Genomic DNA, 43,192 nt, shown 5'->3' on the forward strand with positions numbered 1-43,192 from the left:
TGTGTGGGTGGTTCGGTCGGGGGTGGTTGCGCTCACGATTTCGTCCTTTTGTGTCGGGTTGTGGATCTGCCATTGGGAGCCGCCTCGACGCTGGTTTAGCGCGGGCTCGCACGGGTGCAAGGGCGCGCCCGGAGGCCGCATGCGGAGCGCAGGCGTAGCCGAGCACCGAACGGGCGAGGGCGTGGGCGAAGCGAAGCGCAGCCTTTACCCTTGCGCCCGTGCGAGCCCGCGCTATGCGTCGAAAAGGGGCGGCTCCCAATGGCAGATCCACGCGCTTAACCCGGCGCAAAAGGATGGAGCGCAACCACACGGTTTCCCCGGCCGAGCCACCCACACGGCGCGGGGCGGTTCTGCCCCGCGCCCTCTCGGCCGGCATAGCCGGCCGCTGTACCGGCAGTTCGCCCGCGAGGAGCGGGCGCGTATCCCGCGAGCAAGCGAAGCGCGCAGCGCCGGGACGGCGCGAAGACGTCAGGGATTGAAGCCCGTCAGGGGCGAGACTCGCGCAGCGAGGCTCGACGCGCAGCGCGAAAGCCCGGCCCGGAGCGAAGCGGAGGGAGACGCCCAAGCCTCGGAAGGGGAGCGCCAAGGGAGGATAAAAACGACGGTGAGCCTATACGGGAAGAATGGTGAGCATTTGCGGGAGTCTCGTCGCAGCGTCGCGCCGAGACTCCCGCCTCAATCACGCCTCGACCTGCTCGACCTGCTCGGTTTGCTCGACGTGCGCGGCGTCGGCTTCATCGGACTGGTCGTCGTCAGCCGAGTCTTGTTCAGGGTCGTCGTCCTGCTCTCGCCGCAACTGCCAGAGGGTGTCGGTGCGGACCTCGGCCAACGCAAGGTGTTCGGGCAACCAACCGGTCCCGGCCGTTAGGCGCTCGGCTTCGGCGGCGGCATCGGCCTTCTTGAGCTTGGCGAGACGCATGCACTCTGCGGGAGAAACGGCGGCGGCCACCACGTCGACAATACGTGCCTTCGACACGTGATCGAAGTAGCTGGCGCGAGTCGGCTTCCACTCGTCGGCCATATTCAGGCCGAGCGCGGGAATCAGGCCGTTGATCGCATGTGGCCGCTCGTCAACGGTGACGCTGTCGAGGCTGGCCGCGACGTACTGCGCGAGGATGAGCATGAGCCGCTCGTCGGTCTGCGCGACGCACCAGTCGAACAGGGCGGCGCTGTCGTCGGGGATGAGACCGGCCCACGCTGACCGTTGCTCGCTATGGAGGCGGTAAGCGAGATCGTCAGCCAGCTCGGACGCGCCGCGCTCGACGGTACCGGTCTTGTCGTGCCACTGGATGGCGAGCGCACTGGCGGCGGACCCGGCAGCGTATTCGGAGACGAGAAAGCGATGGACGAGCGCAGCGAGTGCGACGTGCGGCTGGCGCGCAAGCGCCATGCCGATGGCGGCGGTGCGCCGGGCATTCAGTCGCTGCGTGAGCGTAGCGGAATGCGGGCCTTTTTCGATCGGTGCGGGTGCTGGCGTGGGACTACGCACCGTTAGGCCGTCGCCGTCCGAGTCATGCGAGTCGTCATCCGAGTCATCGTCGGAATAGTTGGCCACCGTGCTGATCGCCTCCGGTTTGTTGACCCAGCCGCGCAGCACGGAGAGGACACCGCCTTGCTCGATCGTGACGATTGCGCCAGCGCCAGCCATCTGGAACGGGGTGTAGACGGACAACGATTCCTCGATCTCGGCATAGCGCTGCGACAGGGCGGTTTCTTCGTTACACAGACGCTCGTAGGTTTCTTCGTCGATGTCGTCTGCTTCCTGTTGTTCGGTGATGGCGGCAACGCGTGCGTCGATCGCGTCCATCTCCTGCTGCTGCTCGACGGTCGCGGGGACATCGGTAGGTGCGATCTTCGCGAAGCGGGAGCGAATATTGTAGTCGATGGAGATCATCGGTTCGACCCACTCCCACCCTTCTTTAAGCACGTCCTCGGCAACGGTGCGAAGCTGCTCCAAGGCGACACGCTCCATCAACGCCTGATCGGAATACCATGCCGTGCCGGTGTCCGAGAACAGATCGCGACGGACGACACCTCCAGCGGCCTCGAATGCATCGATGCCGACATAGAGTGCGACGCGGCTGTTCTGGAAGTCCCGCTCCCCCGCGACAAGTTTGCGACGAATCGCCGAAGCGTGACGTTCGTGCGGCTGTGCGTCGAACCACGCGCGCTCTTGTTCGTCGTGACTGTCGGAGAGAGCGAGGGCCATCATTTGATCTGCACCGATCTCGTCGTCGCGGAACAACTCGACCAGCTTAGGGGAGACGCGGGCGAGCTTCAGGCGACGATGCACGGTCTGCTCGCTGACGCCATAGATTTCCGCGACATCGGCCACAGTGCGGCCCGCGTCGACCAGCACACGATAGGCGTCGCATGCGTCGGCCGGATGCATCGGCTCGCGCATTTCGTTTTCGACCGCCGACATCAGCACGGCGTCCTCCACCGACACGATGAGACAGCGCACCGGATGATCGGCCGGGATGTAATCGTGTTCCATCAGGTAGACGAGCGCGAGGCGACGGCGCTCGCCCGCCGCGACGCCGTACGTCTGAGCTTTCTTGGGGCTAACCTTCATAGCGTGGACGACGAGGTTTTGCAGCAGCCCGCCGGTGTGCCAAATGTTCAGGGCGAGTTCCTTGATGCCCGTGCGCGGCACGCGTCGCACGTTGTAGGGGGATGCGACGAGCCGTTTGAGGGGAATGTCTCGCACGTCGTCTGCCTGGCGGTGAGCCTCGGGGGGTGCGGGGGGAACGCCCGCGTCGTGGGCGAGGGCCGGGATTTCGGTGGTCACTGCGTTCATATAGCCTCCATTGCGTCGGGGTGAAAAATTGCTGCCATTGGGAGCCGCCTCGACGCATGGGAAGCGCTTGCGGGGAGGCGTTGCAGGGGCGCGGGCAAGGCCGCAGCGGTGCGAACCCGCAGGGGGCGCACCGACCGGGCGCAGCACGCGGCGTAGCGCACCCTTGCAACGCCGGGACGCAGCGCTATGCGTCGGGATGAGGCGGCCCCGATGGCAGGCGATTCCCCGACAGCTGGAGGTGGAACGCAGGGACGGTTACCGAAAGCCGGACGTCGCCGGCGCCGGGCCGCTCGCACGGCCCGAGCGCGAACTCCGCGCACGCGTGCGTGCGCGGCTGGCGGGGCGGCCAGCGCCGGGGCCGGACGCCGGCGGCGGCCGAGCCCCAGGAGCGGACAGCCCGTGTACCCGGCGCGTGAAAGCGGGCAGCTTGCATGCCGGGCGTAGCCAGGCGGGCAAGCTGCCGCGCGCCGGCTGGCGAAGGGGAACGGTGTGCACTCGCATCGAGGCGCCGGGGCCTGCAATCGCCGCCCGCCGTGGCCGCTCGATGCGGCCGCGGTGGGCTCGCCAGGGACTGGGTGGAACGTAGCGTGGTACATCGCCAGGCGCCCGTGTTCCATCGGCCGCCCGGGCCCGCAGGGCCGGGCGAGTCGTGGAACAGGCCGCGCGGCAATCGTCGCCGGCACCAGGCGCGCGCCGGCGGACGCGCGTCACCTCGCGGCGGAACCGCGGCCGTGAACAACACCGGCGTCGAACGCGGCCGCGAGCGCGTCGCGGATGCACCAGACCGCGCAATCGTGAAAGTCCAGCCGGTCGCTATGGCGTGTTTCGAGCGTGTCGATATGCAGATGCACGCGGGCGATTGCGAAAAGCAACATTTCGATTTCGTTTTTCGTCATGGGAGCCTCGTATACCGCCGGCTGCCGGCAACGCCGGCGCCGGCGGATGAATTTATCGCCGGGCGGACTGGCCGGCCTGGAACGCTTCCAGCATCGCGTAGCGCAGCGACGCCGGCAGGACTTCGATTTCCGTGTCGGAGTCCCATACGTGCGAGATCTCCTCGCCGAAGGCGTTTGCTGCGATCGCGGCCAGAATTGCGTCAATCAAATATCGGGGCATGTCGTTCTCCAGGTGCGCCGGCCGCGGCGAGCGGCCGGCGCTCGTGTGGTCAGGAAAGCTGCACTGCGCCGCAGTTTTCGGCCAGGCAGAATGCGAAATACCAGTTGCGGAAAAGCTCGGCGAGCATGGGCTCGGAGTCGGCGTCGATCGCACCAATGAACCGGCGGAAATCGTCGGCCAGCTTTGCGGAGATCCGCGACCCGATCGTTCCCGATGTGATCGAGAAATCGATCAGTTCCTTAAACGGGCCGTCCTTTGCCGCGATCGCGCCGTTCGTATGGCAGATTCGCGCGGCGCCGATCGAGATCGCCGGGTAATCGGCGAGCGCGGCCAGGCGCTCGCGGAAAATGTCGTGCATGACGTAGGTGCCGGCGCTGAATTCGAACGAATTCCGGTAGCGATAGATACGCGCCATGTCCAGGTCGCTGGCGCGGTGCGGGAACCGCACCGCGGCGTCAAGGCGGACGCAAAACACGTCGACAGGGTCGCCGTTTTCGTTCGTGCGGGGATGGTTGAGCTGTTCGAGACTGGAATAGGCTGAAACGATTAATCGCATGGTGAATGTCCTCTGTTCGGGTCTTAGGCGGCGGCCAGTGCCGGCGCCGACAGGCGCGCCTTGGCGGCCGCGTAGTAGGTGGCGTCCAGTTCGATGCCGATATAGCGGCGGCCCAGCTCGCGCGCGGCAACACACGTCGAGCCCGACCCGGCGAACGGATCCAGTACGACGTCGCCGGGCTGCGTAAAGGCGGAAATGAGTGTGCGCAGCGCGGAGACTGGTTTTTCGGTCGGGTGGTGGCGATTGCCGCTGTACGGAAACGGCATGACGTCGGCGATCGGCGCCGCCGGCGCCGCGGGCCGCCCCTTGGCAAGCAGATAGGCCGATTCGTGCTGGTACTTCACCAGGCCGGCCTTGGACGCGTAGGACTTCGTGAAGACGAAGTGGCCGGCCACGCGAAAGCCGGCCGCCTTCCAGGCATCGAAAAACAGGTCGACCTTGTTCCAGCCGTAAAACGAAATGCATACCGCGTCGCGCTTGAGCACGCGGAACATTTCGGCGAACGCCGGCGCCAGCCAGTCGCCGTTTACGTCGTTCGCGATCGAGCGCCCGCTGCGATCGCGGAAATTGACGAGATAGGGCGGGTCGGTGACGATGCAGTCGACGGATTCACGGGCGAGTTTGGGCATGGCGACCAGGCAGTCGCCGTTGTACAAATAGCTCACGGTCAGCTCCATAGAGTTGAGATAGGGGCAGCCGGAGCGATGCGGCTCGCAAACCGTGCTACCCGGAGCTGGCGAGCGCCCGCAGGAGAATGGGGGGCAAGGGGACCGTGGAATACCGGAGTGCGCGAAGCGCGCGAGGATATGCCGCGAAAGCCCCTTGCAGGAGCAGGGCGCCGTGCGACACTCGTCGCGCACGGCGCAATGGTCCGGCCGCCAGGCTACGGCGGGCGAACGTGGGCTCCGGGTTCAAAGGTCGACTGCGGAAGGAATGCGAGGCGCTTGGCTAGCGAGTAGGCGCCGGGCGCGGGAGTGGTGTTGCGTCACGGACATGAGCGCGACGGCGGACGCAGATCGCCGAGCGCGATCGCGATTTCCGTGTCGCGGCCGCGCAGCGGCCGCCGCGCGAATTTGGGAACCGTGGAGATGATTCGGCCGGCGGTGCCGGCATCCGAAGAGCGTCAGCTGCTGCGCCTCGAGGCGCCCGACGTCGATGGAGCGGCCTAGCTCTGGCCGCCTCGTAGGAACGCGCCGAGCTGCTGGCGCTGATAGCCGATACCGCCGGTCGTTTCCTGCACGAGCACTCGGCCCGATACATGCCCGAGTTCGACCTGACGCGTAAGCACTGCCTCCATCACGCGGCGATAGCTTCGACCGCCGGCGAACAAGACACGATGCGCCGTCGCCGGCCAGGTGCCTGGCATGAACCGATCGAGCTCGCCGAGCATCGTCTCGGCGCGGGCCAGGGTCATTAGCTGGTCGTACGGCTCGATGACCAGGCCCGGCTCGATAAATCCATGCAGCGCGGACAGGATCATCACGGCAGGCGGCGTCTGAGGTTGCACGTTCGCGCGATACGTTCCGTACATCACGCCGCGATACAGGTCGATCGCCGGCACGGGGCTCGCAAGCTTCGTCGCCGAACACGCCATGATGATCAACGTCGTGGCGTGCTGATTCACGGGAGTCGTCGGCGTCTGCATCATGCCGCGAACTCAAACATCGTCTGCGCACCATCCGTCGTGGCCTTGTGCCCCCAAGCCTGTCGAGCATCGTCGGGCAGTTGGCCGAAGCGCACGCTGCGCGCGGCGAGCTGCTCGACATCGTGCCCGAGATTCAGGCCGAGCCGGTCCTTGAAGTCGGTGCGACGGGCCACCTCGTCGTGCTTCAGCTGCTGCTTATGAGAGAGTGTGAGCGCACCGTAGTTCAGGTACCACCGATAGCCGGTCGTGATCCCGCCAGGATGGAAGCCGCGGTCATGCATCGCAGCCAGGCGATCCGCCTCGAACTGCAGGATCATCTCGGCCGACTCGACGTCGACGTCGAAGCGCGGGCCGGTGGGGACGCGCCACGTGCTCTTGCCGTCACCCAGATCCAGAATAGTGGGCGCGCACGGCGAGCGCTCGGTCAACGCCTCCATCAGGGGATCTCGAAACCCTGTCCACTGATCCGCCGTATCGTCCCACTCGTTGCCCACCTGCAGGAAGAGCGGCTCCGGCATCGGCGCCGGCGGCGCCGGTGCGATCTCCGGCACCCGATAGCTCACGCCACGCTCGCAGATGTCACGGTAGTCGGCCCAGATCGCGAACGGCGCGGCGAGCCCCTGCAGGGACTGCATCGCGTCGACCGCGATCATCATCGGCAGCGGCAAGGTCTGAAACTTCGGCCGCGTCCCGGCACGCCGAGCCCGGATGCGCTCGTCGCGATCGATCGTGAGCATGTACCGAACGAGTTCCCGCACAGTCGCCGCACCGAACGTGTCAGGCTCCACGCAGACATAGCCTGCGCGGATGGTTCGGCCGACCCAATTGCGGCGCGACCAGTCGTATCGGATCGCCCGGATAAACCGGTTCAGCTGCTGCAGGCCGAAAGCATAGGCGTATCTGTCCTGGTCGAAGCGGATCATCTCGGCAAGCGAACGATCATCGGCTTGCTGGCAGGTCCAGCAGCCGGTGCGCGCGTCGCAATTTCCGCGGCGCACACGCTTGCCGGCGGACGCCTCTTCGAACGTGAGATCAGACACGATCGCGCAGCTGCTGTTGCCGGCATGCGCGTAGATCCTCTTCGTCTCTTCGAAGTCCGTGTAGGTCAGGCGCAGCCCGGACGAGACTTCGCCGATAAACTCCCAGACATCTTCAGTCGACCAGTCGGCGATGGGGCAGAGCGTGAGTTCGCCGTCGCTGTTACGGACCGGCGTATCGGCGCGATCGCCACGGGCGCTCATCTTCGCCTTGCGGCGCTCACTTTCGTTGAAGCGGGTGCCGAGCAGGACCACGGGTTCTGCATAGCCGGCCTTCCGTGCCTCGCGATACAACTGGTTGCGACCGACACGGCTGGGCTCGATCTTCAACGAGACTGAGCAGTCCGAATTCGTACCGGCGTAGCTCGGCAGGGCGCGGCCCGTGAGGACCGACAGTTGCCAGGACGTCGCGAGTGACGGTGCGACAACCAGCACGCGTACCTCGAATCCGTGCGAGCGACCATAGGCCTCCATCTTCCCCAGCTCCCGATGCGCGTGCTCAACCATCTCGGGCGACTCGACCAGGGTGTCGGCCGTAATCACGCAGACAAGCGGCTGGCCACCGGCGGCAGCATGCTGGCGTGCTGCGTCCAGCGCGAGGCTCGTTACGACTCCACTATCCTTGCCCGCGCTGAACTGGCAAATCACCATCCGATTCGCGGAAAACAGCGCCCCGAGCGCCTCGAGCGCGCGTTCGACGCGCTGATCGACGGTGGGGCGCAGTTCCGCCTGCAGGAACATTTCGACCGTTTCCATAGCGCTCGGCTTCCGTGGTCAGTGGGTGTCGCGCCGCACAGACAGCCGTGCGCCCGTGACCGACCGGGGAAACCCGTGCGCGTCCGTGGTTTCCGCAAGCATCGCGTCGACGTCCATCTGTACGTTGGCTCCCGATCGACGGCTGCCGGCCCGGTGCACGCCGACGATCTCGAGCAGCTGCAGCCGGCCCGCGCGATAATCCTCAACCGTCATAGCCGCCCGGACGTCGGGTGCCAAAAAGTCTGCGTAGCGCACCGCGAGGCGCTCGATTGCGCGTGCAATTGCGTGATCGCTGAACTGTCTCGACAGGATGATGCGGTCCGCAGCGAGGTGAACCGTCAACCGGCCGGCCGACGTCAGCATGAAGTGCTCGACCCGCTTGACCTTCCCCCCGTCGACCACGCGCGTGGCTTGCAGCGGTAACACGAGCCGAGCCACCTGCAGGTCGCGCGGGCCGTCGGTCCAATCGACCGTCAGGTGTGAGCCGTTCGCTTTCTTCGCAACCGCGATCGCAAACGACGTCGTGGGGAATGCCTCCCCGAGAATCGTCTGTACCAGCTGAGCCGTTTCGATGAGGTTGAGCGTATCGGCGATGACCTTCGGCTGCGTCGCGTCGCCGTAGCTGGTGCGGGCACGCACAGATTCGGTAGAGCGGGAGAAGTTGTTTCCGGTGGCAAGCATCATGATCGACCTCGATAGAAATGGAACACGACAACGTTCGGAGAGGCGCCGACGGATATCGTCGGCGAGTAGTGGGCTTAGCTCTTACGGGTGCGCAGCGCGTCGGCGAGAACCCAAAGCGCACGGTTCAACTTGACGTCCTGGTCGATGCCCGTGACCGCCCGCGTGCGAGTGCGGCGGCCGGTCGCGGTTCGGCCGGGTTGCCCACCTCGAATCAAGGATTCCTGCACGCGGTTGAAGGTCGTCCACAAGTCGTTACCGGCATCCGCGGTACGGCGCGGACGGAGTACCTGTTCTTCCGTGATCGGCGCCGGCGCAATCGTGGTGTCGTAGCGGTAGGCGAGGGCGGCTCGGGCAAAAGCGTGCTGCTCGTGCTCATCGAGCTGCACTTCCGACATGCCTTCCTTGACCTCGCGGATCAAGTCGAAGCCGTCGAGTACGTCGTACGCGCCCGCGACGACGTCGTCGACTACGTTGCCCTTGTGCGGGACGCGCACGTCGTGCGTCGTGTCGCCGAGAACCAAGCCGTTCTCGCAGACAAAGCGGAAGTAACCCCCGATCATCTGGTAGCTACTCGAGCCGTCGTGAGAATTGAGGAGAATGATTTCCGGTGAGTCGGATTGCGTGACCTGCGTGGCATGGCGCAGGCGGAGCATGTGTTTTGCGTGCTCGCGCTTGCCGTCGTCGCGCACGCGCGTCTGGCAAACCATGAAGGGCTGGAACCCTTCTTCACGCAGCTTCGTCAGGATCTCGATCGTCGGGATATACGTGTAACACTCCGACCGGGAATCGTGCTTGTCGGCCGCGAAGATCGACGGTGCGACCTGCCGGATTTGGTCGTCATCGAGCGGCGTGCTCGAACGAAGAATCGGGGCGGTGCGGCTGAACGTGGTTGCGAGTTTCATGGCTTTCTCCGTTGAAAATTCAGTTGCGAGGCAGAGGGATTTCGACGGTGTCCGTCAACACCAAACGACGTGGCGGTAGTCGACCGTGCGTCGGTAGTAGTTGCGTCCATCCCATGGCGTGTACGTGTATTCCATGTACGCACACTGAAGGACTACTATCCAATGGTGCAGGCGGTTCGTTTCCAACGAGACCTCCATTCGAAGGTGGTTTGTATTGCAGGCCGCCCGGGCCCCAAGATTCGGAGCTCCCCTCGTAGGGGTACGTGCCGGTGATGCCTTGACTTCTGCAGAACTGCTGCCGCCAGTCCCCTGAGTTCGTCGTCCCGCGACTGAAGGAGCCTGCCGGCGGGCGTGTTCAAGGGCGGTCGCAAAGCCGCATGCGGAGCGCAGCCCGAAGGGCGAGCACCGAACGGGTGCCGCGGCCGGCGAAGCGCACCCTTGAATGCGAACGACGGTGGGCTACGGTCGCGTTTGGGACGGCGAGCGCAGGGGACTGACGGTATGCGGAAAGTTGAGACAGCACCGGCTCGCCGCGCGGCGAGCGCCCAATCGGGGCGGAGCCCCGGCTGTATAGGGGGTAGCGGGTTTGCGTCAGGGATTGAAGCCCGAAGGGGGCGAGACTCGCGCAGCGAGGCTCGACGCGCAGCGCGAAAGCCCGGCCCGTAGCGAAGCGAAGGGAGGCGCCCAGGGTCGGCCGCAAATCCCACACGAACGCGTGGAACGGGGAGCACAGCGGCCGAAGGCATGTGGATACGCGAAGCAGGGCGGGCTCACCAGCGGCAAGCGCCCCTCTCGCGGTCTCAAGGCCGCGTGACTGGAATAGCACATCCTTCGCCCGGCTAACGCCCGTCACGACCCAACATGATCGAACCCGTCTGCCATCGTGTGTCGCACCAGCGGCGTGGGCTCGGCTGCCACTTCGTGACAGCCGAGCTCGCGCGGGCCGGCAAGGCGTGCGCGATACCGCGCACCAGGCACCCGGATGTGCAGGTTTTGCTTCACACACTCGATCGCCCGGTCGGCCGTGCGGGCGCGAGCGTAATAGGTATGTCGATACGCCGGGCGCCGTTCGCGCCCGGCCGCGATGTCGACCGCCCAGACCTTGACTTCCTTGTCCGACCACCATGCGACCGCTTCGGCTTCGTCTCGGAACAGAATGCAGTGCTGCTTCATCTCGAATCCTCGGAGAATGCGGCCCGCCGCGGCGGGCCGCTCGTAGGTCACGGGCCGGGCTACAGACTGCCGGGCAGAGTCAGCGCGATCGCAACTGGACGCACCCAGACCGGCGTCGACGACAGCTGGAACGTCTCGCCGGATTCGGCGAGCAGCAGTGTGGTGCCCATCACCTCGGCGATCGCTTCTGCGGCGTCAGGCGGCACCGCGTTGCCGATACGTTCGCGCCATGCCTGATCGCTGTCGCCATCCAGCTTGAAGTGGCCAGCGAACACGTTGCCGGTCGCCGCAATCTGCTTGCGGTGCCATTCGCGTTCCTCGGCATCGATCCAGGTCTGCTCGGGATCAACTAGGGACTGCAGTACCGCCAGCTCGAGCGTGGTGAACGGGCGGTGCCACGTGCCATCAAGTGCCCGGATCACTGCGACGGTCTTCTCGTTCGCCGCTGGCATGCGAGGATCAGCGACGGACCATCGGCCGTTGTCGTGGCCGGCGGCGGCCGACACGGCACCGCTGTGCTGATCCCAACCGACCACGCCGTAGTGGCCGCCGGTGAGGTAGGCGTCGCCCCGCTCGCGGCGCATGCCCGGTCGTGGGTCAGCTACGGCGAACGCCCCTTGTCCGCTGTCGCTGCGCGCGATGACCGTGCCGGCCGGCTCGTCGAAGGCTGTCACCTTGTCCTTGCCGGCGCCTTCGAAGCCGGTGCTCGAGCGCGGGTCGGCAACCGCATACGCGCCCTGATCGTCACCACCGATAACCGTGCCGGCGTGGCCGGTCCATTCGGTCACCTTGTACTTGCTGAACAGCGGGCCGGCCGGTGGCCGAGGATCTTGAACGCACTGGCCGGTGCCGTGCGCGCTGGTGACCGCGCCGGCGGCTTCTCTCCAGGGCACGATTCGGAATTCGTTGTTGTGCTTCGCCGGGCCCTGGTGGCGCGGGTCCGCGACGCTGAAAGTGCCTTGCCCGGGCGACTTCTGACCGGTGATCGTGCCGGCGTGGTCGTTCCAGTCGAGCACGCCGTACTGCTGGTATTGCGCGGCGTCGGCCGGCCCGCGCGGGTCGGCGACCGAAAAGCTCCCGTTGCCCGGACGGCTCGCGCCGGCCACGACGCCGCACGGTTCTTCCCAGCGGTTCACGCCGAGCACGCCGTTGTGCATGTCCGGCACGATCAAGTAGTCGCGCAGCTGACCGTTCTCGACCGCGAGCTTGTTCAGGCTGCGCCAGTCGCTGCCGGCTTCGACGAAGGCGAGGCGCACCCATGTTTTCCACTGCAGCGAGGGCACGCGATGCATCGGGCCGGCGGCCTCGACGTCGCCCGGCAGCGGCATGCGGCCGAGCAGCGTCCCGACGCCCTGAAGGCGATTCTGGGGCGGCTCGTACAGGAACGCCGGTACCTTTTCGGTATGCCGCGCGACGAGCAGGAAGCGTTTCCGGCTCTGCGCCATCCCGCGCTTCGCGATGCGGCCGCAGTCGTGACTCGTCTCGTTCTTCGCATAGCCGAAGTGCTGCAGAATCTGCCCGATCTGATCCAGCAAGTGGCGGCCGCGCGTTGCGAGCCGGGGGACGTTTTCGAACACGATGAGTTCGACCGGGTCGTCCTTCCACGCTTCACACATCAGCCAAACGCAGCGCAGCGTGAGTTCGTTGAGCGCCTGGTATTTCGGCGTGCGGCTGAGCGTTTCCGACAACAGGCCGGACGCGCCCTTGCACGGCGACGAAATGAACACGCAGTGCGGATGCTGGTAGCCGGCCGCGCGGCGCACGTCTTCGGGCGTGGCCTCGCGCCAGCCGGCAGGCGGCTCGACGCCGTGGAACGCGGTGTACTGCTCGCGCGTGAAGAGGTCCATGAGCGTGCACGGGACGCCGGCAATCGTACGAAAGTCGCGACATGCAGCGGGATCGTTGTCGATGCCGCCGATACAGCGCCAATTCGCGATCAGCTCCCCCACTCGAGACTGGGCTTTTTGGAAGCCCTTGGCTCCACCGCCCAAGCCACTGCACATCGTGAATACGTTGTAGGTTCGGGTCATATCCATGGTTTTTCTCCGGATAGCGTGGCCCGCTCGCGCGGGCCGAGCGTGGGTTAGCAAGCAGCGAGAAGTTGATCGATCTGCGGGCGCAGCCAAGCCGCCGTGCTGATCGCAGCCGGGGTCAGCTTGCGAACGTATGCCGACGTACCATTGGGAGATCTGGTGGGGCTGAACAGGAACGCGTTGCGGCGCAGGAGCTCGCGGACGTTCTTCGCCGGCTTCGCGTCGAAGATGAATGCGGCGCGGTTGTCTTCGATATCCTCGCGGTACACATAGCCTTCGCCCTGCTGCTCGACCGAGGTGCGCGCCGCGATTTTCTCGAGCTGGGCGATCCGATCACGAATGCGGCGGATGTTCGCGCTGCTATTCGTGATCTCGTACGGCGCGAAGCCGACACGACCGGCGAAATCCGGCGTAAAGAGCTTGTCGATGGCGTCGGGCTGGTATCCCATGCGTGCAAGACCGGCGCGGTCATCGCGACGCACCAGTTGGTTCGTGCGCTTCATGCGATCGTGCCGATCCTCCAGTGCGACCAGCTGCGCACGCAGCTTTGCCACCGCGTCCGGGTCATCGCTGGAGACCCCGCCTTTACCCACTGCAGCCGCCCGACGTTCCAGCTCATCAGCGCGGTCGTCGAGCGCGAACGACTTCCCGAACGTCTTGTGGATGCGGTCGCGGTAGTTCCTGTCTCGCGATTCGGAGTAGTGGCCGGCCAGAACGGGCTGGCCTGCCGGAATGACCGAGGCCATCTCTTTGGCAGCGGTATAGGCGATCCGGGACGCGGAGCGTGCCTTGTTGGCGCGCGCCTCGAGACGCGTGCGACGGTCGTGCTGGCGTTGCTGGAACTTGTTCACGAGCTTTCTCCTATAAGTGTTGACGCGGCTGGAACGGGTTGACTGTCAGGCTGACCGGGCCCCAAGATTCCCTGTCCCCGCGTAGGGGTTCGGGCTTTGGTGCCTGGACGTCGGCAGAACTGCTGCCGCCAGTCCCCTGAGTTCGCCGTCCCGCGACAAAAGGAGCCCGAAGCCGGGCACGTTCAAGGACGGACGCAAAGCCGCACGCGGAGCGCAGCCCGAAGGGCGAGCACCGAACGGGTGCCGCGGCCGGCGAAGCGGATCCTTGAAAGGGAACGGGGAAGGGCTACGGTCGCGTTTGGGACGACGAGCTCAGGGGGCTGGAGGTATGCGGATACGCGAGGCAGCACGAGCTCGCCGCGCGGCGAGCGCCCCTTCTCGCGGCCCCAAGGCCGCGAGACTGGATAGGCAGGTCCGCGTGTCGCGGCATCAACGCGACACGCGGTTGCGCTATGCTTTGGCGTGATCGTGTGAAATCAGAGACGAGTCGATGCTCATTCGAGAACAGGGACGCCTCATCAAGGTACTGCGCGTCGCGCCTCCCACACAGCCCCCGACCAGGGGGCGTCGGCGCGAACACGTGCTCGGCACGTTTCGCGCCGACGGGCCGATACCGGCCCAGCTGCTCGATGCGCTGAGCCGCGACGAGCGCAAAGCGCTCGCGCGCTGGCTCGAGGTCTACCGAGAGGGCCAGCGGCGCACGGATGCGCGCACGACACTGGCCGCCGCGCCTGCGCACCTCGAGTCACTCGTCGGCGCACTCGAGCTGGCGGCCGATACTTTGTCGGCTGCCGAGGCAGACCATCTGTGGGCGCAGCTGCAGGCGATCGCGCGAACGTTGAGGCGCGCCGGCCACCCACGGCCGCGCGCAGCACGGCGGCCGCCGGCGCCGATACCCGGGCAGCAAGACTTCTTCGGCGACCTAGACGAGCTCGAGCAGCTGGCTGAACAGTGAGCTCGCTCCCCTCCAGGAAAACCACCATGCATCCACACCGTATCGTCGAAGACAAAGGCCGCACGCAGATCCCGACTCGGCATCTGAACGATCAGGGGGGCCAGCGCTCGGCGTGGCTCCGCTGGTGTCTACGCGCGCTCCGTGTCTTCGGAGCAGCCCCCAAGGCCCATTGAGAGGCTTGACGGCCTCCCCTTGATTTTGATGCATTTTACCGGGTAGCCTCATCCAGGCGCGACAAGGGCTTGCGGTCCGTCACTCAAAAAATATCCAGCAAAATCAAATGCTTCCTGACTGGATGTTTTTCATGCTCCATCGAAGAACGCCATCGGGAAGTCGCAACGCCGAAAACTAGTCGATTAGCTATGGAGTACGGACATCCTGACGGTGCAAGTCAGTGTCCTGATGCTCTGGACCATAATCAGTGTTGTAGTAGCTTCCACGCGCCACCACGCTTATTCGGGTTCCATCACACGCAGCATCGGCCGCCCCTCAACATCCTTGCGTGGAATTTAGGACCGATGTGTGGCCGAATTGACGGCGACGACATGGGCGTTCGGACCGATGCGCCCCTCGCCGAACTTGTCTCCCATACCAGCTTTGACGCGAAACAGTGACGCGACGTCGTCCTCGCCTACCACGTAGAGCGTCGATAGTGTCGGGTCGAATGCCAGCAAATTCGGGGCCACACCGACCGCGACCGCCTGGTTGGCTTTCTTTGAACGCATATTGACGATGATCAGCTTATTGTGCCTTCGGGCGTTTCAGACCTGAATCATCCCCTTCGATTTTTCCGTATTCCATGTGCATGAGCTTGTAGGTGACGCACGTGGACGACATGGATTCGACGTTCCACGGTTCAAGTCTGAAACATAATCCATGCCGCCCTATTTTTATTTCCCCATGGAGACATAGGCCATGCTTGAGCCACAAGGGAGGGCGGCCGATGGTGCGCGTTTTGCTTCTGGGCTGACCACGTACGGGGGCGTGCACGTGGGAGCAAGTAAGTGGTGTCGCACAACGGGAGGAGGCACTTCCCGTTGCGCATCCGAAGTTGGTGGAGGCATGCACCGACATCGAAGCGTACACGGCCGTGCCAGCCGGCAAAGACAAATCGCATCAAATGCAGCGCGGATTGAGATGATCAGATGTGTACGCAGACGCGAATAGTGGGCGCCAAGAGCTGCGCCAACTTTTCTACACGGGGAAGAACAATCATGAATCGACAACACCGGAAGAGGCAGCGGGGCGTTGCAGCGGTCGAATTTGCATTGGTTCTCCCGGTGCTGCTACTGATTCTGTTCGGCATCATCGAGTTCGGGCTTGTAATGTTCGACCAGGCTGTTATCACAAACGCAAGCCGCGAAGGTGCGCGAGCTGGGATCGTTCTTAAAACACCGAAGGCGACCACGACCGATATTCAAAACGTCGTCCTCAATTATTGCCAAAGCCATCTGATCAGCCTCGGAACCACGTCGTCACCTAGTGTCACCGTTCCGTCGGGGCAAGGCGGCAGTTTTGGCACACCGCTTACTGTCACGGTCACGTACAAATTCACTGGACTGGCTTTGGGTTCGTGGATTGGTCCGTTCAGCAAGCTGTTGACTTTGACGGCTACCACAGTCATGAACAACGAATGAGGGGCCGGTCATGGATCGCACTCACTCACGTCGTGTGCAGGTTTCGTATTTGCCCCACAAGACGGCGTACGCCATCCGCGCGTTGAGAAGTCGTCGGGACCAGAAAGGTGCGGTAGCGATAACTGTCGCTCTCATGATGACGATACTGCTCGGATTTGCCGCCCTCGCAATCGACGTCGGCTATCTTTTTGTTGTTCGAAATGAGTTGCAGAACGCAGCCGACGCTGCTGCGCTGGCCGGTGCACCATGTATCTATCCGCGGGCGCAGTGCAGCAACACAAAAACCGCGGCTCCTGATTGGGCGACTGCCCAAGCACAGACCGTGCTGGGTGTCTCGCTAAACAAGTCGTCGAACAAAACGCTGACGGGATATACGTCCGACGTCTCATACGGATACTGGGACGTTACTGGTAGCGTCAAGGGCCTTCAAACCTCGATGCCGCCTTCGCCAGCCGTCGGCAAGCCTGCAGTGCAGGTGGTTGTCAGTCGCTCTGGAACGAAGAATGGCGGCGGCGTTCCTTCTTTTTTGGCGAGGCTTTGGGGTTTCCAGTCTGTACCTGAGAACGCCGTGGCTGTCGCGGTCATTTCGGACCCCGGAAACGTTGGCTCCGGCGCACTATTCCCGGTTGCGCTGACGAAGTGCATGTATGACCAGTATTGGGATTCGACGAACGGAAAACCCAAAGTTGCAACATCCACGACGCCGCCTGGTTCGGGTCAGCCAAACCAAACGGTCGGACAGCCGTACACCTTTTATGTGACCTCGTCCTACCATGCCGGCCCCTGCGAGGCGGGTCAATGGACGACTTTCGATACGACCGCCAATGATGTGCCGACCGTCCGCAACTTGATATCCAACGGTAATCCGGATCCGGAATCAATTGGTACGCCAAGTGGTGTTTGCTCGACACCTGACGCAACATGCACCTATATCCAACCCGGCACGAAGACGACGCTGTACACGTCGGTCAACGACTGTAGTGCAGCCGGCAACAAGGCTTGCGAATATGTCCTGGTCCCGGTTGTTCAGGATCTCACGACAACGTCCTATGAGCGGATCGTTGCATTCGCGTGTGTGCACATTGATCTAGCTGTTGGCGGGAGCGGGAAATACATCCAAATGGAGATGAGCAACAATCCCGACAAATGCCAAGCATCAGGAGCAGGCGGTGTCGGGCCGTACTATGGCGCACTCACACCTGCGCGATTGGTCGAATGACTGGAAGGAGACCTAGCATATGCCGATCGATCCGAGAGACTATGAGCGCCTGCTTTATGGCACCCGTTCGAAGAAAACTCGAAGGATGAGAAATATCCGATGGGTGATGGCATTGATCGCCGTGGCGATTATCGATTTGGGACTGTTAGCGGCAGATTCAGCATCACGTAACACGAGCGTCGAAAACGCTAGCAGAAGTGGAGTCCGGTCCAATGCCGTGCTTCGTGTGCCGACATTGCGAACCGGTGACACTTCATCCGGAACCCGACGTTTGGCGCGCGCGGAATTGTGAACTGCGCGTGTCGTAAGGTTGTGTAGTTGGCCCGCGGGAGCAATTGATTCCCGTGTTGAGCCGTGCCCCGTAGGGGTACGGGGCACGGCTCTCTTTTTGTATCAAACGGAACCTGACAGCGCAGGGGAGCAGGTACTGCAGCAACATCGGTGGAATACTTACGGGGGTAAGTATGGACGATCGTTACGTTAGGATTGAACTAGACCTAGTGCATGTCAAAAATGCGCTCCAAACGCTGTCGGAGAAACGCGACGAGTTTCCGCTTGGGACGGCCATCCGTGATCCCGAATATTGGCGGTCGCGGCTTCAGTCGATTCGTGATGTGGCCGATCGCTACAACTACCGGAATCTCCGAGATCGTTCCGATGAACTGCTCATCGAGACTTCGAAGCTGCAGTATTGGTCGCTTTGATTCTGCGGCACTAATGACGGTTAGGCATCGGCGTCGCGAGGATGCGCTCGCCGTCAGGGGAAGCGACCGATGTTAAAGCTGTCCGACAGCGGGATCAAAAAAAGCCCGCTTAACGCAGGCTTAAGAACTTAGGGAAGCGCAACGCATGCAGCGTAGTTGCTTTGATTGCACGCTGGTACGCATGTAAACCCGCTCCCGACGAAAGCCGCGACTTCGTTACATCCGTGCAATCCGGCGCTAGTGGTTCATGCCAGTCTCGGGAAGTCTCCGCTGCACGTGCCTACTTGACGCAGCGGCAGGCGATGCCAGATTCCGGCGTGATTCGTAGTCGAGTCAGAGTATCCGGGTGCGTGCCAAGAAACGAATGGCGACTGAGTGCTCGGGCCGTGCATGTGGCAGCAAATCAGTGTGGGCGACCGCCCACCGCAAGTTATCGCGGCGGGCCAACCGCATTCTGAAAACCCGATGTGCATGAGGAAACCTGCGGAAAAGGCATCGCGGGTTCGCTAGCATTGTGGACCACTTTGATGGTGTTCGGCATCGTGAGTTGGCTATGGAGCATCGACATCGCGACGGTTCAAGTCGGCTGCTGTGCCCTGACGCTGAGCCTATCCGAATGTTTGTGTGTGAGGCATAAACTGATGGCCAAGGAGCCACGTTATGCCACGCAAACGCAAGGAAGAAGTGACGATAGAACCGGGCAAGGGCTTGAACCTGGACCCCGAGCTGATCAAGCAACTGGTGCCCGGGACGCTGAACCGGGCGACGATCAACGAGCAGCTTGCGGCGCTCAAGAAGGCAATCTTCGAACGCGCGCTGGGCGGCGAACTGACCCACCACCTCGGCTACGAGAAGGGCGATGCCAAGCCGGCAGGCCGCACGAACCACCGCAACGGCACCAGCCGCAAGCGCATCACGACCGACGACGACCTGCTCGACGTCGAGATTCCGCGCGACCGCGAAGGCACCTTCGATCCGGTGCTGATCGCCAAGGGCGAGCGACGCTTCACCGGCTTTGACGACAAGATCATCGCGATGTACGCACGCGGCATGAGCGTGCGGGAGATTCAGGGTTTCCTGCTGGAGATGTACGGCATCGAGGTGTCGCCGGACTTCATCAGTACGGTGACCGATTCCGTGATCGACGAAGTGCGCGAATGGCAGCAGCGGCCGCTCGAGCCGATGTACCCGGTCGTGTTCTTCGACGCCTTGCGAGTCAAGATCCGCGACGAAGGCGTCGTGCGCAACAAAGCGATCTACCTGGCGCTGGGCGTGCGCCGCGACGGCACACGCGACGTGTTGGGCCTTTGGATCGAGCAGACCGAGGGGGCCAAGTTCTGGCTGAGGGTAGTGAACGACCTTAAGCTGCGCGGCGTGCAGGATATCCTGATCGCCGTGGTCGACGGCCTGAAGGGCTTCCCGGAAGCGATCAACACGGTGTTCCCGGAAACGACGGTCCAGACCTGCATCGTGCATCTGATCCGGAACTCGCTGGACTTCGCCAGTTGGAAAGACCGGAAATCGGTCGCGGCCGCGCTCAAGGAGGTCTATCGGGCACCGACCGCCGAAGCGGCCGCCGTGGCGCTGGACGCGTTCGATACGAGCCCGTGGGGTACGAAATACCCTCCGATTGCCGCGCTCTGGCGCCGAGCCTGGGATCAGGTGATTCCGTTCTACGCCTTCGCGCCTGACATCCGGAAAATTGTATACACGACCAACGCGATCGAGTCGTTGCACATGCAGCTTCGGAAGATCATCAAGGCGCGCGGCCACTTCCCGTCGGACGAGGCCGCGCTCAAACTGATCTGGCTGGCGCTGCGCAACGTCGTGGCCAAGTGGACTGGCTCCCGGCACGATTGGAAGAGCGCGATGACGCAGTTCGCACTGCTTTACCCGGAACGATTCAACATTGGAGTCTGAATCTCAACCCGCCTCACACACGGAATTCCGGATACCTCCCTGACGCTCGGAACCAAAACCAATGACCGGGCAATTCCCATAATCCACCACAATTATCCGGGCTCCATCACACGCAACATCGGCCGCCCACCAACACCCTTCAGTGGAAAGTACGACCGGTGTGTGGCCGAATCGATGGCGACGACATGGGCGTTCGGTCCGAGGCGCCCCTCGCCGATCTTGTCTCCCACACCCGCCTTGAATCGAAACAGTGAAACGACGCCGTCCTCGCCTGCCACGTAGAGCGTCGATAGCGTCGGGTCGAATGCCAGCACATCCGGGTCACCGCCGACCGCGAACGCCTGGGTGACCTGCTTTGAACGCATATTGAAGATGATCAGCTTATCGTTACCTTCGCACGCGATGAAGGCGAGACGCTCGCGCGGATCGATCAACAACCCGTGATTGCCTTTGGCGCCTGGCAGATCGAAGCGACCAACGATCCGGTCGGTCGTCGGATCGATCTCGACGAGCTGACGGCGCGTCTGGACGTTCACGAAGACGTGATGGGAGATCGGATCGTACTGCGTATTTCCGGCCTCGCCGTCGAGCGGAATCGTCGCGACGCGACGATTGGTTCGTACATCGATGACGGTTTCCGTTTCCCCGTATTCATCGGACACGTAGAGCTTGCTCACGTCCGGCGCGTAGGCCATGCCGTCGGGGTAGCGGCCGCCCGGCATGCGCGCGACGATCTTCAGCGTCGTGGCGTCGATTGCCACGATCTCGTTGGTGCCCGTTGCCGATGCATACACACGCGAAAGCTCGGGAATCGCGAGAACACCATGCGCCGAGGATACGTCGCCGATCCGGGCAATCACTCGCAACGCTTGCGTATCGAATACCACGACCTCCCCATCACCGAGATGCGCGATATAGAGCAGGTTGCGCTTCGTGTCGAGGTTGGCGTAATCGAATCGCGTCGGCCGCCCGGGTAACGGAATGTCTGCAACGTGCTTCAACGGCAGGCTGTCGAGCGAGAGATCATCGGCCGCCGCATGCGCGCGGTAGACGGCGAATTCCATCACGGAGAGCATCGCTAAGAGACCGACCATCAGAAGGTAGTTCAGTCGTGAATTTCGGTGGTGTTTCATAACTCGATCCTGCAAAAACCATCACCGCCGCGTTCGGCTCAAACCGGGCGCGGCGGCACCGCTAAATTCAGAAGATCATTGCGCGACCGCTGTCTGTGCATCGAGCGCAACCTTCACGCCCTTAGCCAGATCGACCGCCTTGCCCTTGCCCCAGTAGTGCAGGAACAGCGTGCGCGGCGACTCGCCCGTCATGTGCTCGTGAATCGCAACGATGTTGATCCCCGATGCACGCATGCTCTTCAGTACGGTCTGAAGCTCGTTTTCGTGCATTGCAAAGTCGCCGTCCACCACCGCCTCGTCGTCCGAACCGGCGAATGCCGCCCACGTGTTGGCGCCCATTTCGCTGCCGACCTTGACGCCATGCATGTTCGACGGCTTGCCGATCACGACCTTGAACATCCCGTTGTTCGTCTGGCCTTTCGAACCGAAGATCGCCTCGAGCGGCGCGGCCGTAATCGAGCTCTGATCGGCGATGCGGCCAGGGAATACACTCTCCGGAGCCGGATGCGCCGCCCGGATCTCCGCGATCTTGTCGTAGACCTGCTTCACGCCCTCGGCGAGCTTGCCTGGATCACCCGAGCCGCCGATATGCATGAAATACACGCGAGGCCGGTCGAAGAAGAAGTGATTGTGTAGCGCCGTCACTTCGAGTCCCGCATTCAGCGCTGCGCTCATCGCGGGATTGACCTCGTCCTCGAACAGCACGGTGTCTCCCATCATCATCGTCTGGCCATGATGACCGGGCGTGAACGCGGCCCACGATGTCAGCCCCATGAATGGCGGCACGGCCCAGTCGTCAACTTGCACCTTCACGTCGTTGCGCGGTTTCGAGACCTTGAAGACGTTTTCCTTCGCCGAATAGGTGCCCTTCAAGCCGGTGATTTGCTCGATCTGCGCGGCATTGACGCCGGCGGGTTGCTGCGCGCCGGCGTGATTCGCGGCGAGACAGGCAATCGACAACACGGCGACCTGCGTGATTTTTCCAAGGCGTGACATCGGACATGCTCCAGTGACTGGGGATAGATGAAAAGCGCGCATGCTCTTCGGGCGGCGATGCGTCGCTGCGTATTGGTCTCGTTCGGCGAACCCGTTGAATTTCTCGCGGTTACGATCTGGGCTCTTCCTCAGGTTTGATGTGACGGAAGGCAGCCAGCAATGCGAGGTCGTACGCGATCTTCAGCGCGCCGCACGCGATCAACGGGGCGCCGAGCCAGCCCAGGCCGAACAGCCCGCCAGCCAGCGACGGCGCAACGGCGGCCGCGAGACTGCGCGGCACCGACGTGAAGCTCGCCGCGGCGGGCCGTTCCGCCGGTGTGACGACCGCCATCACATAGGCGGTGCGCGTCGGCACATCCATTTGCGACAGCGCACTGCGCATCAGCAGCAGCGCCAGCGTCGCCGGCAGCGACGGCACGAGCGCCGCACCGATCAGGCACAGGCTCGACGGGATGTGCGTGAACACCATCGTGTTCAGCAAGCCGATCCTGCGCGACAGCGGCGGCGCCACGAGCTGGGAGCCGGCGGAGAGTAGTCCGGACCAGAAGAAGAACTGGCCCGCCGCGCCGATCGACAGACCGAAGCGCTGCATCAGCCAGAGCGACAACAACGAATTGACGACCAGGCCGCCGGCGAACGCGTCGACGCTGAACAGCAGCGCCAGGCGTGTGACGATCCAACGGGAAGGGCCGAGCGGTGCAGCGGCAGTCGTCTGGCGCGACTCGGCAACCGGCAGGCGGCGGTACAAAGCGGCGACCGCAAGTCCCGACACCGCATACACGAGGAACATCGCGCGCATCGCCTCGAGCAGCGATATACCTGCGTGCGACGCGAGCCAGAGCGGCAGCCCCGCCGCGAGCGAACCCAGCGCGGCCGATACCGCGCCGATCAGGCTGTAGCGTGCGAACAATGCAGTCCGCGCATCGCCGTTCGCCGCTTCGGCGAGTCTCGCCTGTTCGAGCGGCAGGAACAGGCTGACATCGCCCGAGCTCGGATTGAGCGTCCCGACGAAGGCCACAACGAGCAGCGGCCAGAGCGTCGACAATCCGGCAAAGCCGATGCCGGTGGCTGCCATCAGCACGGCGGCAAGCGACAGCATCCGACGCGGCGAAAAGCGGCTGGCGACCACACCAGCGGCGATCGTCGCCACGGCCGAGCCTGCCAGCGTCGCGGTGCTGATCAGCCCGACGTCGATTTGCGCGAAGCCGAGCAAGAGCAGGTAGGCAGGCAGCAGGACCGCGATGAAGCCGTCGCAGAAACCGCGCATACCTCGGCTGACGAGAAGAATCCATGCCGTATGCTCTACGCCGGCCGGCATCAGCCAACGCGAAAGGCGAAGCGCGTACGAAACGGCTGGACGCCCACTAGGCACGTGTGTCACGTCGGCACCACGTATAAAGCGCGTCGTACATCACCATCCCGTGCCGCAGCTGTTCGTGATCGTCGGCGAAGTTTCCCGACAGGCCGATCGAAATCGCATACAGACCAGTCGCTTCCCGCGCGAGGTCAAGCCGGTTCGTATCCGCACCGCGTACGATCTCGGCGAGCTTGAGCAGCGCGGGATCGCGGAGCTGGTACTTGTCGATGAATGCATCGAAGCTGCAGCGTTCGCCGTGGTGGCCGAATTCGACGCCGGGCACGTCGTAGGGGATTGCCCCCGTTTCCGCGGCGACGCGCATCACGTCCGCCCCGGGCGCGTAGAGAAACTCCGGCGTTTCGTCGATGAACCGGGCGATGAGCCACGGACAGGCAATGCGATCGATTTTCGGACGTTCCCGCGTAATCCACTTCATGGCGCCTCTCCTGTCTGGCTGTCGAACCGAATGGTCAGTCGTCGTCCTCTTCGTCGTCACCGGCCGGGCGACTACTGATGAGTTTGCCGTCCTCGGCCACGATCAGCCGTTGCTCCTGTCCGTCCTGCACGATCGTCGCGACGTAGCGCGATTTGCCGTCCTTCGCGCGTCGTTGAATCACGCCGACGCTGCCGCCTTGCCGTTGACGCTCGATCGTCGTTCTCACCGGCGCCGGCACGTGCTCGAGCGTGACGATCTCGCCGGCTCCCTGATCGGACGTGCCTCTGTCGCAACCGGATAGCGCAACAGACAGGGCAAATACCATCGCGACTGGCGCGATCCTGCAAAACCTTCGCATCACTCGTTCCTCGTCCAGTCGCGCGCGTTACCCGATCACGTGAATGACGATCCCGGCCAGACAGCATCCAGCGAGCGTCGTCATCATTCCGAGCTTGAAGCGGAACAGCGAGATCATCGCGGCGAGCGACAACACCAGCGACCACACGTCGAGACTGGACAACACCGGGATCTGCAGCGTCATGCCCAGCACGTGTTTGACGTCGACCTGCGCAAACAGCGTATGAATCGCGAACCACACCGCGAGGTTCAGGATTACGCCGACAACTGCGGCCATGATCGTCGACAGCACGGCGTTGAGCGCGCGGTTGTTGCGCAGCGCTTCGATATACGGTGCGCCGATGAAAATGAACAGGAACGACGGCGTGAAGGTCACCCATTTGGCGAGAATGCCGCCGAGCGTACCGGCCAGTGCCGGGTCGAGCGTGCCGGGCTGACGGAACGCGGCCATGAAGCCGACGAACTGCACGACGCTGATGAGCGGGCCCGGCGTCGTTTCGGCCATGCCGAGGCCGGCCAGCATTTCGCCGGGCGCGAGCCAGTGATAGTGATCGACGGCCTGCTGCGCGACGTAGGTGAGAATTGCGTAGGCGCCGCCGAAGGTCAGCACCGCCATCTTGCTGAAGAAGGTGGCGATGTGCGTGAACACGCTGTCCGGGCCGATCGTTGCCAGAAAGACGAACAACGGTCCGAGCCAGAGCAGCACACCGATCGCCGTCACCTTGAGCGCGCGGGCATGCGACGGGCGCACGTGCTCGGGAATCTCCACGGCGAACGCGGCGTCGATGGCGGGCAGCGGCCCTTCGTCGTACTCCGTTTTCTTCTGCCCGGCCGCACCGCGCGACGACAGCGTGCCGGTCGCGCGGCCGACCAGGCCGATCGCGGCTGCCGCTATGATGATGAAGGGGAACGGCACCGCGAAGAAGAAGATTGCGATAAACGAGAGCGCGGCAACGGCAACCATCGTGCGGGTCTTCAGTGCACGGCGCCCGACGCGTACCACGGCCTCGAGCACGACCGCGAGCACGGCAGCCTTCAGGCCGAAGAACAACGCCTGAACATACCCAACGCTTCCATACGTCGCGAAGACCCAGCTCAGGATGCCGAGCGCAACGAGACCGGGCAGGATGAAGAGGAGGCCGGCCACGAGGCCGCCGCGCGTTCGATGCAGCAGCCAGCCGATGTAGACGGCCAGCTTGTGCGCCTCCGGCCCGGGCACGAGCGTGCAGTAGTTCAGCGCGTGCAGGAAACGCGTTTCGCTGATCCAGCGCTTTTCCTCGACCAGAATCCGGTGCATCACGGCGATCTGCCCGGCGGGGCCGCCGAAGCTGAGCGCGGCCACCCGCACCCAGACCCAGAATGCGTCGCGAAACGAGACGCCGTGGCGCTCGTGCGCGGGGATATCCGATGTCGTGGCGACCGAACGCCGTGCGTCGGTAGTGCTGGCTTCCATCAAGTCGATTCTTCCGGTTGTGTCATGGGCTGCGCGCATCGCTTCGATCGCGGCGCACGCACGGATGGATCAGCGTGTCGCATCGGCGAATCGCGCCGCGACGTTGGTCCAGTTGATGTTCTGCATGAACGCGTCGACGTAGGCGCCAGCTTTCGCACCGAAATCGATGTGATACGCGTGCTCGTACATGTCGAGTGCCAGCAACGGTGCGCCGTCGGCCAGCGTGTGAGCGTGGTCCGATGCCCACTGGTTGGTCAGCCGTCCGAGTCGTGGCGACCAGCTCAACAACACCCATCCTGAGCCGCCTCCGAGCGCCTTGCCCATCGCGATGAATTCGGTACGCCACCGATCGATGCTGCCGAAATCTCGCTCAATCGCGCCGCTCAGTGCGCCGCCGAGCGGATCACCGGTTCCGAGGGAGTCGAAGTAGATCTCGTGCAGGATCATCGAATTTGCGGCGATGAGTTCCTCGCGCTTCAGGCCGTTCAGCACGAACACGGAAGTGCTCGCCGGATCGATCCCGGCCAACTGCTCGGTGATCGCGTTCAACCGTTTGACGGCCCCGCCGTAGTTGTTCTCGTAGTGGCTGACGATCAGTCGTTCGGACAGGCCCTGCAACTGGGCCGGATCGCATGCCAGCGTTTTCATCTGGTACGTCATGTTCGTCTCCCGGTAACGCAGGTCAGTGATGGAGGAACGGATAGGCGGCCAGCCCGATCAGCGCCGCCGCGGTCACGATCACCGGTTCCTGCAGCTTCTTGAAGCGCCACAGCAACAGCACGGTCGCGACGGCGAGCAGCGCGGTCGGCAGGTCGACGATCGACCGCTTCGCGATGACAAGCACGGAGCCCGTGATCGCGCCGACGGCGGCGGCCGTGATGCCGTCGACAAACGCCTTCACGCCGGGCCGGTGGCCGTACTTCTTCACGTACGGCGCGGGAATGACGGTGAACAGATAACAAGGCAGGAACGTGCCGAGCGCGGCGACGCACGCGCCGGGAAGGCCCGCGACGAGATACCCGATGAAGCCGACGGTGATCACGACCGGGCCGGGCGTGATCATCGCGACCGCGACGGCGTCGACGAACTGCTTGTCGTTGAGCCAGTGGTGCTCGGTGACGACGCCGCCATACAGGAACGGCACGATCGCAAGGCCCGAGCCGAACACGAACGCACCGGCCTTCGTGAAGAACACGCCGATCTGCACGAGCTGCGGCACGTCGATACCGCTCAGCAGACCGCTGGCCGCCGGCAGGTTGGCGGCCGCGACCGCGTTTAATCCCCCCTTGTGCAGCCATTTCGGCGGGGCACGCCACAGCCATCCGATCAGACCGGCGACGATGAACAGCCACGCGATTTCCGATTCCGTGATGAAGGTCACGGCGGCCAGCGTCAGGAAAATGGCCCAGAGCAGCTTGTCGTGGCCAACGGTCTTCGTCGTGAGTTTGTACGCGCTCATCGCGATAATGCCGACCACCGCGGCGCCAACGCCGTAGAACACGGCCTGCATCCACGACAGTCCGCCGAAGTGCGAATAGGCAAAACCAAGCGCGAGCACCATCAGGAACGACGGCAGCACGAACGCGAAGCCGACGAGCGTCGCGCCGAGAATCCGGTAGTGGACGAAACCGAGATAGATTGCGAGTTGTGCGGCCATCGGCCCCGGCGCGAGCTGGGCCAGCGTGAGCCCTTCCTTGTAGTCCGCCTCGGTGATCCAGCCACGCCGCTCGACGAGGTCGCGGCGCATGTAGCCTGCCAGCGCGACCGGCCCGCCGAACCCGAACGTACCGAGACGCAGCATGTAGCCGACCAATTGGCCCAGCGAATAGGTCGGTTCGGTCGTGGCGATGGCGGTGGTCATGACTTGGCCCCAGACACGGTCTTGTCGTTCGACGCGAAATGCGCATACAGCGAGTCGAGTACCGCACCCATCTGCTCGAGCAGTTGATTGTCGTTGTCCGTGCGCTGCCGCGTGCCGGCCATCACGGCCTCGAAGCCGACCGCTTCCGGCGCCGCGGTGCCGCCGACGTCGAGCGCATGCACGATCTCGCCGAGCCGCATCAGCGCCGGGTCCCGGTCGAGCCCGAAACTCGCGAGCAGCACCTCGAACGTCACGCGTTCGCCGACGTGCGTGAACGTCGCACCGTCGAAATCGAAGCCCAGCGCATCGTCCGGACAATCGGCGGGCGACGCGAGCCAGATGAAACGGGCGCGCGCATCGATGAAACGGCGGATCAACCATGCGCTCGCAACGCGGTCGACCCACATGCGCTGCCGTGTCGCCCACGTGCGGCCTTGATAGGCGTCGATCGCCAGCCGCCGGATCTCGCGTTCCGCGGCATGCGGCTCGCCGGGCGACAGCACGGTATCGACCAGTGCGACGAAGTCCTGCATCGCGACTTCGGCGTGGGTGGCCGAGTCGCCCGGAAAATAGTCGATCGCGCGGAGCGTGTCGAAGTCCTTGCGCAGGCGCCGCAGCAGGCGGGTCAGCTCCGTGGCGGATTGCCCGGCCAGCGTTTTTCGCGCGTCGGCGAGGGAGCGGGTGAAAGCCGCATAGTCGTCGTCGCGACTGAACAGCGCACGGAATTCCTCCTCCTGCGACGCGTCGAGGCTCGGCGCGCGCAGCAGGTGGGCCGTGCCGCCGCTTTCGGCGATCCCGTCCGCCAATTCGCGCAGCGTGCTTTCGTGCTCGGCGGTGTAAGGCAGCAGGTAGATGCCGTCGCGCAGCACCGCGCAGCCCTTCGCCTTGAGCGCGCGCCAGTACCGCATGCGGGCCGTCGCGTTTTCTGTGGGAAGGGTCAGAACGAGAAGTGACCAGGTCGTGAATGCTTCCATGTAGCGAATACTACTCACATGTTATTCACTCTACAAGTTAACTTTCGAGGGCTTGGTTCGGGCGCCAGCGTCGAATGCCAGCAGCGAGCGCGGAAAATCGTAACGATGGCCGGATAGACTGGCGGAACTGAGCATCAGCCGCACAACGGAAACCCACTCCATTCGATGAATTCCAGAATCAACGCGATCCTCGTGGCGCTGACCGCGGCCGCCCTGTTCGGCGGCGCTACCCCTTTGGCGAAGGCTTTGCTTGGCTCGATGTCGCCGTTCCTCGTGGCCGGCTTGTTCTATCTCGGAAGCGGTATCGGTCTCGGCATCGGCATCCTCGTTCGCCGCCTGCGGAAATCGGCGGCGCCGGCCGAAACCGGCCATACGTTGAAACGAGAGGAAATTCCGTGGCTGGCCGGTGCGATTGCGGCGGGCGGTGTGGCGGGGCCGGCGCTGCTGATGCTCGGGCTGTCGAGCACACCGGCCGCCGCCAGCGCGCTGCTGCTCAATCTGGAAGGCGTGCTGACCGCGGTGATTGCATGGGTCGTGTTTCGCGAGAACGTCGATCTTGAGGTGTTTCTCCGCATGGTCGCGATCGTCGCGGGCGGGGTCCTGCTGTCGTGGAAATCGGGTGCCGCAGGCATTCCGGTCGGCTCGATGCTCATCGTCGGCGCGTGCCTGTGCTGGGCGATCGACAACAATTTCACGCGCAAGGTGTCCGCGAACGACGCGATGACCATCGCTTGCCTGAAGGGCCCGATCGCCGGGCCGGTCAATATCGCGATCGCCGCGATGACAGGCGCGACGCCGCCGGCGCTGTCGACCGTGGCAGCCGCGATGCTGACGGGGCTCGGCGGTTACGGCATCAGCCTCGTGCTGTTCGTCATCTCGTTGCGCCATCTGGGCACCGCGCGAACAGGCGCCTACTTCTCGGTTGCGCCGCTGTTCGGCGTCGTACTGTCGCTGCTGATCTGGCCGGAAATGCCGTCAGTCACGTTCTGGCTCGCTGCGGTGCTCATGGCGCTGGGCATCTGGCTCCATGTGCGCGAACGGCATGAGCACGCGCATACGCACGAGCCGCTGGAGCACACCCATCAGCATCGGCACGACGAACATCACCAGCATGCGCACGACTTTCCGTATGAAGGGGACGAGCCGCATACGCATCCGCACGCGCATCTGCCCATCACGCACCCGCACGCGCACTTTCCGGACATTCACCACCGGCATCGTCACTAGACGCCTTCGCCATCGCGAAGATCGCGTTGTACTTGCCAGCCGCCGACATGTACAGGTCGGCTGGCTTTGTGCGGACTTCGCCGCACGATTGTTCGTGGCCTGGCGGGGGCCACAGTGAGTTCAATCTTACATTTTCATAAAATATACCCCTCTACCCTATATGGGAAACGATCCTGAGATATACTCCCCCACCTTATATCCGAGGTCGTCATGAGCCATACCGTCAGGGAAAAGCAGAAGCTGTTGAATCGGGTGCGCCGCATCAAGGGGCAGGTCGAGGCCATCGAGCGGGCGCTCGAGGAGGAGCGTGGCTGCAATGACGTCCTCCAGCAGATCACGAGTTGCCGAGGCGCGATGAACGGCCTGCTGGCGGTCGTGCTCGAGGACCACATTCGAACCCATCTTGTCGATGCCGGCGTGCCCGACGCGCACGAGGGGAGCGCCACGGAACAGCTGATCGATGTCGTTCACAGCTACTTCAAGTAATCAGGGTAACGAAATGAGCGATTTCAGGGATGCCGCCTTCGGCGCCGGACACGACCACATCTTTCTCGGCACCGCGCACGAGCAGAACGAACGCAGGACCTGGATGGTCATCGGGCTGTGCGCGGCGATGATGGTGGCCGAGATCGTCGGCGGGACGCTCTTCGGCTCGCTGGCGCTCGTCGCGGACGGGCTGCACATGTCGACGCACGCCGGCGCGATGCTGATTGCCGCGCTCGCGTACACCTATGCGCGCAAGCACGCGAGCGACCCGCGCTTCGTGTTCGGCACGGGAAAGCTCGGGGATCTCGCAGGCTTCACGAGCGCGATCGTACTCGCGATGATCGCGCTGCTGATCGGGTACGAGGCGGTCTCCCGCTTTCTGTCGCCGGTGCCGATCCATTTCGGCGAGGCCATTCCGATCGCCGTGGCGGGCCTGCTCGTCAACATCGCGAGCGTCTGGCTGCTGAGTGGCGATCACCACGGCCATAGCCACGGTCAACATCACGGCCATGCCCACGGCGACCACGAAGACGAACCGCAAAAGGTCTTCGATCGGGACGGCGTGTTCCTCGTATCCGTATTCGAGGACGGAGTGCCGCCGGTGTTCCGGATTACGCCCGCGACGAGCGGCGCGCAACTCGCGGACGCGGCCAGTACGTCGATCACGACGATTCGTCCAGACGGCACGCAACAGACGTTCTCGATGAAGGCGCGCGGCGGTTACCTCGAATCGATCGAGGAGATTCCCGAACCTCACCAGTTCAAGGCAATCGTCCGGCTGAACGGGGGCGCGCACGAACTGGCGTTCGAGGAGCACGACCACGGCACGGATGCGTCCGTCGCGCGCGATCACAATATCCGCTCCGCCTACATCCACGTGATTGCCGATGCGGCGGTTTCGGTCCTGACGATCGTCGGCCTGTTGCTCGCGCGTGCTTTCGGCTGGATCTGGATGGACCCGTTGGCCGGTATTGTCGGCGCGCTCGTCATCGCAAACTGGTCATACGGCCTGATGCGCGATACCGGTGGCATCCTGCTCGACATGAGTTCGGATCGACGGCTCGCGGACAACGTGCGCAGCGCGATCGAAAGCGGCGGCGACACGATCAACGACCTGCATGTGTGGCGTCTCGGGCCGGGGCATATGAGCGCGGTTGTGTCCGTCACGACCGGCGATGCAGTGCGAGATTCGCGCTTTTATCACGGTCTGCTGCAGCGCTTCAAGGATCTTTCGCACGTAACGGTCGAAGTCGTGCCGGCCGCAAAGGGGTACTGAGCATGGCGGTCAAATCACCTTGCGTCGACGTGTGCTCGTTCGACGGCAGAACAGGCTACTGCGTGGCCTGTCTCCGCACGCTGGACGAAGCACGGACGTGGAAAAAAATGACGGATCACCGGCGCCATCAGATCGTGAATGACAAGGCACGGCGCCAGGCGAAGCTGACACGCGAAACGACCGGCTGATCGTCCTCACGCAGGTTGCGGCATCGGATGAAGATTCGTGGCCGCAGTTCTTCTTCTATCCTATCCAGGAGGATAGGATAGATCGCTCAAACCGATCCATCGCCGGTTGTCGTCGTCTTTGACATGAATTTCGCAGAATCGGAGGAACCGTGACGATCCATGAATCGCATCTGGACATCATCAAGCGGTTGAAACGCGCGGAGGGGCACCTCAAGAGCGTCATCGCGATGCTCGAGGAGGCACGCCCGTGCGTCGACGTCGCGCAACAGCTTCAGGCGGTCGAGAGCGCGGTGGGCAACGCGAAGCAGGCGCTCATCCGCGACCACATCGATCACTGCATCGACCATGCAGTCCGCGAAGGCGGGCTGACGGCAGATGCTGCGCTGGCCGAATTGAAAACCATTACCAAATATCTGTAAGGCTCGACCATGACGGAATTTTCCACCCTTCTGCAGCAAGGCGCGTCCAACGCCTGGCTGTTCATTCCCAGCGCGATCCTGCTGGGCGCCTTGCACGGCCTCGAGCCGGGCCATTCGAAAACGATGATGGCCGCCTTCATCGTCGCGATCCGCGGCACGATCGGGCAGGCCGTGCTGCTCGGGTTGTCCGCGACGGTTTCACATACGGCCGTCGTATGGGCGATCGCGCTGGCCGGGATGTACTTCGGACGCAACTGGAATGCGGAGACCAGCGAACCGTATTTCCAGGTGGCGTCCGCGGTGCTGATCGTCGGTGTTGCGGCGTGGATGATCTGGCGGACCTGGCGCGAGCAGCGGGTCGCGCACGCGCATGATCATCACGACCACGATCATGGCCACGACCACCACGATCACGGCGACGAGGCCAAGCTGATCGATACCGGGCATGGTGTCGTGCGCCTCGAAGTGTTCGAGGACGGCGTGCCGCCGCGCTTTCGTCTGTATCGCCAAGGCCGGCACGCTCACGTGTGGAGCGCCGACGAAGTCCGGATCGAAACCGAACGCCCGGACGGCAACCGGCAGACCTTCACGTTCAGGCTGGGAGACGGTTTCGTGGAATCGGTGCAGGAGATTCCCGAGCCGCACGAGTTTGTCGCTCGGCTGAGTCTCGGTCATGGCAACCACAGCCACGACTACGACGTCGAATTCGTCGAACACGATCACCATCATCACGCAGGCGCCGGTCGGAACGGACTCGACGTATCGGATGACGGCTATCAGGATGCGCACGAACGCGCTCACGCCAACGACATTCGTCGGCGGTTTGCCAACCGCGAGGTCACTACGGGGCAAATCGTGATGTTCGGGCTGACTGGCGGGCTGATCCCGTGTCCGGCATCCATCACGGTGTTGCTGCTCTGCCTGCAACTCAAGCAGATCGCGCTGGGTGCCACACTGGTGCTGTGCTTCAGTATCGGGTTGGCACTGACGATGGTCGTCTCGGGCACGCTGGCCGCGATCAGCGTGAAGCACGTGTCGAAGCGCTGGAGCGGGTTCGGTGATTTCGCTCGGAAGGCGCCGTATTTCTCGGGCGCGCTGATCATGCTCGTAGGCCTGTTCGTCGGTTATCAGGGTGTTGTTGCGCTGAGCTGATCGCGGCGTGGCCTGCCGGACTCGATTGCGCATCGAACGCGACGGGCATATCGGGGGACGAACGGTTCCAGACGAGCCTGGAACCGTCACCGACCTCCGCCAGGATATGTTCGGGCCGATGCACATCGCGTTTCAGCTTGCGGCGCAATTGTCCGACTCAGATCCGCAGAGAATGCGGGTTTCTCGCATGTGCCGTGCCCCAAACTTCCCGCAACTGCTCTGTCTTTCATCAGAGATGCGCTCGAATGTGCGATTAGATCGACTGTACCTGGACGTGGTCAGGTAATCGTCCGCGCTGGCATCGAGCGCCGTCACCTTGCCCGCCTCGCGGTCCGCGCACGGAAAAGGGGCCGGCGTCAATCCCGCTCGACGACTCGGACGACATGTATTTCGCGCCAGGATGCGCATCGTCGCTCAGGCGCAGCGGGTGAATATCCGCGACACGCACACGACGGAATTGCAGTCAGCGATCAAAACGCGAGACTGCGCGATTTGCGATTGGGGAATAAAACGGACGCCTCCGCGGTATTGCACTTGGAACTACCTCTGGAGGCCCACCGGGCGAACCGGCGGTTTACCTCCTTAACCCAGACGAGGAGGCACCATGTCGTCAGATCTTCCTTCCCGGCCGTCGCGCCGCAGCGCCTTGAAATGTCTCGCCTTCGGTGGCGCGGGCACCCTGTTTGTCCTGTCCGGAGGCGTCCTGACGCCCGTGGAATTAGCGCTCGCCGCCAGTAGCGAGGACAAGGCGGCCTCGGGCGTGCCGCTGTTCCTGCAGATCAGCGACTCGCATATCGGTTTCAACAAGGAAGCCAATCCGGATGTGGCCGGTACGCTCAAACAGACGATAGATTTCGTCAACACCATGCCGGTCAAGCCAGCCCTGGCGATTCATACGGGCGATATCACGCACCTTTCCAAACCGGAAGAGTTCGACCTCGCGGCCCAATTGTTGTCGGGGCTTAATATCACCGAGTTGCACACGGTGCCCGGCGAACATGACGTGACAGACGGGCCTCAGGGCGAATACTTCAAACGCTTCGGCAAAGCATCGGACAACCGGGGCTATTACAGCTTCGATCACGATGGCGTGCATTTCATCGGGCTCGTCAACGTGCTGCATTTCACGCCGAACGCGCTGGGCAGCTTGGGCGAGGACCAGCTTTCCTGGCTTGAAAACGATTTGAAAGGGCGCTCGTCCAGCACGCCGATCGTCGTCTTTGTCCACATGCCGATGTGGACGATTTACGCCCCCTGGGGTTGGGGGGTGTCAGAATTTCCGTGTTCAAGGCGAGTGGAACAATTACACGGAAGGTCGAACGAACCGATCTGCATAAAGGATAGCGAATTGGTTCATGGCCGTCTTCCAGTCATGCGCGGCACTTCCCCAATTTGCGGTGATGTTGCGCAAGGCCAGCCAGATGAGCTTGGTGGCGGCCTCGTCGCTCGGGAAGTGACCACGGGTCTTGATGATCTTGCGCAACTGCGAGTTGATATTTTCAATCGCGTTCGTCGTGTAGATGATCTTGCGCACACCCGGCGGAAACGCAAAAAACGGGATCACGCGATCCCAGGCGTTGCGCCACGCGCTACTGACGGTCGGGAATTTCTGGCCCCACGGACCATCCGCAAACGCATCGAGTTCGGCCTGGGCCGCTTCCGCACTGGGGGCGGCGTAGATCGGTTTGATCGCGGCGGCCAGTCCTCTGCGGTCCTTCCAACTGGCGTAATCGAGGCTGTTGCGGATCAAATGGACGATGCAGGCTTGCAGCGTCGTGGCCGGAAACGCTGCTGCCAGCGCTTCGGGCATGCCCTTCAGTCCGTCAGTGACGGCGATCAGGATGTCGTGAACGCCGCGCGTCTTCAAGTCATTGAACACCTTCATCCAGAACTTGGCGCCCTCGGTATTCTCGATCCACAGGCCCAGGATCTCCCGCGTGCCGTCGGGCAGCACACCCAGCGCCAGGTACACCGCCTTGTTGCGCACGACGGCGTCTTCGCGAATCTTGACCCGCAGTGCGTCGAAAAACACGACCGGATACATTGGCTCGAGCGGCCGGGCCTGCCAGGCGGTTACTTCGGCCATGACCTCGTCGGTGACCGAGCTGATGAAGTCGGGCGAGACCTCAGTGCCGTACTGTTCCAGCAGGAAGCCTTGGATCTCGCGTACGGTCATGCCTCGGGCATACATGGCGACGATCTTGTCGTCGAAGCCCGTGAAGCGCCGTTCGTGCTTGGGAATCAGGATGGGTTCGAAGCTGCCGTCGCGGTCACGCGGCACCTCGATACGGATCGGACCGTCTTCGGTCAGAACCGTCTTGGCCCCTTTGCCGTTGCGCTGATTCGTGGCGTTGGCCGGCTTGGCAGCACCGGGAGGGTAGCCGAGATGATGGTTCATCTCGCCGCCCAGTGCCCGTTCGATCAGCGCCTTCTTGAGCGCCAGCGTCGCGGCATTGATGGCTTCAGCCGTCATCGGACCGTTGCCGAACTGCTCAAGCAGCTCGGCCGGAATCGCCGGCAGAGCCGCCGGCTGGGCTTTCGGTTTGCGAGGCATAAATTCTCCTTGGGAGCATGTTATGCCTTAAACACAAAATTCCTGACAGGCCCTGGGGTTGGGGCACCGGCGATGCCGGCCAGGCGATGAACCATCTGAAACGGTTCGGCTCGGTTACCGTTCTGAACGGACATATCCATCAGATCGTTACCAAGGTGGAGGGGAATATCACTTTCCATACCGCGCGTTCGACCGCCTATCCGATTCCGACCGCCGGCAATGGCCCTGGCCCCATGCCGCAGACAGTGGCGAGCGATCAGCTTCCCAGGATGCTCGGCGTGACCAGCGTCAGGATCTCGCGCCACCCGCTCGCAGCGACGGTTTCCGACTCGACCCTCGCCTGACATCGAACATCGCTCACTCTGACCAGAGACGTTTATTGTTGCCTGAATGCTGGCTGCGGCAGCGGCCGGCACTCACGACCGCCGGCCCGACCATTTCGAATGCTTGTCGTCGATCGTGAACGGATGCTGATGCGTATCCAGCCCGGTCTGCTCGCCTTCGGCGAAATGCGCATTGTCCTCCGCCGCGCGTGTTTATGCGGGATGATGTCGGGATCGACGCGAGGCCATACCCACCAGGCAATCGCGACTCCAAGCACCGTCATCAACCCGAGGACGCCGAACAGCGGTCAGACACACCGCGTGCGCATGTAGATGCATCGTAGGATTGACCCCGAGGACGGTTACTCAGTCCGCAAGAGCTTTACCGGAGACGTCCTTGATTTTTTCCTTCCATTGCTTGCGGATCTCGGACACGACCGGATCAGGAAGCGAGATGTAGTCGAGCTCCGTGGCGGCCTGGTTGCCGTTGCGAAATGCCCAGTCGAAGAACTTCAACGTTTCCTTGCCCTGATCTGGTTTGTCCTGCTTCGCGTACAGCAGCACGAACGTCGCGCCGACGACCGGCCATGCTTCCTTGCGCGGCTGGTTCGTCAGGATCTGGTAGAACGACTTCGACCAGTTCGCGCCGGCAGCAGCGGCCTTGAACGTTTCCGTCTTCGGTTCGACCACCGTGCCGGTCGAGTTCTTCAAGGCCGTGTAGACCATGTTGTTCTTCTTCGCGTACGCCCACTCGACGTAGCCGATTGCGCCCGGCAGACGCTGCACGAAGGCTGCGACGCCGTCGTTGCCCTTGCCGCCCGTGCCCGTCGGCCAGTTGACCGTCGTACCTTCGCCGATCTTCGACTTCCACTCGTCGTTGACCTTCGACAGGTAGTTCGTCCAGATGAAACTCGTGCCCGAGCCGTCAGCACGGCGAACCACGGCGATGTCCGCGTCCGGCAACTTGACCTTCGGGTTCAGCGCGGCGATCGCCGGGTCGTTCCACTTCTTGATCTTGCCGAGGTAGATGTCGCCGAGCACCGGGCCCGACAGCGTCAGCTCACCGGCCTTCACGCCCGGCACGTTGATGACCGGCACCACGCCACCAACCACGGTCGGGAACTGGAACAGGCCTTCCTTTGCGAGCTCGTCATCCTTCAGCGGCGCGTCCGATCCGGCAAAATCGATCGTCTTGGCGTTGATCTGCTTCAAGCCACCCGACGAGCCGATACCTTGGTAGTTGACCTTGCCGCCACCCGCCTTCTTATAGGCATCGGCCCATTTCGTGTAAATCGGCGCGGCAAAAGTGCTGCCAGCGCCGGTGATATCGGCGGCTTGAGCCGTGATGCCAACAGCAGCCAGGACGCAGGGAGCCAAGATCCGGATGTTCATAAAACGCCTCCTGACTACGGTTAGCATGTTGGTTCACGCGTTATCTTCGGCATCCGTGCACTTCATGACTCGTGACGACGTAGTTGTATCGTCTGCCGCTGCTCGCCGAGCAGTAGCTAACAGACAAAGATCCGAGCGCTGCCCAAGTGCTCGTTCCGATCTAGAAGTCTGATTTGTCGAGCTGGATGTGCTGGCCATCGCTCGGCAATGTATGTCGATTCACCGCGACCGTGATCTTGTCGCGATTGCTTTCGAATGCGTTGAGCAAATGCTCAGACGCGGTCGCGCTTGCATCAAGCTTCTCTCGAACAACTTCCGCCGGAAGCCTGATTGCAACGTACCCCCAGCCGGGGCCATAGGCAGAGAACGACAGGCTCAGATCGTCGCCGACGATCGGGGAAGTCAGACAAATGAGAGAGTCCGTCATGGCACGCAGTAACTGATCTCGTATCGATGGGTGTTAGGAGTATTGCATCTAAGTGTGAAAACTCAAGCGGAACGTCCGCGCTCGATACGCCAATTCAGTTTCCATCACTTGCGACGATGGCGGCCAATGCTCGATCGCCATCGCGTTGGGCAGTGTCTACGGCGGAAAAGGTGTGCTCGCTAAATGCGATCAATTTGAACCCGATTCCCAATGAACGCGGAACCGTGATTCCCCAGTGCCAACCCCCATCCTGTTCGAACACATGGAGAACAGGATGCGTCTGGCTCAGTGCTGGTGAAGAGGTCGTCATGGCGCGATCTCCGGTCATGGAGCGACTAAATACCAACTACTCCGAGTGAGCGAATTCAGTTTATGAGCATTTATGTTGCAGCGCAATATCAGGGAAGTTGCGAATATGGCAATACGTGAATCGCCACAATTTTGAAATATTAATGTGAAGCTCGAGAATGAATGGCACATTAGTATGACGATTGCCATTCTTCGGAGGTTTCATGGGGGGCAGTGCGCTTGTGTGGGCGGGAGTACCGCATAACAGCGACGGCGTGGTCTTTCAAATGCGTGTGGGACGCGGGCTTCAGCGTTTTCATGTTCCACGTACGGTGCTTGAGAAGTCGTTCGATCTTGGGCAGTTAGCTTCCGACACGCAGCAGCTCGAGTGTTTTTATGAACACTTGGAGTCGATCTTGGACACCGCACGGAAGACGCGCGCGAACGCCAAGGCGGATACCGTACCCCTTGGCATTTCCGATTTCGCTCGAACGGTCAAAACAGGGATCAGACAGAATGCTCGGGCGGCGACGCGACGAGTGCCATAGAGAATGCAACGTGTCTTGCAGGCGGGAGTGGTCGACCCAGAAAACGTTGAGCGACGGAGTTTGCGTACCTCTCTGATCAGGGATGTTGGCTACGGTCAGCGTTATGCACGTGTCGAAGCGCTGGAGCGGGTTCGGTGATTTCGAGCGAAAGGCGCCGTATTTCTCGGGCGCGCTGATCATGCTCGTGGGCCTGTTCGTCGGTTATCAGGGTGTCGTTGCGCCGAGCTGAACGCGACGCGGCGGGTGGACGTCGATCGTGTCGACCGCACCAAGCCGATTGCCGCATACCGGACACGCCGGAGCAGTGTGCGCGGCCGTAATATATCGATCTCTATAACGCGATGGGGATGGATATGATGCGCAAGCTACTTGCCTGCGGTGCGATATTGGCGACCGTGCTGGTCGCGAGACCCGGTATCGCAGCCGAGGGCACGGTCGACGTGCTTTATGCCGGTTCACTGGTCAACCTGATGGAGCGCAGCGTCGGCCCCGCGTTCGAACAGGAGACCGGGCTGAAATTCCATGGGTATGCGGCCGGCTCGAACAAGATCGCCAACGAGATCAAGGGCAAGCTGCGGCGCGGCGACGTATTCATCAGCGCAAGCCCGAAGGTCAACGACGGCCTGATGGGCGCGGCGAACGGCGACCATGTCACGTGGTACGTGAACTTCGCGGAGTCGCCGCTGATGATCGGCTATAACCCGCGAAGCCGCTTTGCAGCGGAATTCAAGTCGAAGCGGTGGGATCAAGTGTTGCAGGAGCCGGGCATTCGCATTGGCCGGACGGACCCGAAGCTTGATCCCAAGGGCGCATTTACCGTGGACATGATGAAGAAGGCTGCGGAGTTCTACCATCAGCCGGATCTCGTCGAGAAGACGCTCGGTACGCCGGAGAACCCTGAGCAGGTGCTGCCGGAGGAGACGCTGGTAGGGCGGCTGCAGTCGGGCCAGCTCGATGCGGGTTTCTTTTACTCGACCGAAACGTCCGACCTGAAGATTCCCGCCGTGGCACCGGCGCCGGAACTGCAGGCGAAGGCGCGTTACACGCTGACCATCCTCGGCGATGCGCCCAATCCGGCCGGCGCAGCTCGATTCGTCAATTTCCTGTTGAGCGCGAAGGGGCGTGCGCTGCTCAAGGAGCACGGCGTCGACGTCGTCAAGCCGTCGGTCGCCGGCAACGCGCAGGCGCTGCCTCCGTCGCTGCAAGCCGTGATCGACTCGGCGCAGTGAAGCGGTCGACGGCGCGGCCGCTCCTCGCACTGGCGATCCTGCTCGCGGTCTATCTGTGTGCGCCTTTCGTCGCGAGCATTCCGCAGATTGGGCAAGCCGACTGGGCCGGCGTCGATTGGCGCACGACCTGGTCGGCTGTCGCCGTGTCGGCCGGCAGCGCCAGCGTCGCCGCGTTGCTGATCCTGATCGGAGGCGTACCGCTCGGGTACTGGCTGGCGAGATCGTCGTCACGCGCGATGACGCTGCTCGGCTTCGTCATGCAGTTGCCGCTTGCGCTGCCGCCTCTGACGAGCGGGGTGCTGTTGCTGTTTCTGGTCGGGCCGTACAGTTGGGTCGGTCGCGTGACAGGTGGTGCACTCACCGACTCGTTCGCCGGCATCGTGCTCGCCGAAACTTTCGTGGCGGCACCTTTTCTGATCGTCGCGGCACGCTCGGCATTCGCGTCGCTCGATCCGGTGCTCGAAGACGTCGCCGCCACGCTTGGGCATCACGCGGGCAGTCGTTTTTTTCGGGTCGCCTTGCCGGGCGCTTGGCCGGCGATTCGCGCCGGCCTTGCACTGGCGTGGCTGCGTGCGTTCGGCGAATTCGGTGCGACCGTGATGGTCGCCTACCACCCGTACTCGTTGCCCGTCTATACCTACGTCGTGTTTGGAGGGCAGGGACTACCGGCGATGATGCCGCTGTTGCTACCTACGTTGGCAATCGCCGTCGTGTGCGCCGTACTGTCGGTCTATACGCGTGGTGCGCGGCCCGATGCGGCGCTTTCGCAACTCGAAAACGGGGAAGATCCGCCCCTTGCGCCATTGCGCCCTGTGACGAGCGCCGCCACGCTGAATCCGCGGCTCACCGTCCGGTTGGTGAAGCGTCTTGGTACTTTCAGTCTCGACGTCCGGTGGGCACCATCCACACGTCGGCTCGCGATCATCGGGCCGTCAGGATCGGGCAAGTCGCTCGCGCTCCGATTGATTGCCGGACTCGAGCAGAACGAAGGCGGCACGGTCATGCTCGACCGATTGGATGTTGGCGCGCTGCCTCCCGAGCGGCGTCAGATCGGATATACCCCACAGGACTACGGGCTATTTCCTCACATGACGGTCGCTCGACAACTCGCGTTTCCAGTCGACGCCGATACGGACAGTGCCCGCTACTGGGTCGACCATCTCGGCCTCGCAGGGTTGCTGAATCGCTTGCCGCACCAGTTGTCGTTCGGCCAGCGCCAACGTGTCGCGGTCGCCCGGGCGCTGACCCGCCACAGCCATCTGATGCTGTTCGACGAACCGTTTTCGGCACTCGATGCGCCGCGCCGTCGTCGCTTGCAGCGATCGCTCAGGGAGCTTCAGCGCGAGATATCGGCGGTGACGATCGTCGTCACGCACGACCCGGACGAAGCCGCGTTGCTCGCGGACGAGGTACTCGTTATCGATCAGGGCGGGGCGCTTCAGACCGGTATGATCGAGCGGGTATTCGCACAACCGGCAAGTTTGCGCGTCGCGGAATTGCTCGGCCTGAGAAACGTCGGCACCGGCGTGATTCATGCCCCTGGGTTGATCCGGGTGAATGAGCATTTGCTCATCGAAACCGCCGATCGATCGATCGGTGTGGGGCAGCGCGTCATGTGGCGCGTATCTACCCGTGCAATTCGCTTGATCGGCGGACCAGGATCGTTCGAAGCGGTCGTCGACTCGATCGAACTACGCAATGGCGACCGCTTCGCACGTGTCGAGATCGCCGGCGTGCACTTCGACCTTTCAACAGAAAATACCAGCCTGGTCGAGCGCCATACTTGCCATTTTGCGATTGATCGTGACGGTGTCTCGGTTTGGACGGCCGGGTCCGACGAGACATGAACGCGCCGCGCGTCGTACATTCGCACGCGTTTTTCCCCGGTATCCATCATCGGCTCCGACATTAGCCTCCTGTGGCACACGGCGTTGTGCCGTTCGCGTTTACCGGTACCGGATTCAAGGCAGGTCACCGACGACGCGATCTTCGCGTCTCTGCATTGGCCGCCCCTCAAAACGCACGTAAGTCAACGCCAGCCCGAGCCTTATTCGTCTCCCGGAGCGGGATCGATGTCCTCGCGCATCGCGGGGATGCGGCAGGTCCGGCTCGAAAAAAAAATTCCGACTGCTGTAACCGTTTGCGCCGATCGCACGAATTACCTTGCGTACCCGCGACGGGTACCTTCCAGATCACTCATCGGAGAACACCATGTCGGCAAAACTCTCGCTCAATACCGCGCTGCTCGTCGGCGCCGTCGCCAGCCTCGTCGCCTCGGTCGCACATGCCGCGCCGCTCACGAAGGCCGAGGCTGACGCTGCCGTCGCCGCGCACAAGGAGAAATGTTTCGGCGTCGCGCTGAAGGGACAGAACGACTGCGCAGCGGGCCCCGGCACCACTTGCCAGGGCACCTCGACCGTCGACTTCCAAGGCAACTCTTGGAAGTTCGTTCAGGGCGGTACGTGCACGAGCATCCAGGTGCCGGGTGGCGGTCACGGCTCGCTGACGGCGATGAAGTCGTAAAGCACATCGACAAGAGGAAATCCGGAGGCGATCATGAGCGATTCTGTCAGTATTCCGAAATACATGAGCCGTGACCGCCCCCATTGCTTGTCGTCGCTTGTCGGCACGAGCTTCAAACCCTGTCACCTCGCGGACATTCTCGACGACGGTTTGCAGGACGGCTTCTTCGAGGTGCACGCGGAAAATTACATGGGCGAGGGCGGGCCACCGCATCGGGCGCTGGGCGCGCTGCGCAAAACCTATCCGGTTTCTGTGCACGGCGTGTGCCTGTCGATCGGCGGACCGTCGCCGCTCGATCCGCATCACCTCGCACGCTTTCGCGACGTCGTCGCGCGCTACGAACCCGTGCTCGTATCCGAGCATCTTGCGTGGTCGTCGCACGGCGGCGCCTTTTACAACGACCTGCTGCCGCTGCCTTACACGCAGTCGACCCTCGACCGGGTCTGCGCGCATGTCGACCAGGTCCAGGATGCGATCGCCCGCCCGCTGCTGCTCGAGAACCCATCGACCTACATCGGATTCGCGTCGTCGACGATGAGTGAAACCGAATTCATCGCAGAGATCGCCCGGCGTACCGGCTGCGGCCTGTTGCTGGACATCAACAA

General features: G+C 63.0%; 42 protein-coding genes and 2 pseudogenes. 18 read left to right on the top strand and 26 right to left on the bottom strand.

What is annotated here, in order from left to right; genetic code table 11:
* Positions 1-679: 679 nt before the first annotated feature.
* The 12 genes from FFS49_RS37020 to FFS49_RS37075 all read right to left on the bottom strand — a co-directional run bounded on the left by FFS49_RS37020 (position 680) and on the right by FFS49_RS37075 (position 13,553).
* Positions 680-2,800, bottom strand: coding sequence for a ParB/RepB/Spo0J family partition protein (locus FFS49_RS37020; protein ID WP_137910019.1), 2,121 nt, complete (start codon positions 2,798-2,800; stop codon positions 680-682).
* 707 nt (positions 2,801-3,507) lie between these two features.
* Positions 3,508-3,696, bottom strand: a complete 189-nt coding sequence (locus FFS49_RS37025; RefSeq protein WP_137910018.1) for a hypothetical protein — start codon at positions 3,694-3,696, stop codon at positions 3,508-3,510.
* A gap of 52 nt (positions 3,697-3,748) precedes the next feature.
* On the bottom strand, positions 3,749-3,916 hold the full coding sequence (locus FFS49_RS42250) for a hypothetical protein (RefSeq protein ID WP_171026892.1): 168 nt from the start codon (positions 3,914-3,916) through the stop codon (positions 3,749-3,751).
* 49 nt (positions 3,917-3,965) lie between these two features.
* Positions 3,966-4,472, bottom strand: a complete 507-nt coding sequence (locus FFS49_RS37030) for a hypothetical protein (RefSeq protein WP_137910017.1) — start codon at positions 4,470-4,472, stop codon at positions 3,966-3,968.
* Between the two features lie 23 nt (positions 4,473-4,495).
* Positions 4,496-5,137 carry a DNA methyltransferase gene (locus FFS49_RS37035; RefSeq protein WP_137910030.1) on the bottom strand — a complete coding sequence of 214 codons (642 nt, stop codon included), beginning with the start codon at positions 5,135-5,137 and terminating at the stop codon, positions 4,496-4,498.
* A gap of 500 nt (positions 5,138-5,637) precedes the next feature.
* On the bottom strand, positions 5,638-6,096 hold the full coding sequence (locus FFS49_RS37040) for a DUF6884 domain-containing protein (RefSeq protein ID WP_249362255.1): 459 nt from the start codon (positions 6,094-6,096) through the stop codon (positions 5,638-5,640).
* Between the two features lie 20 nt (positions 6,097-6,116).
* Positions 6,117-7,910 carry a phosphoadenosine phosphosulfate reductase family protein gene (locus tag FFS49_RS37045; protein ID WP_137910016.1) on the bottom strand — a complete coding sequence of 598 codons (1,794 nt, stop codon included), beginning with the start codon at positions 7,908-7,910 and terminating at the stop codon, positions 6,117-6,119.
* An 18-nt stretch (positions 7,911-7,928) separates the two neighbouring features.
* The gene (locus FFS49_RS37050; protein WP_137910015.1) at positions 7,929-8,594 is read right to left on the bottom strand and encodes an LPD29 domain-containing protein; all 666 of its coding nucleotides are present in this window, start codon (positions 8,592-8,594) and stop codon (positions 7,929-7,931) included.
* A 74-nt stretch (positions 8,595-8,668) separates the two neighbouring features.
* Positions 8,669-9,496: a DUF932 domain-containing protein gene (locus FFS49_RS37055; protein ID WP_137910014.1), complete on the bottom strand. Its 828-nt coding sequence runs from the start codon at positions 9,494-9,496 to the stop codon at positions 8,669-8,671.
* Between the two features lie 849 nt (positions 9,497-10,345).
* Positions 10,346-10,720, bottom strand: a complete 375-nt coding sequence (locus FFS49_RS37065) for a hypothetical protein (protein ID WP_137910012.1) — start codon at positions 10,718-10,720, stop codon at positions 10,346-10,348.
* An 8-nt stretch (positions 10,721-10,728) separates the two neighbouring features.
* Positions 10,729-12,699 (bottom strand): DNA cytosine methyltransferase, encoded by a 1,971-nt coding sequence (locus FFS49_RS37070; protein WP_137910028.1) that lies wholly within the window; start codon positions 12,697-12,699, stop codon positions 10,729-10,731.
* Between the two features lie 53 nt (positions 12,700-12,752).
* Positions 12,753-13,553 carry a DUF3560 domain-containing protein gene (locus FFS49_RS37075; RefSeq protein WP_132028955.1) on the bottom strand — a complete coding sequence of 267 codons (801 nt, stop codon included), beginning with the start codon at positions 13,551-13,553 and terminating at the stop codon, positions 12,753-12,755.
* Between the two features lie 490 nt (positions 13,554-14,043).
* Here FFS49_RS37075 and FFS49_RS37080 point away from each other — a divergent pair, with 490 nt between their 5' ends.
* Complete coding sequence (locus FFS49_RS37080; protein WP_137910011.1) at positions 14,044-14,508, top strand: hypothetical protein; 465 nt, start codon at positions 14,044-14,046, stop codon at positions 14,506-14,508.
* Between the two features lie 509 nt (positions 14,509-15,017).
* On the opposite strand, the gene FFS49_RS37085 is transcribed toward FFS49_RS37080, so the two are convergent.
* On the bottom strand, positions 15,018-15,233 hold the full coding sequence (locus tag FFS49_RS37085) for a hypothetical protein (protein ID WP_137910010.1): 216 nt from the start codon (positions 15,231-15,233) through the stop codon (positions 15,018-15,020).
* A gap of 489 nt (positions 15,234-15,722) precedes the next feature.
* Between FFS49_RS37085 and FFS49_RS37090 the strand changes: the two genes are divergently transcribed.
* The 4 genes from FFS49_RS37090 to FFS49_RS37105 all read left to right on the top strand — a co-directional run bounded on the left by FFS49_RS37090 (position 15,723) and on the right by FFS49_RS37105 (position 19,988).
* Positions 15,723-16,145 carry a TadE/TadG family type IV pilus assembly protein gene (locus FFS49_RS37090; protein ID WP_137910009.1) on the top strand — a complete coding sequence of 141 codons (423 nt, stop codon included), beginning with the start codon at positions 15,723-15,725 and terminating at the stop codon, positions 16,143-16,145.
* A gap of 10 nt (positions 16,146-16,155) precedes the next feature.
* Complete coding sequence (locus tag FFS49_RS37095; protein ID WP_137910008.1) at positions 16,156-17,364, top strand: pilus assembly protein TadG-related protein; 1,209 nt, start codon at positions 16,156-16,158, stop codon at positions 17,362-17,364.
* A 464-nt stretch (positions 17,365-17,828) separates the two neighbouring features.
* Entirely contained in the window at positions 17,829-18,068 is a 240-nt protein-coding gene (locus tag FFS49_RS37100; protein ID WP_137910007.1) for a hypothetical protein, read from the top strand.
* A 660-nt stretch (positions 18,069-18,728) separates the two neighbouring features.
* A complete protein-coding gene (locus FFS49_RS37105) occupies positions 18,729-19,988 on the top strand; it encodes an IS256 family transposase (RefSeq protein ID WP_137910006.1) in 1,260 nt (419 codons plus the stop codon).
* Between the two features lie 92 nt (positions 19,989-20,080).
* On the opposite strand, the gene FFS49_RS37110 is transcribed toward FFS49_RS37105, so the two are convergent.
* From FFS49_RS37110 to FFS49_RS37150, 9 genes are all read right to left on the bottom strand, one after another.
* On the bottom strand, positions 20,081-21,121 hold the full coding sequence (locus FFS49_RS37110) for a YncE family protein (RefSeq protein ID WP_137910005.1): 1,041 nt from the start codon (positions 21,119-21,121) through the stop codon (positions 20,081-20,083).
* A 75-nt stretch (positions 21,122-21,196) separates the two neighbouring features.
* Positions 21,197-22,117 carry a DUF1259 domain-containing protein gene (locus tag FFS49_RS37115; protein WP_137910004.1) on the bottom strand — a complete coding sequence of 307 codons (921 nt, stop codon included), beginning with the start codon at positions 22,115-22,117 and terminating at the stop codon, positions 21,197-21,199.
* A gap of 109 nt (positions 22,118-22,226) precedes the next feature.
* Positions 22,227-23,435, bottom strand: coding sequence for an MFS transporter (locus tag FFS49_RS37120; RefSeq protein ID WP_137910003.1), 1,209 nt, complete (start codon positions 23,433-23,435; stop codon positions 22,227-22,229).
* Between the two features lie 46 nt (positions 23,436-23,481).
* On the bottom strand, positions 23,482-23,910 hold the full coding sequence (locus FFS49_RS37125; protein ID WP_137910002.1) for a chromate resistance protein ChrB domain-containing protein: 429 nt from the start codon (positions 23,908-23,910) through the stop codon (positions 23,482-23,484).
* A gap of 34 nt (positions 23,911-23,944) precedes the next feature.
* Positions 23,945-24,235, bottom strand: coding sequence for a hypothetical protein (locus tag FFS49_RS37130; RefSeq protein ID WP_249362258.1), 291 nt, complete (start codon positions 24,233-24,235; stop codon positions 23,945-23,947).
* 60 nt (positions 24,236-24,295) lie between these two features.
* On the bottom strand, positions 24,296-25,720 hold the full coding sequence (gene chrA / locus FFS49_RS37135) for a chromate efflux transporter (protein ID WP_137910000.1): 1,425 nt from the start codon (positions 25,718-25,720) through the stop codon (positions 24,296-24,298).
* 69 nt (positions 25,721-25,789) lie between these two features.
* Entirely contained in the window at positions 25,790-26,380 is a 591-nt protein-coding gene (locus FFS49_RS37140; RefSeq protein WP_137909999.1) for a Fe-Mn family superoxide dismutase, read from the bottom strand.
* A 22-nt stretch (positions 26,381-26,402) separates the two neighbouring features.
* Complete coding sequence (locus FFS49_RS37145) at positions 26,403-27,581, bottom strand: chromate transporter (protein WP_137909998.1); 1,179 nt, start codon at positions 27,579-27,581, stop codon at positions 26,403-26,405.
* Complete coding sequence (locus FFS49_RS37150; RefSeq protein ID WP_171026893.1) at positions 27,578-28,555, bottom strand: chromate resistance protein ChrB domain-containing protein; 978 nt, start codon at positions 28,553-28,555, stop codon at positions 27,578-27,580. The genes FFS49_RS37145 and FFS49_RS37150 overlap by 4 nt, the downstream gene beginning before the upstream one ends.
* Positions 28,556-28,720: 165 nt before the next feature.
* Here FFS49_RS37150 and FFS49_RS37155 point away from each other — a divergent pair, with 165 nt between their 5' ends.
* The 7 genes and pseudogenes from FFS49_RS37155 to FFS49_RS37185 form a co-directional block, all read left to right on the top strand.
* Positions 28,721-29,782: a DMT family transporter gene (locus tag FFS49_RS37155; protein WP_137951048.1), complete on the top strand. Its 1,062-nt coding sequence runs from the start codon at positions 28,721-28,723 to the stop codon at positions 29,780-29,782.
* Between the two features lie 210 nt (positions 29,783-29,992).
* A complete protein-coding gene (locus FFS49_RS37160; protein ID WP_137909995.1) occupies positions 29,993-30,268 on the top strand; it encodes a metal/formaldehyde-sensitive transcriptional repressor in 276 nt (91 codons plus the stop codon).
* A gap of 13 nt (positions 30,269-30,281) precedes the next feature.
* On the top strand, positions 30,282-31,544 hold the full coding sequence (gene dmeF, locus FFS49_RS37165) for a CDF family Co(II)/Ni(II) efflux transporter DmeF (protein ID WP_137909994.1): 1,263 nt from the start codon (positions 30,282-30,284) through the stop codon (positions 31,542-31,544).
* A 2-nt stretch (positions 31,545-31,546) separates the two neighbouring features.
* Positions 31,547-31,732 carry a DUF1289 domain-containing protein gene (locus FFS49_RS37170; RefSeq protein ID WP_171026894.1) on the top strand — a complete coding sequence of 62 codons (186 nt, stop codon included), beginning with the start codon at positions 31,547-31,549 and terminating at the stop codon, positions 31,730-31,732.
* A 149-nt stretch (positions 31,733-31,881) separates the two neighbouring features.
* Positions 31,882-32,151, top strand: a complete 270-nt coding sequence (locus FFS49_RS37175; RefSeq protein ID WP_137909993.1) for a metal-sensing transcriptional repressor — start codon at positions 31,882-31,884, stop codon at positions 32,149-32,151.
* A gap of 9 nt (positions 32,152-32,160) precedes the next feature.
* Positions 32,161-33,303 carry a nickel/cobalt efflux protein RcnA gene (locus FFS49_RS37180; RefSeq protein ID WP_137909992.1) on the top strand — a complete coding sequence of 381 codons (1,143 nt, stop codon included), beginning with the start codon at positions 32,161-32,163 and terminating at the stop codon, positions 33,301-33,303.
* Positions 33,304-33,907: 604 nt separating this feature from the next.
* Positions 33,908-34,570: pseudogene (locus FFS49_RS37185) on the top strand (metallophosphoesterase); the annotation flags it as partial.
* 36 nt (positions 34,571-34,606) lie between these two features.
* On the opposite strand, the gene FFS49_RS37190 reads toward FFS49_RS37185, so the two are convergent.
* Positions 34,607-35,857, bottom strand: a complete 1,251-nt coding sequence (locus tag FFS49_RS37190; RefSeq protein ID WP_137909991.1) for an IS256 family transposase — start codon at positions 35,855-35,857, stop codon at positions 34,607-34,609.
* A gap of 50 nt (positions 35,858-35,907) precedes the next feature.
* Here FFS49_RS37190 and FFS49_RS37195 point away from each other — a divergent pair.
* Positions 35,908-36,201, top strand: a pseudogene (locus tag FFS49_RS37195) (metallophosphoesterase); the annotation flags it as partial.
* Between the two features lie 345 nt (positions 36,202-36,546).
* Here the strand turns inward: FFS49_RS37195 and pstS are convergent.
* The 3 genes from pstS to FFS49_RS37210 all read right to left on the bottom strand — a co-directional run bounded on the left by pstS (position 36,547) and on the right by FFS49_RS37210 (position 38,309).
* A complete protein-coding gene (gene pstS / locus FFS49_RS37200) occupies positions 36,547-37,572 on the bottom strand; it encodes a phosphate ABC transporter substrate-binding protein PstS (RefSeq protein WP_137909990.1) in 1,026 nt (341 codons plus the stop codon).
* 160 nt (positions 37,573-37,732) lie between these two features.
* Entirely contained in the window at positions 37,733-37,999 is a 267-nt protein-coding gene (locus FFS49_RS37205; RefSeq protein WP_137909989.1) for a hypothetical protein, read from the bottom strand.
* Between the two features lie 94 nt (positions 38,000-38,093).
* Positions 38,094-38,309, bottom strand: coding sequence for a hypothetical protein (locus FFS49_RS37210; RefSeq protein WP_137909988.1), 216 nt, complete (start codon positions 38,307-38,309; stop codon positions 38,094-38,096).
* Positions 38,310-38,917: 608 nt separating this feature from the next.
* Between FFS49_RS37210 and FFS49_RS37220 the strand changes: the two genes are divergently transcribed.
* From FFS49_RS37220 to FFS49_RS37240, 5 genes are all read left to right on the top strand, one after another.
* Positions 38,918-39,064, top strand: a complete 147-nt coding sequence (locus tag FFS49_RS37220) for a hypothetical protein (RefSeq protein WP_349291137.1) — start codon at positions 38,918-38,920, stop codon at positions 39,062-39,064.
* 124 nt (positions 39,065-39,188) lie between these two features.
* On the top strand, positions 39,189-40,064 hold the full coding sequence (locus FFS49_RS37225) for an extracellular solute-binding protein (protein ID WP_137910026.1): 876 nt from the start codon (positions 39,189-39,191) through the stop codon (positions 40,062-40,064).
* A complete protein-coding gene (locus FFS49_RS37230) occupies positions 40,061-41,911 on the top strand; it encodes an ATP-binding cassette domain-containing protein (protein WP_137909986.1) in 1,851 nt (616 codons plus the stop codon). Before FFS49_RS37225 ends, FFS49_RS37230 begins: the two co-directional genes overlap by 4 nt.
* Positions 41,912-42,275: 364 nt before the next feature.
* Positions 42,276-42,587, top strand: a complete 312-nt coding sequence (locus FFS49_RS37235) for a DUF2282 domain-containing protein (protein WP_137909985.1) — start codon at positions 42,276-42,278, stop codon at positions 42,585-42,587.
* 33 nt (positions 42,588-42,620) lie between these two features.
* A partial coding sequence (locus tag FFS49_RS37240; protein WP_137951049.1) for a DUF692 domain-containing protein occupies positions 42,621-43,192 on the top strand: 572 nt, incomplete at its 3' end.

Source organism: Burkholderia sp. 4NA327C6, from assembly GCF_005502655.1.
GTDB classification, from domain to species: Bacteria; Pseudomonadota; Gammaproteobacteria; order Burkholderiales; family Burkholderiaceae; genus Burkholderia; species Burkholderia contaminans.

Coding starts and splice junctions, on each gene's coding strand:
- FFS49_RS37150 (WP_171026893.1), bottom strand. CDS start 28,555: ATGGAAGCATTCACGACCTGGTCACTTCTCGTTCTGACCCTTCCCACA.
- FFS49_RS37025 (WP_137910018.1), bottom strand. CDS start 3,696: ATGACGAAAAACGAAATCGAAATGTTGCTTTTCGCAATCGCCCGCGTG.
- dmeF (WP_137909994.1), top strand. CDS start 30,282: ATGAGCGATTTCAGGGATGCCGCCTTCGGCGCCGGACACGACCACATC.
- FFS49_RS37095 (WP_137910008.1), top strand. CDS start 16,156: ATGGATCGCACTCACTCACGTCGTGTGCAGGTTTCGTATTTGCCCCAC.
- FFS49_RS37050 (WP_137910015.1), bottom strand. CDS start 8,594: ATGATGCTTGCCACCGGAAACAACTTCTCCCGCTCTACCGAATCTGTG.
- pstS (WP_137909990.1), bottom strand. CDS start 37,572: ATGAACATCCGGATCTTGGCTCCCTGCGTCCTGGCTGCTGTTGGCATC.
- FFS49_RS37020 (WP_137910019.1), bottom strand. CDS start 2,800: ATGAACGCAGTGACCACCGAAATCCCGGCCCTCGCCCACGACGCGGGC.
- FFS49_RS37155 (WP_137951048.1), top strand. CDS start 28,721: ATGAATTCCAGAATCAACGCGATCCTCGTGGCGCTGACCGCGGCCGCC.
- FFS49_RS37115 (WP_137910004.1), bottom strand. CDS start 22,117: ATGTCACGCCTTGGAAAAATCACGCAGGTCGCCGTGTTGTCGATTGCC.
- FFS49_RS37225 (WP_137910026.1), top strand. CDS start 39,189: ATGATGCGCAAGCTACTTGCCTGCGGTGCGATATTGGCGACCGTGCTG.
- FFS49_RS37105 (WP_137910006.1), top strand. CDS start 18,729: ATGCCACGCAAACGCAAGGAAGAAGTGACGATAGAACCGGGCAAGGGC.
- FFS49_RS37080 (WP_137910011.1), top strand. CDS start 14,044: ATGCTCATTCGAGAACAGGGACGCCTCATCAAGGTACTGCGCGTCGCG.
- FFS49_RS37205 (WP_137909989.1), bottom strand. CDS start 37,999: ATGACGGACTCTCTCATTTGTCTGACTTCCCCGATCGTCGGCGACGAT.
- FFS49_RS37125 (WP_137910002.1), bottom strand. CDS start 23,910: ATGAAGTGGATTACGCGGGAACGTCCGAAAATCGATCGCATTGCCTGT.
- FFS49_RS37045 (WP_137910016.1), bottom strand. CDS start 7,910: ATGGAAACGGTCGAAATGTTCCTGCAGGCGGAACTGCGCCCCACCGTC.
- FFS49_RS37130 (WP_249362258.1), bottom strand. CDS start 24,235: ATGGTATTTGCCCTGTCTGTTGCGCTATCCGGTTGCGACAGAGGCACG.
- FFS49_RS37145 (WP_137909998.1), bottom strand. CDS start 27,581: ATGACCACCGCCATCGCCACGACCGAACCGACCTATTCGCTGGGCCAA.
- FFS49_RS37170 (WP_171026894.1), top strand. CDS start 31,547: ATGGCGGTCAAATCACCTTGCGTCGACGTGTGCTCGTTCGACGGCAGA.
- FFS49_RS37120 (WP_137910003.1), bottom strand. CDS start 23,435: ATGCCGGCCGGCGTAGAGCATACGGCATGGATTCTTCTCGTCAGCCGA.
- FFS49_RS37110 (WP_137910005.1), bottom strand. CDS start 21,121: ATGAAACACCACCGAAATTCACGACTGAACTACCTTCTGATGGTCGGT.
- FFS49_RS37090 (WP_137910009.1), top strand. CDS start 15,723: ATGAATCGACAACACCGGAAGAGGCAGCGGGGCGTTGCAGCGGTCGAA.
- FFS49_RS37085 (WP_137910010.1), bottom strand. CDS start 15,233: ATGCGTTCAAAGAAAGCCAACCAGGCGGTCGCGGTCGGTGTGGCCCCG.
- FFS49_RS37235 (WP_137909985.1), top strand. CDS start 42,276: ATGTCGGCAAAACTCTCGCTCAATACCGCGCTGCTCGTCGGCGCCGTC.
- FFS49_RS37160 (WP_137909995.1), top strand. CDS start 29,993: ATGAGCCATACCGTCAGGGAAAAGCAGAAGCTGTTGAATCGGGTGCGC.
- FFS49_RS42250 (WP_171026892.1), bottom strand. CDS start 3,916: ATGCCCCGATATTTGATTGACGCAATTCTGGCCGCGATCGCAGCAAAC.
- FFS49_RS37140 (WP_137909999.1), bottom strand. CDS start 26,380: ATGACGTACCAGATGAAAACGCTGGCATGCGATCCGGCCCAGTTGCAG.
- FFS49_RS37070 (WP_137910028.1), bottom strand. CDS start 12,699: ATGACCCGAACCTACAACGTATTCACGATGTGCAGTGGCTTGGGCGGT.
- FFS49_RS37210 (WP_137909988.1), bottom strand. CDS start 38,309: ATGACGACCTCTTCACCAGCACTGAGCCAGACGCATCCTGTTCTCCAT.
- FFS49_RS37180 (WP_137909992.1), top strand. CDS start 32,161: ATGACGGAATTTTCCACCCTTCTGCAGCAAGGCGCGTCCAACGCCTGG.
- FFS49_RS37220 (WP_349291137.1), top strand. CDS start 38,918: ATGTTGGCTACGGTCAGCGTTATGCACGTGTCGAAGCGCTGGAGCGGG.
- FFS49_RS37100 (WP_137910007.1), top strand. CDS start 17,829: ATGGACGATCGTTACGTTAGGATTGAACTAGACCTAGTGCATGTCAAA.
- chrA (WP_137910000.1), bottom strand. CDS start 25,720: ATGGAAGCCAGCACTACCGACGCACGGCGTTCGGTCGCCACGACATCG.
- FFS49_RS37030 (WP_137910017.1), bottom strand. CDS start 4,472: ATGCGATTAATCGTTTCAGCCTATTCCAGTCTCGAACAGCTCAACCAT.
- FFS49_RS37190 (WP_137909991.1), bottom strand. CDS start 35,857: ATGCCTCGCAAACCGAAAGCCCAGCCGGCGGCTCTGCCGGCGATTCCG.
- FFS49_RS37055 (WP_137910014.1), bottom strand. CDS start 9,496: ATGAAACTCGCAACCACGTTCAGCCGCACCGCCCCGATTCTTCGTTCG.